Raw genomic sequence first — 50,514 nt, 5'->3', positions numbered from 1 at the left:
GAAAGGGCAAGTGGAATGGACAAGAGCCCTGATGCATTCAGGACGATCAGCGAAGTAGCGGAGGATCTCGATCTTCCGCAGCATGTGCTGCGTTTCTGGGAAACACGCTTTACCCAGATCAAGCCGATGAAGCGTGGCGGGGGGCGCCGATATTATCGTCCCCTTGACGTGGAGTTGCTCAAGGGTATTCGCCATCTGCTCTACGATCAGGGCTACACCATCAAGGGTGTACAGCGTCTGCTTCGCGAAAACAACGCGCAGTTTATCATCGCGCTTGGCAATGGCGATGTTCAGGCCATTGAGGCAATCACGCGCCAGAAACAGGCTGCCGCCGACAAGCGCGCTGCCGAAGAGGCGGCGGATAATGAGATGGCGCTGCCGAGCGGCATCAAGGCGCCGCAACCAGCCCGCAAGCTTTTCGGTCTCCTGAAGGGCGAGGAAGATGGCCCCATCGGAGCGGATGGAAAACGGCCCTCGAAGGATAATCGCTCGCTTTTGCAGGAGGCACTGTTCGACCTGCTCGAATGCAAGCGCCTTCTCGATCAGGTGCGTTGAGCGACTTCGGATCATATCAAAGGGAGGCTTTTGCCTCCCTTTGATTTTACAAGCGGACGGATCAGCTTGATGAGAGTTTCAATCCGATGATACCGGCAAGGATCAATGTCACGCTTGCGATGCGGAAAAAAGTGGCTGCTTCGCCGAGGATGACGATGCCAACCACAAAAGCGCCGACCGCGCCAATGCCGGTCCAGATTGCATAAGCCGTGCCGAGCGGGAGGCTTCGCATCGCTATTGACAGCAGGGCGAAGCTCCCGATCATCGTTACCATGGTGATGATGCTCGGTGTGAGAAGGGAAAACCCTTCCGATTTTTTCATGAAAAAGGCCCAGACAACTTCAAGAATTCCGGCCACGGCCAGATAAATCCATGCCATTTTATTCCCTCATGAGGGTTATGAACGGGCCGTCCCGTTCGTTGATGAGCCGGGAAGGGCGTCCCTCCCGCTGAAATGTTGATACGTGCGAAGGATGCAGCGCACCCTTAGCGCCACGATGCGTGTGGAATATATGAACCCAATCGGCTGCTCGCCGATTTCATTCCTTCAACAATGAGCTTGATTGCATATCGTTCGATCATCAGCCTGCCATAGGACGCTCTCCTATGGGGCCGTCCCCGATGCGAACACAGGCACGGGTCGTCCCGCGCAGCGTTTTAAATAGTGATTCTTGCGAAGAGAGGCAAGAGAATTGGCGCTTATGGAACCCCAACAGGAACTTGATCACGCATCCCATGTATCAGGGAGCATTTTCGCGTATTCTACCGTTCTTAACCACAGATTATGCCGGGAGATCGATCGATGACCATCTCAAGACGTAATTTTATTGTTACAGCATCTGCTGCCGGGGCCGGACTGGCCTTGTCGCCGCTGGAGCTTGCCAGGGCAGCAGCCGAAACAGGCGGTTCCAAAGTGCAAAATCCTTCACAGGTAGAAAATCCGGGCTTCCATCGTTTTCAGTTCGGTGATTTCGAAATCACTACGCTTTCCGATGGGCGCAGGGCGGGCGAGGCGCCCGAAAAGACTTACGCGGTGGATCAGGACCCGAAAGCGGTCGCAGCACTTCTGGAGGAAAATCTTCTGCCCGCTGACCGTTTCGTCAACAGTTTCACGCCGGTGCTCATCAATACAGGCAAGGAGCTTGTCCTGTTTGATACCGGCATGGGGGCTGGCGCTCGCGAAGCCGGGTTGGGCAGGCTGGCCAGTGCGCTGGAAGCATCCGGATACAAGACGGACGATGTGTCGCTGGTTGTGCTGAGCCATTTCCACCCCGATCATATCGGCGGATTGATGGAAGGCGGCAAGCCAGCCTTCGCCAACGCCCGATACGCTGCCGGACAGAAGGAGTTCGATTTCTGGACAGACCCCGCGCGGCTTGACAGTCCGGCAAAAACTGCTGCCGAGATGGTGGCCAAAAACGTCAAGCCGCTGGCCGACAAAATGACGTTTCTTGGAGATGACAGCGAGGTCGTATCCGGTATACATTCGGTGGCTGCCTACGGCCATACGCCGGGGCACCTCGCTTTCAGGATCGAAACCGGCGGCAAGTCCCTCATGCTTGTCTCTGACACGGCAAATCATTTCGTCATCACCTTGCAGCGGCCCGAATGGCACGTTTCCTTCGATATCGACAAGGAGGCCGCTGTTCAGACCCGCAAGCGCATGTTCGACATGATCGCGACGGACAGGCTACCTTTCATCGGCTATCACATGCCATTTCCCGCCTTGGCCTATCTCAAGCGGGAAGGCGAGGGTTATCGCTACGTCGCGGAAACCTATCAGCTGCGCGAGAAATAGAAGCGCAGCGCCACTTATCGTCCGCCGGCAACATCGATGAATGTGCCGGTTACATAGGCGGGGGCGTCGTTGAGCAGCCAGAAAATGGCTTCTGCGACTTCCTCCGCCTTTCCGGCCCGCCCCGCCGGGGTAGCGGCGCCCAGTCGCGCCGCGCGATCCGGATTGCCTCCGCTTGCATGAATTTCGGTATCGATCAGGCCGGGACGCACCGCGTTGACCCGGATGGCTTTTGACGCCAATTCCTTCGACAGGCCGATAGTCAGCGTATCGAGGGCACCTTTCGCTCCAGCATAATCCACATATTCAAAAGGAGACCCTAGACGTGACGCCATGGACGAAACGATCACGACGGCGCTGTCCGGTTGCAAGCGTCGCGCTGCCTCGCGGGCGCATAGATAGGTGCCGTAAATATTTACCTCGAACATGGTTTTCAGTCGCTCGGCGTTCATTTCGGCAAGCGGCATTGTCTGAGCCACGATACCGGCGTTAAGGACCACGCCTTTCAATGGACCGAGCTCGGCTTCCGCCCTGTCGAACATGGCAACCACGTCCCGCTCGATGGATATGTCGCCCTGAATAGCTAGTGCCTTTGCCCCGAGCTTCACTGCGTCAGCCACTGTTTGCTGCGCGGCCTGTTCGTTCCCGGCGTAATTCAGAGCTACAGACCAACCCTGCGCTGCACTGCGCAGAACAGTAGCGCGGCCGATACCACGACTTCCACCAGTGATCAGAACGTTCTTCATGCTCTCCTCCATGCGAACCATGGCGGAGCTAATCCGATTTGCACTTCGCGTGCAAAGGAAAGATCCTATAAAAAGAAAGGATTGGGGAAGGAAAATGGTCGGAGCGGCGGGATTCGAACCCACGACCCCTTGACCCCCAGTCAAGTGCGCTACCGGGCTGCGCTACGCTCCGAGCCGGGGAAAGCCTTAGAATATAAAGGATTTTCCCGCAAGCTCTAAAACCTCAAAAAAGAACAAAATGCACACAGATGCACGGCTCAGGACAATTCAGCACCAAAAGTCCCACGGAAATCCCCACGGAGTTTCTCGTTCTGTTCTCCTGCCTTTGACATCATTCCGCCTTCCGTTCTTTCGGCTTGATCGATGATTCGTCGCCAGCCGGTTTCATGGCGTCCATGGCGGAACGAATATCCTCCACCATGGCGTGGGCATACTTGGTTGTCGTCTTGATATCCGAGTGGCCGAGCAGTTTTTGAACAACCTTCAGATTGCTCGCGCGCAGGGCGCGGGTAGCTGCCGTGTGTCGCGTGTCATGGAAGCGGAAGTTCTTTACGCCCGCATCAGCTATCGCTCGGCGCATGGCTGATTTCAAACCGGACTCCGTGAGCGGATATCGTTGCCCGCGAATAAGCCCCGGCTTCTTCAATGTCCGCTTTGCCACAAAGGTGAAAACCTTTGCCTCGTGATGATTGCGCTCCCCCCAGAGCAGTTCAAAGACTGCTGATGACATGGGGACAATGCGTTCTTTCTTTCCTTTCCCCAAAACCGTGAATGTCCTGCCGAAGAAATCGACCTTATCCCACGATAGGCCGAGTATCTCCATTCTTCGGCACCCCGTTAGAAACGCGAAGCGGACGGCTACATCATAACCACGCTCAAGCTCGCTCATGATTTGGGCTTCCTCGACATGTGAAGCCTCACGAATGCGCTCGCCATCTTCTTTCAGCAGGTGTTCCGACCAGTCGATAGGATTGGTTTTGACGCGCCAGACGTTCGCAGCCCGGAGCATGATTTCTCGCAAAGGCTGCGTCATTGTACGGTTGACGGTAGCTGGCGATATCTTTTGCGGGGTTTTCCTGTTCGGAACCAGTTCGTTCCGGCGCTTTGCTACAAGCTCAGCCACGGTTCGATCTGTGATCTTGCTTAGGCGCGTCCTCCGACCAATAGCGCTGCTCAACCAGTCCAACGTCCAGAGCGTATTATCCGAGTTGGCGTGGTGTTGCCCGACCTCGTGCCAGTATTTGGAAGCCGCGACTTCAAATGTCGGATCGTCTGCGCTGAAAGAGGCTTCTTCTGCCAATTGAAGCTCAGCCTCTTTCTTCTTGGCCTTTTCTATCTGGCGCGCTTCTCGCTCCGACTTTTTGCCAGTGTTGCCCGAAAATCTACGACCGCGTATCTGGAATTCGTAGGTGTACGTTCCGTCCTTGCTGTCTTTTCGGATATAGACTGACATTCTGTTTTCTTCCGTTGGTTCTTAAATGCCTCGATATCGACCGGATCGTAGCGGCGTATTTTCCGCGCCCCTCGACCAATGTTAATGAACGGCAGTTCGCCATCGTCTGTCAAATAGATCAGCTGGCGGTGTGATATCGAAAGCGCTTCTGCTGCCTGCTCAGGTGTAAGAAGGCTCATTTACGCACCTCCTGAAAGATGTGATTTGTTCTCTTATTGTTCACGGCATAAGACAGCCAGCCTTGGAGGCTGTCATGCGGGTATCCTGCACAAACGAGACGTTGGGCGACTGCAAACGGTACGGGTTCATGCTTACCGCGTACTGTAACGGGTGCCACCACAGTAAGCAGCTTGATATTGACGCCTTGATTGAGAAGCTTGGCCCAGATCATGGTGCGCTCAAGAAAGACCTTGCGCATAAACTGCGTTGCTCGGCCTGCGGTGCGAAGAAGGTTCAGCTTCTTTCCTCGCACATCAGCACGTACCGAATGTCCGGAAAGGGTGACTATCCAGGACGCTGACATCCTCACTCCCTTTCCCGCAGTGCGGCGCGGCCTGCTTTCCGGTCAAGATGATCAAGCCGTTGACGCATTTCATCTGTGAAGCGACACACAGTTGTTAACCGGGCAGGATCATTCAGAGCTTCTCCGATCTCTAAGATTGACGATGCCCAATCTGCCGCATTCTTAGCGATGAATGCACACTGTTGCGCAAATTCTGCTTCTGTCAGCTTAGCCATGGTCCCCGCCTTTCAGGGCTTGGCGACCGGCTTCAAGCAAGCGCCATCCCCAAACTTTCCGGTCGAAAACGGCCCATCCGAATTTCTTGGCGCGGGCACGGGCACGATCCTGTGCGCGTGTTGCCAGCGGAAGAGGCCAAGATGATGTAGGCTCCCCATCTGGCCTGAGAGCGCTGAGAAACTTCCGATCTTCGTCTGTCAGCTTCATTCGCTCTGCTCCCCAAGTGCGCGGATAGCGCGGGCTGACTTCGCATAGCCGATTGCCAGACGGTTGTAGTGCTTCCCTTCTTCATAGAACCGGGTTTGCTTTTTCAGCCCGTATTTCCCGCTCTTCAGCTTGTCGTGGAAAGCTTTCGCATGCTTCCGAGCCGCCTCGGCCTTGTGATCTAGGTGTTCTGCGACAGACACGAGAACGGCGATTGTTATTTCCTGCGCAATGTCTATGGAGCGAGCCGGAACCACTCGTGCACGGTCCTTCCAGACCATCTGTTCGACTTGAGCGATGAGTTCCTTACTCGGCATGGTCGGCCTCCCCAAAGTCAGCGACATAGGACCGCGCCATTTCCCGTGCGGCTTCCTCGCTCCAGTCGAAGCCCGAATGCCCGAACTCCGCGCTTGTGTATTCTCTGGCGTATTCCCGCGCTTCGCTTGCCGTCACGTTCGGCCAATACCTCAGCATCTCATTGTAGAAAGCGCGATAGTATTTCGATTTCGATGTGAACTTCTCAGGCATTCGACGCCTCCTTTGCGCGCAAGAGGGCGATCAGAAGGGCGATGGCAGGATTTGCGGCTCTGCCATCAGCGCACGCTGCTTCGTCTTTCCTGTCGCAGTTTGACGGGTCGTATTTGTGAACATATGCCCATCCATTCGGGAAAAGTTCTGTTCTCCCAACTCGCCACTTCCACCCCGGTAACACCCTCTCAGCCAGCGCGATAGTGGCGTCTACGGAGGCAGTGAGTTTGGGTGTTTTCTCAGTCCACAATTCGCCATCGACTTCAAAGTCAAGCCATTCGTCCTTGAATTCTTCGTCGGTATCGCGGCGAATATTGGTTGCGCCTTTCTGAGTGACATATTGGAGAGCGATACAAATCTCCGCATCCACTTCCCTGTCAGGCGCGTCTAGCTTGGAAAGGCGGGTAATGAGGTCGGTCATTTCTTCGCGTCCTTCTTTTTCGGCCACGGGTAGACAGGTTTGGGAATGTCTGGATGATCGATCGCTTTATTCGATAGAAAGACCACATCAGCGACACCAGCAGACAGCCCGACGCCGCTATGTGATCCCTTCGACCTATTGAGCAGTTCAGCAGCAGGCCCATCAGATTGGCGGATAAGCCATTGCTCATAGTACCCGTCGCCATACCAGCCAGACAGCGGACGCCCGAACCGATCAAGGCAGTATTCCAGCACAACGGAAAATGACGCATCGGTCAGAATATATGTGGTTCGGTGATATCCTCGACCTTCTGTGCTGTCGAAGGAACTGCGCACAATGTACCCCTTGAGGTTATCGAGGCGCTTAGCGTTCGCTGCAATTTCCCGCTCATGAGCCTGACAGGCTTCAACCGTGTCGAAAACCTTGCCATCGTCAGAGATATAGACTTCGCGTTTCTCGGCTTTCATGAACGCGCCTCCTGTAGAATGCGCCGCACTTCGTCTGCGGCTTCCTTGTCGGTTGGTTTGCGACCAAGCCGCGTTTCAAGCTTTCCGTAAATTGTGTGAGGGCCAGCGTTGTGCCATGTGGTGGTGACGATCATGACAGCTTCCCTTCCAGCACGGCGCGGGCTTTGCGGAGGTCGCCAATTGATACGACAATCTTAACCGTCTCTTTGTCGCGCCAGCCTGTATCGTCTACGGCGCGGTCATTGGCATGGTCCGCAAACGGCTCCAACGCCTTTTCAGCAGCCGCGAGCTTGGCTTCGAGGGCTTCGGCGCGGTCCACTTCATCGACATATTTCTGCGATGCTTCACGTGCTTTCCGTGACCAGTATCGCCACAAATCAGAACCGGACGGATCGCTATCTAAAGCTTCCTCCATCTCCTTAACCCGCGCAGTCAGCGCCGCGTTGTCGGCTTCGGCTTTCTCGGCACGTTCCTTCCATCGTCGAAGGCCGCGATGCATAGTGTCTCTCAAGCTTTCTTCATTGGTTGCGCGCTGGCTTGCTTCCACATACCGTGCCCGTTCCGCCGCCAATAGCTCCACAGCCTGCGAGCGGGTGACGAGTTCGTCGCTGTTAATATTATTGAGGAATTCATTAAGCTTCCGAAGATCGCCGTTACATACCCTCACAAATTCATGATCGGGCGTAGGCGGTCTGGCTATAAAATAACCCGCAAGTGCATCAAGGTGATCATAAAACTTTTTACTGATGCTAACTCCTGCCACCGTCTCCAGTCCCGTATCTGTAGCGGCAGGCGCGGGGCGGGTGTTCATGGCGTCAACAACTTCCTTGGCTTTATGCGTTCGCATTGGAGCGACCATTACACCTTGATCGTCATAAACCCACGAATAGCTGTCTTCGCCATCGGGACCGTACTTAATCTCGTATCTCCAAGGCTTCAGTTCACTCACCATGACGGTCGTGGGCTGAGGCATCACCGGAGAAGTCATACCGCGCTCATCCCGGCTCAGGCCAACGTTACCGCGTACCCATGACTGGCGCTGCTCTTCCATCATTTCAGCCTGTTGCTCTGGCGACAGGGCATTGAAAGCGGCAACGGCTTTCTTCAAAAGGTCTTCACTCGCCATGACGGTCGCCTCCTGATGGGTGGGTGGCGCTGATAACCGCCGTGGAAATGCTCTTGAAAAGCTTCTTGATGATCGCATCACGCTGACTATCCGTGACGTAGCCGCGAAGACGCAGCCTTGAAAGCGCCTCACTATCCTTCTGGAAATGGTCAGCCACATCGTCGTCCAGTTCGGGAAACTGTTCTTGGATTGATGGAGCGCCCCACCCGAGTATGATTTCCCTGCTCATTCCGCGCCCTCCGATGGTGCAGAGGGGGACACATGCGCCCAAGTGCTCCCGTGAAGAACACGCAAAACCGTGCTCTTATCTACGTCGAACCTTCTTGCTATCTGACGGGATGAAAGCCCTCGAAACGCGAGTTCCTTGATTTCAATGACCTTTGGTGGTGAAAGTTTCGCAGAATTAGTTAACTCGCCCTTTCTGTGAGGAAGCCTAACTGCTCCGAAATGATAACCGTGGTATCTATTCTGAGACGGCGTTACCCACTCTAAGTTATCAACTCGTGCATTTGTTCTGTCGCTGTCGATATGGTTCACCTCTGGGAGAGCCAGAGGATTGGGGATGAACGCTTCGGCTACCAGTCGATGAACGCGAGCCGTTGCTTTTCGTCCATTCGAGAGATCGGATAGGCTAACTGTAAGGTAACCGGTGCCATTCTTTCGAGCCGTCAGAAGATGCGCGCGAAAGCGCTGTAGTGATCCGTCTTGTTTTTTGATCAAACGGCTAACGGACCGAACACGCCCAAGGTTCGACACTTCATATAATCCTTCCCACCTGACCACAGGTTTCCAAAACTCAACCATTTCGGCCTCCTTTGATGGGAGGGAGAGGCAGCGGACGCCAGTGGACGAACTCGTCAGGACTTTCCGCCCATTCGTTGGAGTGCGCGTGAACCCAGCCGGTTTCGCCGCCTTCGTAAGCCATCGGAGCGCCCCAATAGCAGTCGGTCAGCCGTCCATATTCATCAGACCAAAGGTCGATTACTGTCCCATCCTTCGGCGCGCTCTCAATCGGCCTCCACCCATCCCCCTCGACCTTACCGGCGTCGGCATGGTCCGGGGAGAGTAGGGTGCGGATGGCGTCCTCTATCTTGGCGAGTGCCTTCTGAGCCTCAAACGCTTGTGCGCTATCACCCTCGTAGCAATATATCATCGCCCGGATCGTGGCGAATTCTACATCCAACGCCAGCTCACGCGCTGCGGAAGGCTCAAGCGCGGACAGGATGCGAGCCTCAAAGTCGGCCTGTGCGGCGGCTTTGGCGGCGTCGGCGGTTTCAAAGCTGCCTAGTGTGTCGCCGTCATCCTCTCCGAGTATAAGATCGTACGGCTCAGGTATGTCGCTCCATTCAGCCTCGTCATCCCAGAATACAGAATACGTAAGAGGGCCGATGCCGCTGGTGTAGCTCTTGGGATATTTGTCTTCCCGCCACTCCAGCTTCTTCACAGCCCCTTGCACGGGGAGGAAGGGGAGTGCGGCCTTCAAAGCCTCGTGGAAAGCTCCTTCCGGCGTAGGTTCCTCCGAAGGATAGATGACAAGATCGTCGTAGTATTTGTTGTGCGCGGCTATTGCCGCCTTCACGGCTTCTTCCGGTAGGGTGGTCATGGCTGGTTCCTCGCAGTTCCCGCCTGCATCAAGCGGGATGGTGGAAGTGGTGGAAGGGCGGATTTGTCGATGCGCGGCGACTTCTCGGACTTGGCAAAGCCTTGTCCTTTGATCGTGCCTTTCGGGCGAACGATACCTTTAGCCTTGTCGCTCATCCGCTTGGTTTTGGCGGCTCTTGGTGTATCAACCGTGCGGGTTTTGTATCCGTGACAAGACACACAAACGGCGGCGCAGTTATCCAGTGTCGGTTCACCGCCGATGCTGTCGGCAATGATGTGATCGTATTGGACGCCAACGGATAGAGGCGCATTGCAACGCTGGCCCTGTTTGAAGCCGTACATTTCGCCAATGGCCTCACACTTACCGAGTGACCGGCGCAGAGCGGCACGTTTGATTTCCTTGGTGAACTCGCGGCGAGCCATCATTCCACCTCATCCAGTTCAGCAACATCGGCACCGATAAGAGCGCAAGCGTCTTCCAAGGCTGACTGTTGCGTGTTGAAGCCAACCGCTACGCCGCCAAACCAGCTTGTAATTTTCCGTGCCTTCGCGATGCCTTCCTGGGACTTTATCTGGGCTGTGGTCATGAAGCCCTTGGCCCAATCCATAACACCGGCCTTGACGGTCTCAGGGTCGTTCGGGTCGCATTCCTTGGTCAGCGCGACCAGTTGGACAACCAGCCTCATAAGCTCCCGCTTCTCGACCTCTGCGCTTGGCTGACCTGCGTCATCTTCAGACACCCCCTGTTCGCCCGCATCCGGCTCGCTGGCTGGTATTTCGGTTTCTTCGGTAACAATCTCCGCTTCTTCGATTTTCGCGCTCTGTGGCTCATCTCCGAAAGGATCAGCAACGGTCTGGACCGGCGTGATGTCATTGGCTCTGCGAAAGCGCGAAGCCTCCGTCATGTCCACCATTTCGTCGTCGGTGTAGACGCCAAGCATCAGGGCTGGTTCGTATATGCGGCACCAATCTCTTGTCCCGCGATAGACGAGCATTCGGTTAAAGTTCTTGGCTGTCCAAGGGGTGCCCGTTCCCGTAGTTTTCCATTCGGCCACAGAACCATCGAGCAACCGCATATCCTGACGACGATAACCGGGACGAAGTTCGGGAATAATCTTCTCTGTCAACGGCTTGTCACTGAGATAGATGCGCATGGCGTCGCCTTCACCGTCGAAATGGTGATGTAGGCTCATTCCCATCTTGGCTTGCAAGACTGCGGACACCAGCTTGCCCTCGTAGCAAAGCTTGCCATGGACAACGGAAACGCACTGTGCAACTGCGAACGGGTCCAGACCCCATCTAACAGCCTGGTTCACTACCAAAAAGCAGTTGGACAGGATTTGCTCGTAAGGCAGCATTTCCTTTTCGTCCTTCTTGCCCGTCATGTAGAGGCTTTCCGGCATCAGAGTTGAACGCGCCATAACGGTAGCAACCCGCTGCATGTGTTCAAATCTGCCAGTATCCAGAAGCGGCACCGCGTCAAGCACGTCGATACGATCTCGCTTGGCGACCTGTTGTGTTGAAATATCGTTCATTTCACGCTCCGATAAGCTTCTGCTGGTACCAAACCGGCATGTCTGTCTCATAAAGTTCGTCTAGCTGGGTCGTTGGCACCCAAGGCTCATCCGGTCCGAACTCGTCCATGTACCGGCGATAATTGGCGACCGCCTTAGCGATCATTTCTGATGCTCTGTCGTAGATCGGGTTATCCGGCGAGATCATTATTCCGTGCGAGATCGGTGCGGCTGACTTCTGCCAAAACACAAAGACAAACGCGAAGCTCTGGAAGTTGGCGACATTAATCAGCCATCCATCCATTCCAGCGGGCAGGCCAAACACTAAGCCTTCCTGCAAGAGCCGTTTCATCTGTCTGCGGCCTTCGGAATAATGGTGAGCCGAGACGATGTAGTCATAGTTGGCAATGGCGTTTCGACATGCCTGGGTGAACTCGATGCCCTTCTGGTTGTCGATGGATTTCAGATCAACGATTGACCGGGTTTGCAGATAATCGAACCGCGCCTTGTATCTGATGTCATCGACAGTCCAGAATACAGACACTTCCGGCAAACCACCCTCGAAAGCTTTTTCCAGCGTCCGGTTCTTCTTGATGAAGAGAGAAGCAAGCAAAATCTTGTGGTAGTCCTTGATCTTGATCGGCTCTTTGCCTGCTTCTTTGATGGCCTTTATTTCGGCTATTCCGGCCTTCTCGTTGCCTTTGCCCATATACGGCGCGTAGAGCGACTTGAACTTGTCAACGCCTTCCAGAACGCACGTATGAAGGCGGCGACCGAATACCTTGGCTTCGGTATCATTGTCCTCGTGGTGCGGGTTCATCCAGCTTTCAAACCAGAAGTCAGGCGCGCTATGGACAAGCTTCTTAAGACCAGTTGATCCCAAAGCCTTATCAGCGTGATAGTCGGTGTCAGACAAGCCGAACCAAATGCCGTCTTGATGCTGCAAGGTGTCAGTCACGATCACCTCCACGGGCTAGCTCAAGCGCCTTTTCCTTGTCCCTTTGCCAGTCGTGTTCGACATAATCACTGATGGCTTCAAGTATCTCGTCCTTGTCGTCTGCTTCCTTGATCTGTTCGAATAGGTCTTGCAGGCGATAAAGCATTGAGACAGACGCATGTACCTTGTCAGAGGCTAGCTTAAGGGCAGCGCTACCGAGTTGATAATCTGATATTTCCAGCGTCTGGTTGAACTGTTTGACAACCCAATCAACGGTCTGGTTCTGCTCGTTGGCGATCAGTTGCGCAGCTGCAATGGCTTCATCTTCCGAAAGGTGTAGGTCGCATTCATTGTAAACCGAACCAGAACCCACGCCTGTCTCGACACACATGTACCGAAAGCCGTGATCATAAGCGCCTTCTGCGCTATTGAACTGAACGCTGCCGATAGTCAGCTTGTTTACGAACGGCTCAAACAGCGAGTATTCCAGCGACATATCGTGGTTGCTTCGATACGAAGTGCTGCACCGTGGGCACGAAAAATCATAATCAGTTCCAGCCGGTGAGGTAGCCTTCCACTTCCTGGTGCCAAGGCAATCGGGGCAGGGGCGCTGCTTACGATTGGCGACTGTGCGGCCCAGATAGACCGTATCTCCAATCGAATATTTGCTCTCGATTTTCACATCACTCTCCCGAAAAATCTGCCAACCCGACTTCCAGAGCGCGGACGTATTCAGCGTTCTCGGCTGCTAGTTCTCTCTGCATCTGGATTGCTGTCTGGATTACGTGTTGCGTGAACCGATCCGGCTTCTTTCTGTCGTGACCGGATACGTGGATAGTCTGGGCGCGGGGCTTGCGGCTTACTTGGAACAGGGCGGTCATTTTGCTGGCTCCTGCTTTGCTGTTGAAGCTGGCTTGCAGTAGGCAACCGTTGACCGGCGTGTGTCTCCTGGTGCGTCGGTATCGAAGCGCATACTGCTAAGTATTTCGAAGCAGTCGGCCTTCGGCATTGGCGGTGTGTTGTCCACCGCTCCGCAACCCCATCCAGAAATACCCATGCAGACGAAAAGTATGTATGCGGGTTCCATCTCACTCACACTTTCTCGGCCAGATACGCGGCCCATACTGCAAACGTTGCGATGAAGGTTGAAACGGCGATGAAGCTAAGAGCGTCTTCGATAAGGTCACGCATCGGGGCCTCACTCAAAAATCTGCTTGATGACATCGCGATATCGGTAACTTCCTTCACCGACGTTCTTCGCGGCTTTCTTGACCATTTCCTGCGTAAGCATGTCGCCGATTTGGCTTGCTGCACCTATGGCAGCTTCGATGATCGGACCTTTTTCGGAAGCCAGAAACTTCTTCACTTCCGGCATGACTTCCTCAGCCATGAACTCGCCTACGACCTTCGAAATCTGGTCCGACATTTCCCACCGGTGAGATTGGAGAAGCCCGTCAATCAGCCGCTGCTTTACCTGCGCGTTAATGTCTTCACGGTTGGCTTCGAGGAATGCTTTTACGTCTTCTTCAGTCACGGCCTCGTCCTCTTGCTCTGGCACAGCGCTATAAAAGCGACGATCAGTGCCATGGTGATTAGGTGATCGAATGGGGAGGCGATCATTTCTCCCTCCGCTGGCAAACAACTTCCGTGGTCATCAGGCGAAGCGCCTCATCGGGGCCTGTCTGGTAGGGCCGGAAGATCAATTCAAAGGCGTGGTTCACGATGCCCTTGCCGACGAATTCGCAATCCTCGCGGTCCCAGAATGGGCCGATCTGCTCGACTACCCGGTTTTCAACCAGCACAAACCCAACATGCGGATCGTGCGGTCTGGTGGCTGGTACGACGGACAGAGCCGTGGAAATCATCAGTGCAGAGAACATCAGGCTACTCCCCGATAGATCGATGGTGATTTGAAAGACCGCTCGTGGCGGACCTGATTGCGCCGGTCCTCTTCTTCCTCGAAAGCCATCTGCTTGAAGAATGGCGTGTCCTTCACCCACAAAGGCGGGGCGTCAAAATCGCCAGAAAAGTACGGTGCGGCCTGTTCGTTGATGATCTCGCCAGTCAGCGTCGATCCATCGAAACGAACGATATCCAGTGCATTCCGGTAGGTTGCCTCGTTAGCCACATCGAAGAACGTGGCACCGGAAACCAACATCGGATCGAACCATTCCCATCCCGAAGACGTGGGCACCTTGAGCAAGATGCGTTCATCAGTATTCAGGGCTATGTCACGCATCTCTTGACCTCTTGGTGAAATCTCGCGGGACAGATCGGCGCGTTGGCTTCTTCGTGAACCGCTTTGATGACCCTATGTAAGCCATGCCTACCTACATTGTCAAACGAAAAAAGTAGGCATGACCTACAAAAAAATTTGACACGCGATGTAGGTAGGGACTATTGGTGAGGAAATCGAAGCAGCGACGAGGGTGCAATTCCCTTGCTGATGAAGCTGCAAGCGCGGGGGTCGTAAGTCCTACGGTGCTGTCAGAAACAGAGGACGGGTGGCCGAGAGGCGCTCTAGCGTGTGTCCCATTCCCGGCTCCGGCCTTCAGGACATGCTAAACGATCCCCCACCTCTGGGAAGGCTTTTGTCTTTCTGGGGGTAGGGGGGTCTTTAGCTGGAACCCTTCCCCCACCAACCTTCAGAACAAGAAATCAGAGATAAGAACTGAAACGTAAGACAGTATGCGTTGAGGAATAACGCGCAACCAGCCCAAAGCGGCGTAGGAGGAAGTGATGAAAGAGTTATTCAACTCACCGTATTTCGGTCAGTTCTGCGTAATGGTCGCGTCAATCACGCTCATGCTAGGCGCGATGAACCTGTATTGGGCGATGAAAAAAGTAGTCACCTTATGGGAAGACTTGAGAGAAAGCTTGAAGCGCACCTCAAAGTGATCTGTATCTGAATGATTAATGAAAAACCCCGCCGAAGCGGGGCTGAGTTCAGGGTGCAAGATATTTCGATAGACCGGCTATCGCCAATACAGCGACTACGAAACCCAATAATTGCAGAGTGGTCGGAAGTGTGCTGACCTTGCCATCTAGGCGAGCGACATCAATCTCGACCTTGCTCACCTTATCGATGATTTTATCGAGCTTATCTTCAATGCGCTTTGATGTTGCCTCTAGGGCAGAAACGCGAATTTCCAATTCATCACCTCCAGAAGGCGGCTGCCCGCCTTTCTTATCCTGGTGAATATAAGACACGTTCGATGAACTGTCGAATGGTTTGGGATCTCGATCACTCGCCATTTGCTTTTGCCCCCCTCAATACGAGCGGGATATTATGAAGTCGAATGAAGCCGCAATTACCGCATGAAAAGGCCACGGCAGGAATGGAAGGCGCTCCATCCCAATACATTCGCGGATCCTTCAAAAGAAATGCAGTTGACGGAACTTCGCCTTCCAACGTCCTGCTTACCTCCAAATGCCAGTCAGCCGCATCGCACATGGGGCAAGGCTTTCCAGCAACCTTTTCCGCAATGATAGAAACTGCCTTCGGCGTGTTAAACTGGTCAAAAAAATTATCTCTATCGCTCATCCCGCCCCCTATTCACCCTTAATCCGTTCCCACTCTTCCGGAGATAGAGCCGCTTTCAAGCAACTCCCGCCAGTGCAATGAAGTGCACAGACACAACCTGGTCGTGATCGAAAATCAGTTCTTTCGGCGGGTTGAACTGCGAGAGCACAAGCTCTTCAGCATTGTGACGAACAAAGCGCTTCACGTAGGCGTGTGGCGGTTCGTGTTCGTCAAACTGGATTTGGGCGACGACATAATCACCCTTCTTGACCCGACGGCGCGGATCGACAAAGGCAACTTCTCCATCCTCATAGCGTGGGAACATGCTGTCACCGGATATCTGGACGCCATACGCGCCGGATATTGCCGCGATTTGCGGCGGTGCCATCACCTCATACAGAATAGTACCGTTCATCAGAAACTGCCCGTCGATCCCGCCAACTGCCTGACCATAGACAGGAACCATTACGCCAGCACCGGTTACTTTTTCACCAATGGTGGCGTTTGGAGCGTCGGTCATTTCGCGCTTCGGGCGGCCACTTTGCTTGACGGATATTCTCACTCCATCTGATAGGGGCGGCATTCCATGACCGGTGATATACCATTCGGCGTCCCCGCCAAGCAGTTCCGTGAGACCTATTAACTTGTCGCTGCCGGGCTGCGTTGTATTATTTTCCCACTGGGTCACAGAAACGCGAGCTATGCCGAAATGGTCGGCAAGCTGTTGTTGCGTAAGTCCTTTTTGGGTCCGTGCTCGACGTATTCTATCGCCAATTGTTTCCATAGCGCCGTTGTAAATCCCGCCTACGTAAAAATCACCTACATATGACGCTTGACAAGGTAGGTAGGTATAGCCTACAACTGCCTACCATGATCGAGATTGTCGCAAAAGCAGCAGAGGAAGTGGGAGGCGTCGTTGCGCTAGCCCGCGCCCTCAACATCAAACACACCGCCATGTACTCTTGGAAACGTGTTCCTGCGGAGCGCGTTCTGGAAATCGAAAGGGTATCTGGCATTTCCCGCCATGAGCTTCGTCCCGATCTGTATGGGGAGAAGGCAGCGTGAACATGATCCAGTACCAAACGCCAGCAACTATCAATCCAGCCAGTGCGCAACTTCCAGCGACCTACCAGAACGCAAAGAACGCACTCTCGGAATGTGTCCAGATAGATGAATGCGTGACATGGGCAGATAAGGCAGCCGCCCTCGCTTCCTATGCAAAGCAGGCCAACGACGACGAAATGATGAAGATGGCTACCCGCATTCGGGATCGTGCCATTCGTCGGGCCGGTGAACTGCTCAAGCAGATCGAGCCACAGTCGGGGAAGCGTACCGACCTTGAACCTAGTGGGGGCGTTCCTACTAGGTTGGAAGTTGCAAAAGAAGCTGGCTTGTCCCGCGACCAGATGCACACCGCGCTTCGAGTTGCCAACATTCCCGACGAAGATTTTGAGCGTCAGGTCGAAAGCCAGAACCCGCCGACCGTCACCAAGCTTGCCGAGCAAGGCAAGAAAGCCGCTCCCAAGCCGGTAATCGATCTCAAAGGTCGCGATCCGCAAGAGTTCAACCGGTCCATGCACTTCGTGCAGGCGCTGGAGGCTTATCAGCGCGAAGTCGAAGCCATGGCTCTCGACACAATTCTCCCTGTCTTGATCGACAGCGAGCGAGAACGCGTCCGCAAGGCTATCGCCGCGATTGACGCCACGCATGACCGCATCATTACAAGGATATGAGACATGGATGAATTTAAAATACGTTCTGAAATGCATCAGATCGTGGCCGAAAACCTCGCAAATGGCATCGTTGTAGATGTCGATATGCTCTGTCTCGGGCTGATGGAAAAGCGCGGAACAATTGAAGGTGAAGGCGCTGAGTTTTATCGCGTTCATACCTTCAAGGATGTGAAGCGCATCGCAAAGAGCGTCATCGGAAAGTACGACGCGAAAGATACCACTGACGCGGAACTCCTTCTCCCGGGCTTCAAGCATCTCTGTAAGGCTTACCCAATGAAACGTCAGGGCAAAAGTGTCCTCGTTCCTGTGGATCAGTGCAGCGATTTTGAACTGATCAATCGAGCCACTCAGCTTGAGGATATGGCTTCTGGTTGTCGTTCTCATGCCGGTGAAATCCGCGAGTACGTGTTGGCCCGAACAGCTTCCGCCGCTTAACCCATTGCCTGCCGGGGACACCTCGCCCCCGCCTGTTACTCGGTAGGTAATAAGCCCGGAGATTTGATCTCCCTGACGGGTCTCCGGGCAACCCATTTCACAAAGGACCAAGCTATGCGCATTGCAGCCCTTCTGAACTTCGGAGCGTTCCTCTTCAATTTAGCGGTAGCAACATCGACAGATAGCTTTGTTGGCATGTTCTGCGCTGGCTTCAGCCTTGGAATAGCGTCGTTTATGACCGCCGCTATTGTTTTCGATTTTTAATGCAGAAATCAGGAACATGGCCATGAACATCACCGGAAAGGATCGAAAGGATTGCGCTCTGCCAAGATGCTTCCCTTCGGCTTTCGTGGTGAGTTTTCAGGCCAGTACCACAAGACGAGTTGGACGCCAGTGTCAGTCTTCCAGGCTTTCCGGGCTGTCCGCTTCATCTTCATCACTTCAGTTCCCTTCAGGACAACTGGTCACCACGACCAGCTCTCTTCCACGGCTTCAACTTAGCCGTGGAGAGATTGCATGTCTGAACAAAGAATTTCCGCGTACGGAAAAACAGTTTCCGAGGACAACAAAATGAGCATGGGTTTTACAGCCATAGATGACGCCCGTTATTGGGCCGAAGAGCTGCAAAAAGCCGAGTACAAGGGCCTTGGCGACACCCGCGAGGCCGCACGTTACCGCGTAGCAAAACGTACTGGTGTTTCAGAGAGTTACCTCAAGCGCTTGCGCTACCGTTACGAGGAAATGACCGATGTGGCCGGTTCGGCCTACCGGGCGCTCATGTTGGCATACAACGACATGTGCCAGCGCAATGAAGAAGCAGCCGCCCGCTACTATGCGGAGCGCCAAAATCTACGAGCAAACCATGAGACTTATTACGAGCCTGTCCAGCCGGACATGGGAGCGGGTTCTGCTTGCCTTCAGGCGGAACTCGAAGAGGAAGGCAAGCGCACGAAGGCGTTCAAAGCCAAAACCGCTCGCATTGCTCAGATGGCTATCGCTGCGGAGACGAATGCGTCTCGCCGCTACGCTTCGAGATAAGGCCGATCACCTAGCGGATCGCGTCTGCCCGGAGTTAGCCGATTGGCCGACCCTTGAAGAAGAGTTCAACATTCCAGCACCGGGAGAAGTGAAATGAACGCAGGCCATAATTCGCAGCTTACCGAGAATGAACGCAAGGCGCTTTTCTTCCATCACCTGCGCAAGCGTATGTCTCACATCAGCAAGGCCGCAGAAATCAACGCAGCCAAGAAAGCGGACGGCAAGGTAGCTCAGGCTGACGGTATAGTTCTGGGCGATCTGGACTATGCCATCAAGGCGATCAACGCCGACGACAAGGCTACCGTGACTGACCGCTTCCTTGCGCATGGCGAAGTTCTTTCGTGGTTGAACCTGACGCCGGGTTTCCAGTCCGATCTACTCCGCGACCGTGCGCCAGCCATTGAGCGCATTGAAGGCGAGGGCGAGCTTGCAGGTCTAGCCGGTAAAGACCCGGAAAGCAGCCACGACAAGGGTTCTGACGAGGATCAGGCGTGGATGAGGGGGTGGCACCGTGGCCAAGAGATCATGCGCGACAACCTCAAGAACGCGATGGAAAAGATCAATTCCGAGGCCGAGGAAGAAACCGGCGACCCCGACTTCCCTGACGTGGAGGCCGCGTGATGGCCAAGCAACTGCCAATCATCGCCTGGACAAACAAGTCCGGGTTCGAACTCCTCATGATTAACAAGTCACAGACATTGGTTCTGCCTGACGACGGCCGCGCCCCTGACTGCGATATTGCCCTCGCCAGTCATAAGGACGCGCAGGAGATTATTGATGATCTTTATAACGCCTTGAAACTACTGGTCGAGTACGGTGAAGGCGAAGAGGAGCCTGAATTATTTGAAGAGCAACACCGTCGATTGAACATCGGTCGTGCCGCTCTCGCCAAAGCTCGAGGGGAGGCTGCCTAATGCTCTCCATGACGCCACGCCAGAAAGATGCATACGACTTCATCCGTTCATTCATCGATGAGAAGGGCTACGGCCCTTCGTATGAGGAAATCCAGGAAGCGCTTGGCTTGCATTCCAAGTCTGGTGTCCATCGCATCATTGAAGGGCTTGAAGAGCGCGACTTGATCGTCAGACGTCCCGGTATACGCCGGAGCATCGCACTGAAACCAGCCTTCAACGCTGACTATCACCTTCGCCGTGTCCTCTCAGCGCTCGACGGTACTCAGGTATCGGACCATGAGCACGTTCTGGAAGCAGCGCGGTATCTACAGGAGGCCGCATAATGTCTCGTGAAGATAAGGAACTCGAAGCCAAGATCGTCCAGATGGTCAAGGATGGCGTGAACCAGAACGAAATCCGCCATGAGTTGAAGATCGGAAGCAAGAAGCTTCAGGAAATCGTTCGCCGGAATGGTCTCAACACCGGGAAGTTTTCAGCGGCTTGGACTGAGGAAGAGCTAGAGATTATCGAGCGCCTGCACCGCAAGGAAGGACTATCGCCGGGCAAGATATTCAAGACTGGTCTCCTTCCCGGTCGCAGCAAAGCATCCATCGCCACGCGCTGCTACAACACGACCAGCCTTTTGCGAAAGCAGGAACGGACTGCCCCCAGCATTTCGAAAGAGCATGAAGCTCTTATGCGTCAGTCCATCCCAGACGATACCCGATCCAAAACAGCAAGGATCATGGGCGATCCGTTACCTGGTCGCAGTGCGCTAGACATGCGGAGGGCAGCATGAGCCAACGTATCGGTAACGCCCTCATCATCACCGGCTATGTGCTTATCGCTCTGGCTTGGATTTTCGCCCCGGTAGCCTGCGTTATGGGGAGGTATTGAATGCAATCGGAGAGACCGACACATAAGCTTTGCATCGATCCTTCCACGAACGCCGGTTATTGCCTGCTTGTGCATGACGAGGACAAGCCGGAGAGCGAGCGCAGAACGCAACGCGAGCGACTGTTCTATGGTTCATGGGATTTAACGCGGGATCGCGACGGCAATAAATGTTCTCGTCACGGCGATTACTATCTCAACCTCTGGGATAACGTGGTCAAACTTCTGCGGAAGCACGACATATTTGACAGCAAGGACGTGGAAATCATTTTGGAAGCCGAGGCTTACGGCGCGGCTCGTTCTGAAGCGTCGGCGCGGCTCTCTGGGGGCTGGATAGCAACTGTCAGCATGATCGCAGCACGAAGAGGTTTCCCGTTACCAAGGACCGTGAACACTGTTTCATGGCGCAGCTTTTTCATCGGCGTCACCCAAGCGCCCAAAAGCGTTACTGACGGACTAGAAGGTCCGAAAAAGACGGAAAAAGCCAGGCAGTGGCTGAAAGATCAGGCCGTCGCCGCCTGCAAAGCGCGAGGGTTTGAAACGATTGATGATAATGCTGCCGAAGCAATCGGCATCCTGTTTTGGGCGCTGAATGGCGGGATTATTCGGCAGGAAAAAGCCAGAGCAGCAAAGAAAGCCAAGTCCAAGGCGAAGCGCGCACAAACGAAAATGAATTTGCAGGTGGCGGCATGAGCGCAGTGAGGAAAATGGATTACGAGCAGCCCGCACAAGCAATCTGCAACTATGAGGCAGAAGGCGCGGTGATCGGAACGCTCCTTCTCAACAATGACGCTTTCCCGCTGATCGCCGGTATTCTCCAGCCAGTGCATTTCTATGACAAGTTTCTTGCTGAGATATTCGGCGTCATTACCGATGTCATCAAGCAGGGCAAGGTTGCGCAGCCAGTTACAATCAAGCCGTTCCTTCCGTGGGATCGCAATATCGACAGCGAAACGACTGTAGGGCGATTGGTCGCCCGGTGCTGCGCTCAACACGCTCTCCCGCCTGCGATGCTTCCACAGGTTGCCCAAATGCTTGTTGATCTATCGAAGCGCCGTCAGATTATCGCCATCGCTCAGGATGTCATAGCCGAAGCCCAGAACGTCAGCACAGAAAGCGACCCGGCCCAGATTGGCGAGCGCGCAATATCGGAGATCAGCAGTGCATTGTCTGACGGAGACGACATTTATGGCGCGGTATCATTCGGGACGGCTCTGGATGACGCTCTGGAGGACACAAACCGGGCATACAGCGGCAAGCGTGGGACCGGCATAGGTTATCGCTTCCGGCCAGTGGAAGAGCTTATCGGCCCAATGTGTGGCGGTCAGCTTATCATCCTCGGAGGAGCAACCAAACAAGGCAAGTCAGCACTGGCCGGTCAGTTGGCAATGGGAGCAGCGGCGGAAGGATTTCCAGTCTGGTTCTATTCCGGTGAAATGTCAGCAAAAGAGCTGGCGATGCGGGAGAGCAGCCGTGAAACCAAGGTCACGGTAAACCGGCAGAAGCGCGGCAAGGTGAACGAGAGCGATTTCGAGCGCCTGATGAACTTCCGCAACGCAAACCGCGAGAAACAAATCTACATCCAGCAAAAGCGCCTAACGCTGGATCAGATTGAAGAGCGCATTCGGTACTTCGTGTCCAAGAAAGGCAAGGGACTGGCCGTAATCGACCATATGGGGCTGATCGACAAGAACAAGGATGAGAAGAAGCTGGCGGATTGGGAATTTGGCCAGATCGTCACGGCGAGGCTCAAACAGATCGCCAGAGAGACGGACATTCCGATTATCGGCTGCGCACAGTTGAAGAAGAACACCTTCACGGATTATCGACCGACGATCAATGAGAAGTTTTTCCATCAGCTTTTATCCAAAAAGCCAAGGTATTCCGACCTGATAGGAGCAATCGAACGAGACGCCGACCATGTACTGATCCCGTTCCGCCCTGTGGTTTTTCTCAAGGAATATGAACCTTCTATCCATTCCGATCTTCATGAGCTTTGGCAGGATTTGGTCGACCAGAACGAGGACAAGGCCAAGATATTCCTTGCTCTCTCACGTGAAAGCCAATGGCCGCGTGATGTGGAATGCGGCTGGCATGGGCCAACGACAACATTCGTTGATCTGGGCGGTATGAACCAGCCAGAACTTATCAAGCGTGAAGTCATCGACAATCCAATGGGGTTAGGCTTCTGATGAACCACTTTGCAGCGTACACCCAGCAAGTTCCAACCGGATACCGTGTGATGCTTCGCTTTGCGCAGCACGGTAGGCCAAACCCGCTCATGGACAAAGGCGACAAGCCCAAGGTCTTCTCAACCAAGCTAGAAGCCACAGAGGAGGCCCTGAAACACCTTCTCGCCTACATGAACACAGAATACCTGCGATGCGGTGAAACAGCGTCAGCGGCCCGCACAGAGGCAGAGAAGCTATTCCCGACACTCCAGCCGATACGGAAGAACGGGAAGGTCATCGAAGTGACTAGGAGGAGGAAGGCGGCATGAGATACGGCTCAGTTTGCTCAGGTATCGAAGCTGCAACTCAGGCTTGGCATCCTCTCGGTTGGTCGCCAGCGTTCTTCTCCGAAATTGAACGTTTTCCCTGTCAGGTTCTCGCTCATCACTACGGCGCAAACATGCCTGGTGATGAACTGTCTGCAAATGGTGTCCCGAACCTTGGTGACATGACCAAATTCAAGGAATGGCCAGACTATGCAATTGACCTTCTTGTCGGCGGAACTCCCTGCCAATCCTTCTCAATCGCGGGACTTCGCAAAGGACTTGCTGACCCACGCGGCAACCTCATGCTCACCTATCTTGCCATCGCTCGACGCTATCAGCCCCGCTGGCTGGTTTGGGAGAACGTCCCCGGCGTCTTGTCTTCCAACAAAGGAAGGGACTTTGGAACCTTTATCCGAGGGCTGGAAGAATGCGGGTATCATGCGGCCTGGCGAGTGCTTGACGCTCAGTATGTCAGAGTGGACGGATACGAACGGGCAGTCCCTCAAAGACGAAGGCGTGTGTTCGTTGTCGGATATCTTGGAGACTGGAGACGTGCCGCATCGGTATTATTTGAGCGCGAAGGCCTGTCTGGGAATACTCCGCCGCGCCGCAGTCCGCAGGAAAGTCTTACCAGAGATGTTGCGCCAAGCCTTAGAGCACAGAGCAACTGTTCGCTAAGAGATGACAGCGATGCCTATGTGGCGGTTTCATCGTCCGGAGATGTAGCGCATTGCCTGAATGCTGGCGGAATGGGCAGGCAGGACTATGAGACAGAAACGATGATTGCATTCAATAGCCGTGAGGACCCGGAGGTCACCTTCGATCGTTCAGGGCCGCTTGGCGCATCGTCTCCACAGTCGCAAGCTATAGCATTTCAGGAGCGAGGGAGAGAGGGCGGCCGCACCTTGGAGATTGGAGGAGATGTTGCCTACGCTCTTACTGCGCCATCCGGTGGCGGCAGAACACAGGAGAAGAACATCTGCTTTGATTGGAATGTACGTCGCCTCACGCCGACAGAATGCGAGCGCCTGCAAGGTTTCCCAGACGGATACACGAATATCCCTGTCGGCAAGAAAATGGCTGCCGACGGCCCGCGCTACACAGCCCTTGGAAATTCCATGGCAATCAACTGCATGAGATGGATTGGCCGGCGCATTGATATGGTCGAGGCTCTTTCGGAAAAGGAATTGGCGGCATGACTGACAACGTGAACCGTCCCCGTCACTACACAGCGTCAGAAACAGGGCTTGAATGCATCGACGCTATAGAAGCAGCGCTTACGCCAGACGAGTTTCGTGGGTTCTGCAAGGGCAATGCTCTGAAATACATCTGGCGCGAGCGTCACAAGGGCAAATCAACCGAGGACTTGGAAAAGGCGGCTTGGTATTCGAACCGGCTAGTTGAAACCATGAGGAAGAAAGCGAGGCTTGATCGATGACAGTTGACTCTCGTGTTTATTCGATATGCGCAGAGTACGGCATCAAGATTGTGGATGCTCACCGATACCCGGATATTGGCGAAACACGGGCGGTCGCCACGCTGGACCGGATACTGCGCAACCATGGAGAAGGTCATTTCCGCTTAGTCATGACCACATTGGCGGAAACGGCCAACAATAAGGCATGTCTGGATGAATTTGGCCTATGGATGGCTTCGGACATGGTGATTGCAAACCGGGGCCTGATCGAGCGCGATACGTCAGCATGGCTGGAACTATGGGATGCAATACCGCTAGGGCGTCTTCAATTCATCGCCAACGACCTGTCAGGCATCACCCCGCAACGACATGCAATCAGCGGCATGGTATATGAAAGGGTGTTCCGCCGCTTCGGACCGAACGCAGATCAACTCGACCTTTTGGACGATAGGAGGACAGCATGACGCCGTTGGAAATAGCTGAACTGTTCATCCGAGGCGCAGAAGTTGACCGGCGGTTGCCACAGACAGCGAAGCCGAAGCAGTTGAAGGCGCAGAGCCTGGGTTATGTCCATAGCTGGGCTGAGATGCGTGAATGGGGCGATGAGCGGCATAAAGAGCATCGCGCCGAGATGTTCGCCAAGACCAAGCTGACGACACGGGACGTTTCTGAGTGGGAACGGTGCAACCAGCTTATCCTTTCAGTGAAGGACGATATGCGCCGCCGTTGTCTCTGGGCATGGGCCAACGCACAAGCGGGAGGGACGCCGTTTGGCAAATGGTGCACGAAGCAGGGCTTCACCAGAGAAACGGGAAGAAAGCGAAAAAACCGGGCGATTTTAGAGATTTTCGGTGAGATTGCCCGCATTAACGGCCAAAATTACAAAAACGGCCTAGAAGGGGTGTTGCATGTTTGCCCTGAAACCGGGCAGATTGATGTCACAATCGGAGACCATGCGGGCAGCGAAAAGGTGCTGACATGGCGGGATGATTTCTCGCTAACGCACGGTGAAACCGAACCGGATTTCAGTTGGGCAGAAGCCCGAAACGAAAGACGCCGCCAGAAGTATGCTGAAAGGCGAAAGGCGGCATAAGCGGGTGCAAGTAGCAGGCGACCGAATGTCCAACCGGTTGCCGGGAGGTGCAAATCCTCCCACAGCGCCAAATTCGAGGCAACGCCTCAACGGAATGCGAGACGGCGAAAGCCGTGAAGGATGGGGAGGTCCGTCCGTTCCTCGCAAGTAGCTGACGGCCAGCGAAGATAGCCGTGGTTGGAGAACGGGTCTGGGGAAGTCCTCGTAGCCAGACGGCTCGAAAGAGCGCCGACTAGGGCAAAAATCCGCCCTCATGCAGTACCGCCCCACTTATCCGGGTAGCGCGAGACATGAGGGCAAACAAATCAGAACGGCGGTCATGCGTCTGGTGTGTTTCCAGAGGGGCCGAAATAGCGGTAGCCGCGCCCATATAGCGCGGAGCCTTGCAAGCCTGCCGTGGTCCCGTTCTGATCCTATCCGTATGGTGGTAGGCCACCGTGTATGAGGTGGTGCCCAAATCGCATTGGAATTGGATTTTTATCCGTAGTTTCAATAGCTTGAGGTGGTGCCCAAATGAAACGATGTGTCCACTTCGTCGGGTTTTGTGGTGAGGAGTACTGGTCAGCGGTCAAAGCTTTCGGGCCACCACACTTCATTCATCGCGGATGGGACTTGAGGGCGCGCCGAGAAATAGCTGACGGTGATCTGGTTGTCTTCGCCAAGGGGTCGCACGATCAAGAGCCGCGCACGAAGTCATTTGACGACATTCGCGAGTAATTTAGCCGTCGCCTTCGGGTGGCGGCTTTTTCATTGGAGAGAGCGGAGCGGAATTAAAAAGGGATGGCTTCATCCTGCGGCATAGACCGGAGCTTCAAGAAGTCATCGCGGTCAAAGATGCCGTACTTTTCTATCCAGACCTTCAGGTCAAAGGTAGCGTGTCGGACGAACTCTTGCGCGGTTTCCATTTCGGTGAACTCATGTGGCCGTGACGTACCGTCTTCGAGAAGTTCCAAAACCTTGATCTGATACATTGCTGCCTCCTGTTTCCATCAGGATAGCGCATCTGTCTAAATATGCGACCAACAATCAGCCCCGCCATTGAGCGGCTTTTCGCATCATAGGGAGCGGTACTCCTTTCACTCATCCCACCGGGCGATGAGACCATGGCTACACTCGTGTTTGAAGAGAACGCACCGACCGCTCCGGGGCCGCAACCCTGCATTAAGCGGTGTGAAGTGGGCAAGCCCGGTTAAACACTAATCAGGATATTTGGATGCACGATCGTTTGAATTGTTTGCAGCTCCGCATTGAGGCAGCAGCAAAGCGGTATGGCGTTGCGCTTCCCGCCAAGCCTGAGCCCATCGAAGTTGATTGGGAGGCCTGCATGGCGTCGGCTTTAGAGCTTAAGAGGATCGCGCAAAGAGGCAGAGCCAATATTATCAGGGCAATGTGCGAACGCCGTGGGTTTGGTGCGATGCGCATCGGTTTCTAAAGCCATAGATCAAGAGGAACGGATATGAACTGGCAGCCGATAAATATGGCAGCGACGGTCAGCTACGGAACGGTTGCCGTTCTCAAGATGAAAGACGGCACTGTCGTTAAGGCCGTATGGGGCTTCAACGGTAACGAATGCGCTTGGTGGCCGAAGACAGGCAAGCGAGAGCCGATATCTAAGTACAAACCGTCAGCATTCGCAATCATCACCGAGGGCGATGTCCCGAGCCATGATTGGCGCACCGGGTGCATTGCAAACCACGCTGGAGAAGCAGCATGAACCGCAGACGCTTCCTTTCCTTCCTCGGCCTCGCTCCTGTAGCTGCTGCCGTTCCTGCAATGGCGCTGCCAAGAGCGGAGAACGTCAAGAATATCGTTACTGGTGAAGCCGGGCCGGAGATGGTCCTCAACCCGGAGATCACGAAGCCCATGATCTTCAAAGACGGTAAGTTCTGGGTCAACCCTGCCAATATTTATCCAATCGACGTTGATGCGCTAAACCAAGACGTGGCAGCATCGCTTAAGTGGACATCGGACAGCTTCCGCCACATTACCGGCGAACTGGAACGGCTGGGACGCTACTAATGCCCAAGCCCATCCAGTTCATGCAAGCCACATGGCAGGACATCGTAGGATCAAGGCATCTCCATCTCGCAGCAGTCATGCGCGGCAACATGGATATAGCCGATGAAATCCGAGACCAGATGCATGCCAGCTTAGACGCATACCTGGATCACCAGACCGAGGCAGCAGTAGCAGCAGAGCTTAAGGCGAAGGGGTAGAGGATGGCGGAAGAGCAGCAAATCAAATTCCTCGGCAACCTTTCGAGATTGGATGCTCGGCCCGGTGACAAGTTCGTGCTCATGACAGATGAGCCAATATCAGATGATATGAGGCAGAGTATCAATGACGCATGGAACCGCTTCATGGGACCGGATGCGCCAAAGCTTATGGTCCTATCAGACGGGATCAAGATCGGTGTCGTGAGTGGCTAAGATCAAAACCCTCAAGCCTCTCGTATCCACGATGAAGCCAAGGCTGGGATACGCCAAAGGGAATGAGAGAGAGCGGGACCGACTGCGGTATAAAGTCCAGCCATGGCGCAAACTGTATGCGACAACGGCATGGCGAGCGCTGCGGTGGAAGGTTCTGACCCGCGATCTATTTACCTGTCAAATGTGCGGTGTTCTGGAGAGTGACACGTCAAAGCTGGTTGGGGATCACAAGACCCCGCATCGTGGCGATAAGACACTGTTCTTCGATGAAGGTAACGTCTGGACGCTTTGCAAGACATGCCACGACACAGTGAAGCAACGTGAGGAGAAGCGCGGCTACGGCTTTGAGTAGAGGCGGCATTGTGCTAGAAATAGCGAACCGCCGAGATGCTACCAACATGCTCGACGGCTCTAACCAGTAACGATCATGGAAGGATCGCTATGGCTTCGACCTATCTAGTCGAGTGCGTTGTCTGTGGCAACACGGCACAGACCAAGCAGCCCGCAAAATACTGTAGCCAAGAGTGCCGGAACAAACGGCCACGGCCAAATCGTAAGCGCAGCAACAGCGGCAAGCACAGCTTCAAGGAAAAGACGTGTAAGGCGTGTTCGTCAGTCTTCATCGCAAGAGGGGATAACGACCGCATATTCTGCTCTGACGCCTGCAATGCAGATTGGCGCAGGATAACGTCAAAGCCGCCGTCATTCCGCATACTCATGCGTAAGCCAGTTGTGAAGCCCGCTCCTTCGCTGGAGTGTGTGAGATGCGGCGGTGCTCGTACACCAAAGCTGTATGACCGCAAGATGTGCGACGAATGCAGAGAGGCTAATCGGCTCCAGACCAAGGAGCGAGCGAAGCAGGCATTCAAGGCATCAGGACGTAAGGCTGCCGAGCGCAAGGCAAGGAAGCTTCGCCTTCGTGGCGTATCAGTGGAGAGCGTCAATCCACTCACGGTGCTGGAGCGTGACAAGTGGACCTGCCAGCTATGCGGAGTGAAGACACCGAAGAGGCTGCGCGGAACCTACGATGATCGAGCGCCAGAGGTGGACCACATCATTCCGATAGCGCAAGGCGGCGAGCATTCGTATCGCAATACACAATGCGCATGTCGAAAGTGCAACCTGATGAAGTCAGGCACGGCAATGGGGCAGATGAGACTGTTCGGATAGAAGGGGGGCGGGGGTGAAAGTCCAGAACCGCCTCTTCCGCCACTCCCGCGCCCCCCGCACGCGCAGATTTTTTCCCGCTTAACAAAGGCTGTTAATCGATGGCGTTAACTGAACAGAAGCGCCGGTACGCCGAAGCGCGTATGTCAGGCGCGTCGAAAAAAGAGGCTGCAATAGCGGCTGGATGCCCAGAAAAGACGGCTTCACAGGCTGCTTCGAGATATGAGAAAGACCCGGATGTTTTAGCGGCAATAGGGCGCACACATGTGGTAAAAGCGGCTGTTAAGCACGAACCACCGGCAGGCGACCCGAACCCGTACATACCGGCTCAGGCCAGTGATCCCCTCAAGTTCTTCGAGCAGATGATGAATGACCCGGAAGCGGACCCGAAATTGAGGCTTGACGCTGCGAAAGCTCTGGCAAGCTTCACGGTAGCAAAGCCGGGTGAAGGGGGGAAGAAAGAACAGCGTCAGGAAAAGGCAGAGAAGGCTATGAATAGTGGCCGGTTTGCGCCGCGCTCCCGTCCTAATCTGAAAGTCGTGTGATGGTTGAATGGACAACGCGATGCCCAGATTGGGAAAAGCGGATTATCAATCGTCAATCGCTGATCCCTTTCGCCCCGCTATTCCCAGATGAGGCGGCTTACGCGCTGGAGAAGTTTAAGGCGCTTAGAGTGCCTGACCTACCCGGGAAGCCGACATTTGGCGAATGCTGCGAACAGTGGGTATTTGATTTTGTGGCTTCGATCTTTGGAGCGAATGACCCGGAAACAGGGCAGCAGAAGATCGCCGAATATCTTTTGCTCATTGCTAAAAAGAATACGAAATCGACCATTGCTGCCGGTATCATGTTGACGGCGCTGCTTATCGGATGGCGTGAGGAAGAAGAAATCCTCATTCTCGCCCCGACGCTTGAGGTGGCGAATAACAGCTTCAAACCTGCTGCCGGTATGGTGCGGGCTGATGACGAGTTGGCTGATTTGCTGCATGTCCAAGAGCATACCCGCACGATTACGCATCGGGTGAACAGATCAGCGCTCAAGGTTGTCGCGGCTGAAACAGATACGGTCTCCGGTAAGAAATCGGGCCGCATCCTGATCGATGAGCTTTGGGTGTTTGGCAAAAAGCCTAAGTCAGACGCCATGTTGCGCGAAGCAATGGGCGGCATGGTATCGCGTCCAGAAGGTTTTGTGATCTATCTGACCACGCAGAGCGACGAACCTCCCGCTGGCGTTTTCAAGGCGAAGCTCGACTATGCCCGCGATGTGAGAGATGGCAAGATTGAGGACAACAAGTTTCTGCCGGTCCTGTATGAGTTCCCAAAGTCGATGATCGACAGCGGCGAATTTATGAAGTCGGAAAACTTCTACGTCACCAACCCAAATTTAGGTCTTTCGGTTTCATCTGACTGGATTGAACGAGAGCTGACAAAGGAACTGGCAAGCGGTCCTGAAACGAGAAATGTGTTTCTTGCCAAGCATTTGAATGTCGAGATTGGCTCAAATCTGCGCGCCAATCGCTGGCCGGGTGCCGAGTTCTGGGCAGAGCGCACGGACAAGACGATAACCAGTCTCGATGCTTTGTTGGATCGGTGTGAGGTCTGCGTTGTCGGCATCGACGGCGGCGGTCTGGACGACTTATTCGGGATGACAATAGTCGGACGTGAGAAAGGCTCGTGGAACTGGCTCGCATGGTCACATGCATGGTGCCACACAAGCGTTCTTGAACGTCGGAAGTCTATCGCGTCTCTGCTTCGTGATTTCCAGCGGGCAGGGGAATTGACGATTGTCGATGATGCGCTGGAGGACATCTCGGACATCATTGGCAAGATCGACTACGTGAAAGAGCGGGGCTTGCTCGCTTCTGTAGCCGTGGACCCGGCGGGCCTTGGCGACATGATCGAAGCTCTGGATGAAATCGGCGTATCGCAGGAAAACGGCAATCTGGAAGGCGTAGCGCAGGGCTGGCGAATGATGACGGCAATCAAGTCGTCTGAACGCCGCCTTGTGAACGGCACGTTGAGACATGCACCGTCATCGCTGATGGACTGGTGTGTGGGAAATCTCAAGATTGAGCCAACGGCAACCGGGATCAAGGCAACCAAGCAAAACGCGGGCGATGCGAAGATTGACCCGGTGATGGCGCTATTCGACGCGGTGACGGTGATGAGCCGGAACCCGGAGCCAAAGCGGAAACCGCAATATCAGATGCTCATAGTTTAATCTGAGCCTTTCGAACAATTCGACCATTTGGAGGTCCGTCATGGATGATATGACGCGGCGCGCTTATTCATTCTTCGATGTCAAGTCGGTGAATGAAGAGCGGCGCATTATTCGCGGTGTGGCGACGACGCCAACTGTCGATAGGTCTGGCGATATCGTTGATCCGCTTGGCGTCAAGTTCCAGAACCCGCTTGCCTTCCTTTGGCAGCATGATGCTCGCAAACCCATTGGTACGGTAAAGTTTGACAAGCCGACCAAGGACGGCATTGCCTTCGAGGCTGAAATTCCGGTCATAAATGAACCTGGCGCATTGAAAGATCGCGTCGATGAAGCTTGGCAGAGCATCAAGCTCGGCCTTGTAAGGGCAGTTTCTATTGGCTTTCGAGCCTTGGAATACAGCTTCATGGAAAACGGCGGCATCAAGTTCGCTGAGACTGAGGTTTACGAGCTTTCCGCCGTTACTATCCCCGCCAATCAAGAGGCGGTCATTACCGGCCTTGGCAAGAGCATGAATGCTGACGCCATCGCCGTCATCAAACAGTTCGATATCGGTGCGCCTGCCGCGTCTGGCAACAAGGGTACCGATCCTTCTCCCGTCGCTTCGGGAAAACCTTCCACAAAATCCATCAATCTCAAGAAGCCACAGGAGAAAACCATGGCTGAGAAGAAAACTGTTGCCGAGCAGATCGAGGCACTCGAAGCCGCTCGCGTTGAAAAGACCGACCGTATGTCGGCAATCATGCAGAAGTCCATTGATGAAGGCCGTTCGACCGATGAGGCGGAACAAGAAGAGTTCGATGGTCTCGAAGCCGAAGTCGCATCGATTGACGGTGACCTGAAGCGTTACCGTGCGCTCGAAAAGGCTCAGGCTGTCGAAGCCAAGCCGATTAACGCCACCAAGTCGGTAAATTCGTCTGTTGACGTTTCTCGCGGCCCGGTAATCGAGGTCAAGAGCAAGCTCGCGCCTGGCGTTGAATTTGCTCGCTTCGTCAAGTCGCTTGCGGCTGCCAAGGGCGATCCTCTCCGCGCTGTTGAAATCGCGAAGACGCACTATCCTGAACAGACCCGCATTCACAACGTCCTGAAGGCCGCTGTTGCAGCCGGTACGACGACTGATCCGACTTGGGCCGGTGCACTGGTCGATTATCAGAACTTTGCTGGCGACTTCATCGAGTTCCTGCGGCCTTCGACCGTGATCGGCAAGTTCGGCACTGGCAATATCCCGTCGCTGTTCAACGTGCCATTCAACGTCAAAATTCCGGCGCAGACGAGCGGTGGTGATGCATACTGGGTTGGAGAAGGTGCTCCAAAGCCTCTTACCAAGTTCGATTTCTCGCAGATCGAGCTTCGTTGGGCGAAGGTGGCGTCTATCGCAGTTCTGACTGAGGAACTCGTTCGCTTCTCCAATCCGTCTGCTGACCTTCTGGTTCGTAACGCTCTGGGTGATGCGATCCGTGCACGTCTCGATATCGACTTTATCGATCCAGCAAAGGCCGCTGTGGCGAACGTCTCTCCGGCGTCCATCACCAACGGCGTGACCGGCATTCCTTCGACCGGCAATCCGGATCAGGATATCGACGCTCTTTATACGCAGTTCATCACCGCCAACCTTTCGACGGCGAACGGCGTGTTCCTGATGTCGGAAATTCTGGCGCAGCAGCTTGCCCGCGTTAAGAACCCGCTCGGTCAGCGCGAATATCCTGAGATCGGCCCGAAGGGCGGTGTACTGGATGGCCTCCCGGTTATCACCTCTCAGTATATCCCTGCCGGTATGCTGGCTCTCGTTGCCGCTGACCAGATTTATCTGGCTGACGATGGTCAGGTTGTCATCGACGCTTCCCGCGAGGCTTCGCTCCAGATGGTTGATAACCCGGCCAATAACAGCGGAACGGCAACCCCGGCTGAACTCGTATCGCTCTGGCAGACGAATAGCATCGGCATCCGTGCCGAGCGTTATATCAACTGGCAGAAGCGCCGTGCGCAGGCTGTCTCGTTCGTCACGGGTGCAAACTACGGCGGAAATGCTGGCAGCTAATCCGTAGCCTTTACGAATATGCCGGTCGCCTACGGGCGGCTGGCTTCACTCACTGGAGGCGTGATGATCGCTGTTGCATTGTTATCGGTCGCTGTACTTCTGGCCGGGATTTCATCCGTCATCGCCGGGATTTATCTGCTGGCCGGTCTGCCGTGGGCGCTTATTGCCGGTGGTTTGGCAGCGATCATTCTTGCATTCGTTATTCGCGAAGGACTGAGGACAAATGGCTAAGACATCATTCCTCAGTGCCCTTGCTGGCGTTGTGGTGCCTACGCGCAAATCCTTGTCTCCGGTCGATAATCGCGGCGGATGGTGGCCATGGGTGCGCGAACCATTCTCTGGGGCATGGCAGCGCAATATCGAGATCGAGCATGACACAGTAGTCGCCAATCATGCCGTCTTTGCCTGCATGACGCTGATTGCTTCGGATATCGCAAAACTGCGTATCAAGCTCGTACAGAAGGACAGTGACGGCATCTGGTCGGAGATATCCAATCCAGCTTATTCGCCCGTCCTGCGCAAGCCTAACGGATTTCAGACCCGCATTCAGTTCATGGAAAGCTGGATGCTGTCGAAGCTGTCTCGCGGGAATACCTATGTTCTGAAGAAGCGTGATCTTCGTGGGGTCGTGAATGGACTGTATGTCCTCGATCCCACTCGGGTGCGTCCGCTGATTTCGTCCGATGGTTCGATCTTCTATCAGCTTTACGGCGACGATCTGAACCAGATTGAGGACAGTCTTGTCGTTCCGGCCCGTGATATTATCCACGACCGTTTCAACTGCCTGTTTCACCCACTTGTTGGTCTTTCACCAATCTTCGCCAATGGCCTTGCCGCCGTTCAAGGCTTGAAGATGCAGGAGCACTCAGCGCGGTTCTTTGGGAATAATGCCAATCCGGGCGGCATTCTCACTGCCCCAGGTGAAATTGACGACGACACAGCTAAACGGCTCAAGGAATACTGGGAGAGCAACTATACGGGCAAGAATGCCGGTAAGATTGCTGTTCTTGGTGATGGATTGAAGTACCAGCAGCTTCAGATCGCCGCGACGGATGCCCAGCTTGTAGAACAGTTGAAGTGGTCTGCGGAAGTCGTTTGTTCGACGTTCCACGTCCCTGGCTTCCTCATCGGCGTTGGAGCCGAGCCGACTTACAACAATGTAAGCAATCTGACCCTCCGCTATTATTCACAGTGTTTGCAAAAGCTGATGGAAGACGCGGAAGCCTGCCTTGATGAAGGTCTTGGCATGGATGGCGTTACGCTCGGCACCGAGTTTGACGAGGAAGCCCTGATGCGCCTCGATGCGATGACACAGATGGATGTTTTGGAAAAATCCAAGGGCAAACTGACGGTTAACGAACAACGCAAGCGCTTGAACCAGAAGCCAGTTGCTGGTGGCGATACGGTCTACCTTCAGGAACAGGATCACAGCCTTGAGTGGCTTTTACGACGCGATGCGCTGCCGATAGAGGGAGACACTCCCCCGGAACCGGAGCCGCCACAGAAGCGCATTTCTGCGTTGAAGGTTAAGGCGATGTTCGCCGGCAATGACAAATCACGAAAGGCCGCATGATGGACCTGCAAGAAGCTTTTGATCAGGGTTTTGAGGCGGTAAAGTCGTACGTTGATCGGTCGTTTGCTGCTTATGAAGGTCGTTTGAATGATCTTGAAAAGCGCCTCGACAGTCTTCCCACGCCGCGTGATGGTATCGACGGCAAGGATGCTGATCCAGTGGCCATCGCGGCTACAGTCAAGGAAGAATTGGCAGATCAGATAGCGTCCATAGCAGTTGATGCAAAGGGAGCGAGCGAGGAAGCTATTGCGAAGCTACAGGCGGTAGTCGATGAGCAAAAGCAAGCATTCTCTGTTGCCGTATCTGACTTGAGCGATGTCAAGAATGGTTTGGCTGAGGTTACGGCCCGTGTGGCCTCGCTACAGGAAGCCTCTGAACTGCCAGACATCCCGAAGATGATTGATGAGGCTATATCAGCTAAGTTGGGCGTCGAGGACATGGAGCGCAGCATTGAGGAAGTGGTACGCGCTGTAGTGGCTGAAATTCCGGCCCCGCAAGACGGCAAGAGCGTGACGATTGAAGATGTTGCGCCGCTTATCGCATCGGAAGTGGAAAAGCGCGTCAGCGAGCTTCCCAAGCCGAAAGACGGAAAGGATGGCCGGGACGGTCTGGACGTGAAAGACCTATTCCGGGCTGAAGGTGGTATTCTTGTTGCCACGATGAGCGATGGCCGGGTCAAAGAGCTTGGCCGGTTCGTCGGTGAAAAAGGCGAACCAGGCAAAGATGGCGCTGACGGCTTGGGCTTCGATGACCTGACGGTGGAATATGACGGCGAGAAGAATTTTGCCTTCAAGTTCATCAAGGGCGAACGGGTCAAGCAGTTCGATTTCACCCTGCCGGTAGTCCTTGACCGTGGTATCTTCACGAACGGCAAGGAATACACTCCTGGCGACGGAGTGACGTGGGCGGGGCATTACTGGATCGCTCAGACGAAAACCAAGTCCAAACCCGGCGGCGGTGATGACTGGCGTATCGCTGTCAAGCGCGGTCGCGATGGCAAGACGTTCACTGTCAAGGTTGGCGAACAGAAGTCTCCTGTCAGTCTCACGAAGGACGAAGACAATGGCTGATCTTGTCACTCTCGATCAGGTCAAAGCTGGCCTTCGCATTGACCATGACGACGACGATGCGCAATTGGGATTGTTCATATCAGCGGCTTCAGAACGTATCATTCTCTATCTCAAGGGCCGAGCTAAAGAAGTCCTGAATATGGATGACGAAGGCAATGTTGCCGGTCCCGTACCCGCCGCAGTGACCACGGCAACAATGATGCTTGTCGGCTATCTGTATCGCGATCCTGACCAAGACCCGGAAAAGGATTGGGAACTGGGGATGCTCCCGAAGCCTGTTTCTGCCCTGATTTACCAACTTCGCGATCCAGCACTGGCTTAAAATGCAAGTCACCATAAACGGCATCCCTTACGCCCCGGCGTCATCGACGGGCGGCCAGATTGGCATTGCCATTACGACGCACAACCGCGCTGATGTGCTCGCCAAGGCCCTTACAGAGCATGAGAAGTATCGGCCAACGGGTTCGGTATTCGTAGTGGTGGATGACGGGTCTAAGCAGCCGGTCACTGTACCAGAATGGGTGAAGCTGGTTCGAAACGATGTATCTCAAGGCATTGTTTCTGCAAAGAATGCCTGCCTGCGCGCCTTGATGGAAGCCGGTTGTACTGAGTTCTTCCTCTGGGATGACGATGCTTGGCCCATAGCGGATAACTGGCATCAGCCATATATCAACAGCCCGGAGCCGCATCTCGCCTATCAGTTCCTTGATCTGGCTGGTCCTCGGAAGTTGAAGGACATCACCGTTCTTCACCAAGATGCGCGGCACGTGGCCTATTCGGGCCAGCGCGGAGTGATGCTGTATTACCGGCGTGACGTGATCGAGCAGATTGGCGGTTTCGATTGGGTGTATGGCAGAGGGATGTATGAGCATTCCGATCTCGCCATGCGGATTTACCATGCCGGTCTGTCATCGTGGGCATTCGCAGACGTGGCAGGTTCAGGGCAACTGATCTACAGCATGGACGAGCATGAGGCCGTGACACGTTCGGTTTCGGCTGTTGATCGCGATGCTCTGGTCAAGCGCAATGCCGAAATCCATAACCGGCGGCGTGATGCTGGATATACCGCCTATGTTCCACTGATCGAGCCGGTGAATGTGGTACTGACGTCGATGCTGACCGAAGCGGCTGACCCGCAGCGCGGCACGAGATTGCAGGCAACGCCTGACATGCTGGCTTCTTGGGCCAAGAGCATCAAGGGCGGCAAGGCGGTCATTCTGGCCGATCATCTCGACGCGGCACCGGCTGGCGCTGCGATTGCCGAGGTCGAGCCGAGCAACCAGAACCCGTATTTCCTGCGCTGGCTGCATGTCTATGGCTGGCTGCGTGAACATCCAGAAACCGAGTGGGTCTGGGCGACGGACGGCACCGATGTGGAAATGCTGGCAGAGCCGTGGGCACATATGGAACCCGGCAAGCTGTATCTCGGATCGGAGCATAAGACGCTTTCCGATCAATGGATGCTGTCAAATCACCCGGCCAGTCATCTGCAAACCTTTTTGAAGGATAACGGTCATCGCCTGATGCTGAATGCAGGACTGGTCGGCGGAGATCGGCAAACCGTGATGGCGTTCGCCCACGACATGATGAAGGACTGGCATTGGTTGGCATCGCGGCGCTTCTGGAATGTCGAGCGCGCCGGTAACGAAGTCGGGGACATGGCAACGTTCAATTTTGTCGCTTACTCAAAATGGGCTGAAAAGATCGAAACTGGCCCGCGCATCAACACCGTGTTCAAGACAGAAGGTGTTGGGCGGGAATATGCCTTCTGGAAACATAAATGAAAATCGTTGTCGTGGCACATTATTCGCGGCGTGACCGAGCCGAACGGCTTGCTGGACGCCTAGGCGCACATGTCGTCATGGACGAGATCGGTAACGGAGCGTTATTCGGCCACAGGAAGGCGCTGGAGTGGTGTTCTGTCCAGGACGAGCGCTGCGTCATCATGGAAGACGATGCGCTTCCTGTCCCCGATTTCCGGGCGAAGGCACAGGCGTGGCTGGATGACTATCCTGATAGCCTGCTTTCCTTCTACCTGGGTACGGGTCGCCCGCCGCAGTATCAGCCCCAGATCGCCCATGCTGTGACCTATGCCGACGATCCTGATGCGGTGCTTTGTTTGCCGCAACTCATTCACGGTGTTTGCTACAGCATCCCGCAACAGTATGTCCGTGCCGTTGTCGAACGACTGCCACTAATTGGGGCCGCAGATTTCGCCATCGGAAACGCATGGCGCGCTGTTAGCGGCGAGCCGGTTGTCTATACCATCCAGTCACTGGTCGATCACGACGATTTGCCAAGTGTAGAAGTGCACCCAGACGGACAGAAACGAACAGAACCCCGCCGAGCGTGGCGACTGGAGACCGCGAATGGCCGATAATCGATCAGCTGGAACGCTCTATTACAAGGTCGAATGCCAGTCTCGCGAAAAAATAGACGATGGCATGGGGAACGAAATCTCTGGCCCTTGGACCACAATTTTCTCGACCAGAGCCGCATATAGACACCTGCGCGGCGGCGAAACGGTCATAGCCTCTCGGCTTCAGAATAAGCATCCCATGATCGTCACCGTTCGCCGGTCAAGCCAGACGCTTTTGATCAACAATGAATGGCGCTTGGTTGATGGCCGCAACGGTCAGATTTTCAATGTTCGCGATGTCACTGAGGAACTAGACCGACAGTACATTTCGTTTTTGGTAGAAAGAGGAGTTGCGACCTGATGGCCTGGGTACATTTCGTCAAAGACTTCAACTACATGAAGCCGTCTTTTACCATCGCTTACAAAGCGGGGATGACGCTCAACGTCAAAAAGGACTGCGCTGACGAGGCAATTGCCAAGGGGCGCGCCAAGGCAGTGAAAGCGCCCCGCAAAGGCGAGGAGCCTACCCATGGCGATGAAGGCGAGGATTAGAGGCCGAGAACGGCTTGCCCGCGAGCTTCGCGCCATAGCGCCGGAGGCAGAAAAGGAAGCCGCTGAAGAGAAGTTGAAGGTGGCGCAGGAGGCAGCGAAGGCTATTGCCGCACGTGCTCCAGTCGGGCCTTCGACCGATCCGGTGACGGGCGAGCCTCGCACTCCCGGCGCATACAGGGCGAGTATTCGTGGCGGGTACCAGAAAGACAATCCGAACGCTCAGCGTGGGCGAAATCAGCGACAGTCCAAGGACCCATACGCGGCTGCCGTCTTCGCCAACTATATCTGGCGATTTCTAGAATTTGGCACCAAGCCGCACGTGATGAAGAGCGGGATATTCGCGGGCAAGCAGCACCCAGGTACCGAGGCGCAGCCGCACGTGTTTAGCGTCTGGCGCGAGATGAGGCCGAAAGCCAAGCGCAAGATCAACTCCGCTGTTTACCGTGCGATCAAGCGCGTGAGAGGTAAGTAATGGCCTCGCTGAAGAATGAGATACAGAAGGCGCTTTACGACCGCCTGACCGGGTATGCGCCGCTCAATGGCACGAAGGTCTATGACCTGCCGCGAGCGGATACGCCATTCCCATACATCACCATCGGATACGCCGACATCAAACAAAACGATGTGACCTGCAAGAGATCGTGGCGAGCTTATCTCCGCGTAGATGCATGGTCCGACAAGCCCGGTTATCCCGAAGTGAACGACATTTCGGCAGGCATTGAGGATGCGCTTCACAACTACCCGTTGGCGCTTCCAAGCTATCGGCTGATCAGCATCAGCCACATTGGTACCGAGAACTTACGAGCACCGGATGGGATACTCTCTCACGCCGTTTGTGAGTTCGAAGCGTACATCGAGGCGATCTAACCGCCAATCCCAAACATCTGAGAGCAACTAACCCGGTTCGATAGTCGATCCGGCAATAGAGGAATATTACCCATGGCTGACGGACAGCAGATTGGTCGCCTCCTCCTGATCAAGATCGGGAACGGCGCAAGCCCGGAACAGTTTCTGAACCTTTGCGGCCTATCGACCCGCAGCTTCAATATGTCGGCCAATGAGGTCGATACGACAGTAACGAACTGCGAAAACCCGGAAGAGACGCCGCAGCGTACCGCCGAACCCGGCATCAAGAACCGTACCTTCAACGGTCAGGGCCAGTTCATCGCCGGTTCGAACAACACGGCCTTCATCCAGCACGTGAACGACGCTACCAAGTTCAACGCTCAGGTTGTCGTTCCGGGCCTCGGCTCCTACACCGGCCCTTGGTTCGTGTCTGAGTTCGAACTTACCGGCGAAATGGAAGGCAATATGACCTTCAATGCAACCTTTGTTGCCGCTGGACCGCTCACATTCGAACCAGAAGGAGCAGGCAGCTAATGGCTCTCGAAGTTAACGGAGCGCGAGGCGAAGTCCTCATCAATGTAGGCGGCGAGGAAGTGGTTATCGCCGCCACCATTGGCGGACTTTCGATCCTTTCGACACGCCTGGAATGTAAATCGCTTCACGATTTGTACCTTCGCCTATCTGGCGCGGAAATTGCCGCCACAAGCCTAGCGGTCACCGCATTGGCCGTTCGCGGAGATGCGGGCAAAGCCGTATCCAAGATGAAGCTGAAGCATCTCCCCGCAATTGCGGAAGGCATAGCCGAAGCTCTGAAGCATCACTTCGATGATGACGATGAGGGAAACGGGGAAGCCGCCAAGCCGGGGGAGTAGAAACCTTCCCTTGGCGGCAGTGGCAACGAGTGGCTTACGGCGCGCTCAGATGGACGCCGGAAACATTCTGGCGTTCCACCCTTACCGAACTCGTCATCGCGATTGACGGGTACTGCGAGGCGAAGGGCATCAAGAAGGAAACAGGGCCGACAAAAGCCCAGATGAATGAACTTTTGGCGAAGTATGGATAGCAAAAACCCCGCCGAAGCGGGGCAGGGTCAGGCGGCTTCAAGCTCGTGTATTTGGGCAAGCTCTTTCTCTATGGCAGCAGCTTCCGTCTTAAGATCGTAGCTTGCCTGCATGTTCATCCAGAACTCAGGCGTCGTGCGAAAGAACTTGGCAAGACGTAGTGCTGTATCAGGAGACAAACCTGTCTCTTCCTTAGCAAGGCGCTCAATACGAGTGCGAGGAACGTTCAACTCTTTGGCAAGCGCTCCGGCGCTTATGCCAAGCGGGATGAGGTATTCTTCGCGAAGGATTTCGCCGGGATGGACCGGAGGGAGTATGCTGGCCATGGCTTCTTCCTTTCAGTGGTAGTCAACAATCTCGACCTGTTCAGCGCCTGCATCGGTCCAAACGAAGCAAATGCGCCACTGGTCATTGATGCGGATTGAGTGCTGGCCTTTGCGATCTCCATTTAATGCTTCCAGCCTATTACCGGGCGGGGAGCTAAGGTCGCTCAGCACAGCAGCGCTCTCAATCATCGTTAGCTTGCGAATGGACGGTTTTAACAGGTTCGACGGAAAGCCCTTTGGCGCAATTCCCTTTGCAACTGTTTCGGTTGTGTCGTCCCTGTATGATCGTATCATCGCCCGCTCCCGATGCTTGTATCATAGCGTGATACATATAGGTGTCAACGTAAATGTATCAACCCGCGATACATAGCAGCGCGCTCGTTGTGGATCAGGGTCATTTGTCGGCGCGTGTCTTCTCGATCAACGTTTTAATGTCCTTGCTGTTTTCCTCTACGGTTGCAACAAGTTCAGCAAACTTCGCCCAAACGTTACCAGGGATAACCTCAGCGGTGACAATCGGCGCGCCAGTTTCATCGATAGAGGGGCCTCTACCAAGAGAAGCTTCCAGGCGGGCGATTATTTCCGCAGATAAGCTTCTTCTGTTCTCAACAGCGAAGTGTTCCAACGTCTGTTTGAGGTCAACGGGAATAGCAATCTTAAAATGGACGCGCTCTTTTTCGGTCATATGCGACTTATGCCCATAAATTGGCCTTGACGCTATAACCATTTTATGGGTAAATACCCATGTAGTGGTTATAGGTGGACACATGAGCAGAGACAGAATGCAGTTCAAGATCGCCATCCCAACAGAAATGAAGCGATGGCTTGCCATTGAGGCAGCGAAGAATATGCGGTCGCAGTCGGCGGAAATATTGGTGGCTATTCGAGAAAGGATGGATCGCCAAGCGGCAGCGACGGGGGAGAAGTTTGGCGACCTAGCCCCCGCCGCTGCTGGAAACCACACAGACGTTCCAGCGTCCGTGTAATCATCAACCACGGTTTAAAGGGAACCGCAGATGAATACGCACATTATCCAAAATTCCGGCCCGCTTGTCTATAACGGACATGAGCTTACGGTTAAGGCTGAAAGCCTGTCCTTGACTGACATGTGGAAAGCAGCGGGGGAGCCAGAAGGAAAACGACCCGCCAATTGGCAGCGGAAGGAGGGCGCTCCTTTTATAGAGGCCGTTTCGCTGTCGCTAAATGTGCCCGTGGGGCACATTATCAAAACGCAGCGCGGGAAGGGAGGCGCAACGCTGGCCCACTGGCAGATCGCGCTTGCCTACGCCAAATACCTGTCGCCAGAATTCCATATGTGGTGCAATCAGGTTGTTCGCGAACGGATGGAGGGCAGATCGGTAGCAACTGCCAATCTTCCAGACGAGGTGTTGGAGCTTATTCGCCGTAGCGATGGCATTGCTCGGATGCTTGCGCATAAAGTTACGGAAATCGAAAAGCGCGTCTGCGACATGATTATGGTTGATGGGGTAACTGCCGGAGAAGTCTGCGATCTGGCGAAAGTTGCGACCAACTACCCTCGCGGCTTGTCCGGTCGCGTTTCTCGCCGTCTTACGCAATTCTGCATTCGCCATGGTGAACGCCCAAGGGTTAGCCGGCTGGGCCGCGTTAGAGCGCAGCTATTCCCCACGAACCTTGTCCGCGAGTGGCTTGATATAGAAGGCCGTACTCTAATAAGGGGTTGGATACAGGAAAAGCAGGCTCAAGGGGCGCTCCGTCTCGTAAATCGGAGGGCGGCATAATGAAAGACATCATTTCACGCCGTTCTCTGTTGCAGGCCATTCCTGCTGTGGGTGCTGCTGCGGTTGTCCCATCGGTTGCTCTAGCCGTCGAGCCGGAGCATCCGTTAGTGAAAGTAAAACGTCTGGCACGGGAGATTTCGGCAACACTGGAAAGCATTGATCCGGATGATCGACCATCCTGTATAATGGTTTTCCCCGACAACAGCCGGGGCTACCGCTTCGGCATCGTGAGTTAGGAGAGCGCCCTACGGGGCGCTTTTCTGTTGCCCGACAACGCTGACTTCTTCCTCTGTGAAGGCCCCTTTGGTGATACACAGTCTAACTGCTTGAACTTTCTCATTGCTGGGAGGCAGGGTGTAAAGGGCGTCTTTCCCGCCGAAAGAATAAAGTTCGCGAACGCTAACAAAGCAGGGTTCCATTGAAGTCCCCTTGGAGGCACGCTCTTTCTCTAAGTATGCTGATTGCAGGCTAGCCAAGCGTTGTTTTTCGGCTCTGTTTCTAATCTCATTCATCTTAACCCGTTCAGCTTGAGCCAAAGCATCCTTATGAGATTGCTCGAACCAAGCAAGACTTGAATACCTTCTGGAACAGGAAATAGCTTTGTCAATATCTCTACTGCCAGCGATTGATTGCTTGACGATCAACTCGCAAAGGCGAAGCTGCGCTTGGGCTTCACGTTCTCTCTCTAATTCAGCGTTAGCCATATGCAATTGATATCTATCGTAAATCCATAGCAATCCGGCAACAACGACTATTGCAGACGCGAGGGCAACAAGCCCCTTCAACCAACGATCCATGTGAACCCTCAACCCGTCCTGTGTGGCGGGTTTTCTTATAGGACAAGACAACGATGGCTGGCAATCAGGACGATATTGTCATTGGCGTATCTCTAGATACCAAGACGATCAAGACCGGCGTCAACCGCGTTGTGGGCGATATCGACTACATCACTCAGGCTGCATCGCGAAGCTTTGACGCCTTGGGCAAGAAAATCGATAAGGCAATTCCGACTTCGGTTCAGACCCGTATTCAGAACATGGTCGGGATCGGTACGAAATCGACCAAGGAATGGACAGGTGCGCTTGCACAGCAAGGCGCTGAACTGGAAAAGCTCCGCCTGAAGTACAATCCGATATTTGCGGCGGTTAAGCAGTATCAGGCGAGCGTAGTAGATATTCAGCAAGCCCATCGTATCGGCGCTATTTCAGCCGATGAGATGACTACAGCGATCCAGCGCGAACGCAAGGCTACCCTCGATAGTATAGCGGCCATCAAGCAGCGAAACGGCGCTGTCGCGTCCATGCGCACCGCCAATAGCGGTCCGAACCGTTTCAACACTGCGAATATTGCTGCGCAGTTCCAGGATATTGCGGTTACATCAGCAATGGGTATGTCTCCCATTCAGATCGCTTTGCAGCAGGGTACGCAGCTTTCGGCAGTTTTGAATGAAATGGGTCGCGGGAAGGACGTGGTGCGCGGCCTTGGCGCTGCGTTTGCATCAGTCGTCAGCCCGGTTTCGCTTGTCACGATTGGTGTCATCGCTGCTGGTGCAGCATTGGCGCAGTATGTGGCGTCAGCCGGTGACGTAAAGACTGCCGACGACATAATCAAACAGCATGAGGAGAATATTAAGCGTCTCGGCCCCGCATACGAGCAGGCAATCAAAGAGCAGCAGAAGTACGCTACTGAAAGCCCCGCTGTTGTAGGGATTTCTCTTAAAGACGATCAAAAGCAGGCGCTTGAAAAGCAACTTAAAGATGCTCGCGATGCTGTTAACCGCATATTCGCGGCAACGATGGCACCCAACGATAGCACATCTGTTGCTGACATCTTCAAGCCAGCCGAACAGGCTATGGCAACGTTCTTCGCATCCGTACAGGATGGAGCGCCAAAGGTTGCCGCCTTCCGCGAAGAAATCGGGCGGCTGGCTGAGACAGGGAAGCTTACACAGGATGCAGCAGCGGACCTCCTGAAGTTTACCGATACGGCATACGATAGTGAAAGTCGTCTGGGTAGCGTGTCTGGCGAGGTTGACAGGTATGCTGCTGCTTTTGGCGCGCTTCAGGACGCCATTAATCGGGTCAGTTCTGCCAAAGCGCGAGATGAAGCGCAAAAGCTGTACGATCAGTTCAAGGACGGGAAACTATCTGTTGATGAACTCCGTAAAGCGCTGGGGGACTTGTCCGCTAATGCTCCGAACTTGCAAAGTCATGTTGAAGAAATTCTTCGACTGTCGAAGGCGGCGGCCAACGCTAAGGCAGAAATTGACGGCATTTGGAAAGGTGCGCCGGGGCGGGAAGGTCGGCACATGGGGCCGGGTCTCGATCCGAAGTCATTCAATGACCGTTTTGGTGGAAACCAGGACGCTATCGATGCCCTAGAACGTCAGCGGAAAGAGCTTGAGAAGAAGCCGAAGCGTACAGCGGAGGATCGAAAGGCCGAACGCGATGCGAATGCGTACCGCGATCTGGTAAAGTCCGCTCAGGACCGTATCGACCAGCTTAAGCTTGAAGAGCAGTTAGTAGGCAAAACCGGCGTTGCAGCCGAGACCATGCGTATGAAGCTGGAGCTTCTTCAGCGGGCGCAGGACAAAGGGCGCAATGTCAGCGCGGCTCAACGGACTGAAATCGAAAAACTCGCAGAGGCATATGGGAAAGCTGCTGAAAAAGTCGCGGCTATGTCGTTGGCCGAGGAGCTTCAGTTTGAGCGCGCCCAGATGTTCCGCAGCCCGACAGAGCAGCGGGTGCATGGTCAGCTTCGTAGCGCAGGGATAAATCCCGATAGCGATTACGGGAAAATGCTTGCGGGCCAAATCCGCCTTAACGAAAAGCTGGCGGAGGCAAAAGACCTTACGCTAGATTTCGCACAAGGCTTCACGCAAGACCTCATGAACGGCGTTTCTGCGATGGATGCCCTCGCTAATGCGGCTGGGCGTCTTGCCGACAAACTGATTGATATGGCGCTCAATCAAGCCATTAATTCGCTCTTCCAAAATCTGGCTGGCGGCCTTGGCGGTGGCTCTCCATTCGCGAATAGCGGTCAAGTGGCGAATGCCTTTGCCAGCGGCATAGGTGGGCTATGGGCAGACGGTGGGTACACAGGGCAGGGCGGGAAATATGACCCGGCTGGCATCGTCCATAAGGGCGAATATGTGGTTCCGAAGAACATTGTGGACCGTATCGGTGTGCCGAACATCCAGAGGATGTTTAGCGGGTATGCGGGCGGCGGCCTTGTGGGTGGCCCTCGTGTGCCGTCTATCCCATCTGCTGCAAACGAGAATGGCAACGGCGGGATGCGCGTTGACGTTGGCGTCAGCGTCGATAATGACGGAAACCTTCAGGCTTATGTGAAGAACATCTCACAGCAGACGACGAAGCGAGGGATCAAGGCTTACGACAAAACCGGTCCTATTCGCCTACGACGTGACAGCCAGAAGGCAAAGACCTGGGGAGTGGTATGATCGACCTTGTTTCGACGGTTCGCTTCCTGCCGTCTTATCCGCAGCTTATCAGTCCGGTCAGCATGTCCAAGTACGGGAACAGGGCTATTTCATTCGTGGAATATGCCGATCCGTTTCGGACAATCGACATGGAAACGATACCGATGAGAGCTTCGGAGGCTGTTGCGCTTCAGGCTTTCATTGCATCAGCTCGTGGCGGGATGGAAACCATTATCTACCGACCGACGCACATCTGCATTCCTCAAGCCTATTGGGGTAACCCTGATGATCCGCATATCACCAGCACCGCATCACGTGGCACGGTGACGAACGGCTATCAGGTGCAGCTTACGAACGTCGTTCCCGGCCTGATCCTGATGGCAGGGGACCTGATTTCATTCACGAGCGGCACCTATCGGCAGATGGCGCAAGTCACGATTGGCGCAACGGCGGCAAGCACTCAGATGACTGTCACGGTCGATCAGCCGATTGCGTCCTATATCGCGGCGGGTGCAGTCGTCAGGTTCAAAAAGCCAGAACTGAATACCCGCCTTGTGCCGGGATCATTCCAGATGAGTAGGGGGCCGTTTCCGACTGCAACCTTCCAGTTAACGGAGGTTCCGCGCTAATGGCTTTCCCTACGCGACTGCAACAGTGCCTTACCGAAGGGCGTATCATCGTCCGATCCATGGGTGATTTCATGTTTGGGACAGGTGCGTGGTATATGTGGAACGGCATGTCTGAACTGGTATGGAACGGGAATACCTACATCCCGAACCAGCTCATTTCGATTGAAGAGCCTGACTACCAGATGGGTTCGGACGCCGTTCCGTTTGTCATCACCATGCCGTCAGCAGCTGATTTCGGCGTGACGCCTGACAAGCTGGCCCAGATAGAAAGCCTGGATTACAAAAACCGCTTAGTGATCCTATACGACGCGTATTTCGATCCTGATACGCGGGAACTCTTGCACGTTGAACCGATGCGGCGCGGGCTGATCGACACGATTGATCACGTCTTCGACGGTGACGGCTTCATGCTTCAGGCGAATGTCATATCGTTGGCGCAGGAAAATCACCGTGACGGCTATCGAACAGCATCCCATGAAGATCAGCAACTGATCTCTCCCGGCGATAGGTTTTTCGAGTACGCGTCCACCGTCAAACGCGAAAACTTCCACATAACGGCACCGTAAACCATGCGACATCCAGAATGGGAAAAACGCCTCGTAGCAGTTACGGAGGCGCATCTAAAAACGCCCATGGTTTGGGGGCAGTCTGATTGCGTACTGCTGGCCGCTGACGTGGTGGAGGCCGTTCGCGGCGATGATCCCGCGTCGGATATCCGAGGCAAGTACAAGAGCAAGACAGGCGCTTATCGCCTGATAAAACAGCGCGGCTTCAATACCGTGTCCGATGTTGTGTCCAGCCAATTTGAGGAAATCCCCGCAGCCATGGCGCAACGGGGCGATTTGGGCGTCTACGAGAACACCGCTGGGTACTTCTGCGAGTATGGGTTCGCCGTGAAAAGCGAAGACGGCTTGCGTTTCCTCCCGCGCACGATGGCTGAGAAGGCTTTCAAGGTTTCCTGATGAAATATTTGCTGGTTATCCTGTTTGCGCTGCTGGCAACGCCTGCGGCGGCGGACCCTATTACTCTTGTGGTCGGCGCTCTCAGCAGTGCAGGATCGTGGCTGTTCGGCGGGACTGTACTCGCGAATATCGTCTTAGGCGGCTTGGCCGCTGCGGCGAAGTACGTTCTGGGGTCGATATTCCAGCAAAAGCCGAAATCGCAGGCGTCAAAGACCGAGACGCAATATGGCGAAAACCTTGTCCGCGAAGTTGGCTTTGGCACGTTCGGAACGATGGGCCATCACGTTTACCGTAATGCCTTCGGCAAGGGCAACCGGATGGTGCAGGACGTCTATAAACTGTCGGATTTCCGCTGCCTTGAATTGCTCCGCGTGTCGATGGACGGCGAATGGAAGAACCTATCGCCGAACGAGGAAACCAAGTATGGCGACACGTGGGGCCGCAAGGTTCTCGGCGTGCATGAAGGCGGCGAAGTCTGGGTACGTTTTCATGCTGGCACGATGGATCAGGCGGCAGACCCGCAACTGATCGCTCATGCAAATCCGGCTGGACGCTGGACGCCTGCGCATCGTGGTGCTGGCTGTTGCTATGTCGTCGTCACTTCCCGCATGGAGGCAGACAATCTCACTGCACCACCTAGCCTGATGTTCGAGGTAAAGGGCGCGCCTGCCTACGATCCCCGCAAGGATACAACAGTCGGCGGGTCTGGCTCGCATCGTTGGTCTGATCAGAACACATGGGAATATACCGACAATCCAGCCGTCATAATGTACAACCTGGAAAGGGGCATCTACAACGGCACGGAAAGGATCGTCGGTCGCGGAGTAGCTGCGAGCCGTCTCCCGCTGTCGGAATGGTTCACCGCGATGAATATTTGCGATGAGACCATGCCGGACGGCAGTAAACGATACACTGCCGCATTGATCGCATCTTCCGGGGATGGTGTCACCCACGACAGCAACATGACGCCTTTGCGAGAGGCATGTGCAGGATCGTGGATCGAAGGAGTAACCGGTGAGTATCCGATTGTTGGCGCTAATCAGGCCGTTGTTTTCACAATCACAGATGACGATATCAATTGGGAAAAACCGTTTACGCTGTCGCTGACGCGGCCCCGTGCCGAGTTGGTGAATACAGTTGCCGGTAGCTATGTCAGCCCCGATGCCTTCTATGAGACCGTTCCACTGGCAACGCGTATTGATGAAATCGCCTTGGCACAGGACCGCGAACGCTTGGCATCGAAAGTTGATTACACCGCTGTTGTAGATCATCGAGTTGGTGACCGGCTGGCAGATATTGCGATCCGGGCGTCCCGCTATCAGGCGAACGGCCAGTTCACCATTCACCCGAAGTTTCTCGAACTGAAAGTAGGCTCGTGGGGTGTGTTCCAGTCGGAGCGCTATAACTTCACCAAGACGTTCCAAATCCAGTCGAAGGGCCTTGGACCGCTTGGTGAGGATGGCACTCGCGACGTAACTATTTCCGTGCAGGAAGTCGGCAACGGCATCTTTGATCCGACGGCATATGAAACCAACCCGCCTGTGCCGATCCCGGTCGGGCCTCCCGACTATCTGGGCGAGGTGCAAGGCTTCTTTGCAATAGCAAACAAGGTCGTGGGTGACGATGGCGACGAACACCCAGGCATTCGTCTGCTTTGGGATGCGATTGACGACGTGACGGTTGCGGGTGTCGAGATACAGTATTGGCCGGATAACGATCCGACACAGGTATTCAACGACTACGTTACCAAGGACGTGACCGTTGTTCAGATCGTGAACGGCCTGACAAGCCTGACGGAATGGTGGGTCCGCACACGCCTTCGTGTGGCTTCGGGCACTCGACCTGTTACATGGGCCGCTGCGGTGAAGGTGACGACGCTGGACGCTCGTGGCGACGAAAGCCCAGTCGATTATGGTCGGCTCGACGGCGACCTTAAGGGCCTTGTCAACTGGATAACAGATGACCGGCGCGAGATTATTCGGCAGGCTCAGGAGAACGCCACCGCCACAGCCGATGACGCGCTCAAGGGGTTCGCGAACGTTCTTCGCCTCAGCCAGCAACTGACAAGCACGTTTGGTTCTGCAAAAGCTCAGTGGAAACAGGATATTTTTGTTGCCACCGGGCCGAACAGTGCCATCGGTCAACAACTGACCGAAATCAATGCGCAATTATTCACCGACGACGGCGCAAGCGTCATTGATCTGATGCAGGCCCGTGTTGATGGCGTCAAAGGCGATGTAACTGCCATTTCCAACGCGCTGACCGAAGTGAACGCTTCTGTAGACGGCACAGTGGCAAATGCGGCGTGGCGTATGACGGCGCAGGCGGGCAGTGGCGGCAGTTCGGTGAAGATTTCGGCCTTCGCCCGTCTTGGTATCGGTGACGCTTGGAAGCAGGCAGGCTGGTTCGTGAATGTCACGCCGACTGGCGGCCAGTTTGTTGTTGTATCTAACCAGTTTGCTATCGCTAATCCCA

Annotated in this window: 76 protein-coding genes, 1 tRNA gene and 2 pseudogenes; 47 read left to right on the top strand and 32 right to left on the bottom strand. The window is 54.7% G+C overall.

What is annotated here, in order from left to right:
- The first annotated feature begins 15 nt into the window (after positions 1-15).
- On the top strand, positions 16-555 hold the full coding sequence (locus F9K78_RS16990) for a MerR family transcriptional regulator (protein WP_121982684.1): 540 nt from the start codon (positions 16-18) through the stop codon (positions 553-555).
- 61 nt (positions 556-616) lie between these two features.
- Here F9K78_RS16990 and sugE read toward each other — a convergent pair whose 3' ends face one another.
- The gene (gene sugE, locus F9K78_RS16985; RefSeq protein WP_121986575.1) at positions 617-934 is read right to left on the bottom strand and encodes a quaternary ammonium compound efflux SMR transporter SugE; all 318 of its coding nucleotides are present in this window, start codon (positions 932-934) and stop codon (positions 617-619) included.
- A gap of 423 nt (positions 935-1,357) precedes the next feature.
- Here sugE and F9K78_RS16980 point away from each other — a divergent pair, with 423 nt between their 5' ends.
- On the top strand, positions 1,358-2,353 hold the full coding sequence (locus F9K78_RS16980) for an MBL fold metallo-hydrolase (protein WP_121986576.1): 996 nt from the start codon (positions 1,358-1,360) through the stop codon (positions 2,351-2,353).
- A gap of 14 nt (positions 2,354-2,367) precedes the next feature.
- Here F9K78_RS16980 and F9K78_RS16975 read toward each other — a convergent pair whose 3' ends face one another.
- The 23 genes and pseudogenes from F9K78_RS16975 to F9K78_RS16870 all read right to left on the bottom strand — a co-directional run bounded on the left by F9K78_RS16975 (position 2,368) and on the right by F9K78_RS16870 (position 14,326).
- The gene (locus tag F9K78_RS16975) at positions 2,368-3,096 is read right to left on the bottom strand and encodes an SDR family oxidoreductase (protein WP_121986577.1); all 729 of its coding nucleotides are present in this window, start codon (positions 3,094-3,096) and stop codon (positions 2,368-2,370) included.
- Positions 3,097-3,191: 95 nt separating this feature from the next.
- Positions 3,192-3,268 (bottom strand) — tRNA-Pro (locus tag F9K78_RS16970).
- A 159-nt stretch (positions 3,269-3,427) separates the two neighbouring features.
- Positions 3,428-4,549: a tyrosine-type recombinase/integrase gene (locus F9K78_RS22135; protein WP_151682471.1), complete on the bottom strand. Its 1,122-nt coding sequence runs from the start codon at positions 4,547-4,549 to the stop codon at positions 3,428-3,430.
- Positions 4,550-4,572: 23 nt separating this feature from the next.
- A pseudogene (locus tag F9K78_RS22130) lies at positions 4,573-4,728 on the bottom strand (helix-turn-helix domain-containing protein); the annotation flags it as partial.
- The gene (locus F9K78_RS16955; protein WP_151682469.1) at positions 4,725-5,072 is read right to left on the bottom strand and encodes a hypothetical protein; all 348 of its coding nucleotides are present in this window, start codon (positions 5,070-5,072) and stop codon (positions 4,725-4,727) included. The pseudogene F9K78_RS22130 and the gene F9K78_RS16955, both read right to left, overlap by 4 nt.
- Positions 5,073-5,074: 2 nt before the next feature.
- Positions 5,075-5,287, bottom strand: coding sequence for a hypothetical protein (locus F9K78_RS16950; RefSeq protein ID WP_016057078.1), 213 nt, complete (start codon positions 5,285-5,287; stop codon positions 5,075-5,077).
- Between the two features lie 204 nt (positions 5,288-5,491).
- Entirely contained in the window at positions 5,492-5,809 is a 318-nt protein-coding gene (locus F9K78_RS16945) for a hypothetical protein (RefSeq protein WP_151682468.1), read from the bottom strand.
- Complete coding sequence (locus F9K78_RS16940) at positions 5,799-6,020, bottom strand: hypothetical protein (protein WP_151682467.1); 222 nt, start codon at positions 6,018-6,020, stop codon at positions 5,799-5,801. Before F9K78_RS16940 ends, F9K78_RS16945 begins: the two co-directional genes overlap by 11 nt.
- Positions 6,013-6,441 carry a hypothetical protein gene (locus tag F9K78_RS16935; protein WP_151682466.1) on the bottom strand — a complete coding sequence of 143 codons (429 nt, stop codon included), beginning with the start codon at positions 6,439-6,441 and terminating at the stop codon, positions 6,013-6,015. Before F9K78_RS16935 ends, F9K78_RS16940 begins: the two co-directional genes overlap by 8 nt.
- Positions 6,438-6,908, bottom strand: coding sequence for a hypothetical protein (locus F9K78_RS16930; RefSeq protein ID WP_151682465.1), 471 nt, complete (start codon positions 6,906-6,908; stop codon positions 6,438-6,440). Before F9K78_RS16930 ends, F9K78_RS16935 begins: the two co-directional genes overlap by 4 nt.
- The gene (locus F9K78_RS21930) at positions 6,905-7,042 is read right to left on the bottom strand and encodes a hypothetical protein (RefSeq protein ID WP_154144880.1); all 138 of its coding nucleotides are present in this window, start codon (positions 7,040-7,042) and stop codon (positions 6,905-6,907) included. Before F9K78_RS21930 ends, F9K78_RS16930 begins: the two co-directional genes overlap by 4 nt.
- Positions 7,039-8,034 carry a hypothetical protein gene (locus tag F9K78_RS16925; RefSeq protein ID WP_151682464.1) on the bottom strand — a complete coding sequence of 332 codons (996 nt, stop codon included), beginning with the start codon at positions 8,032-8,034 and terminating at the stop codon, positions 7,039-7,041. Before F9K78_RS16925 ends, F9K78_RS21930 begins: the two co-directional genes overlap by 4 nt.
- Positions 8,024-8,263, bottom strand: coding sequence for a hypothetical protein (locus F9K78_RS16920; RefSeq protein WP_151682463.1), 240 nt, complete (start codon positions 8,261-8,263; stop codon positions 8,024-8,026). The genes F9K78_RS16925 and F9K78_RS16920 overlap by 11 nt, the downstream gene beginning before the upstream one ends.
- The gene (locus tag F9K78_RS22380) at positions 8,260-8,838 is read right to left on the bottom strand and encodes an NUMOD4 domain-containing protein (RefSeq protein ID WP_151682462.1); all 579 of its coding nucleotides are present in this window, start codon (positions 8,836-8,838) and stop codon (positions 8,260-8,262) included. Before F9K78_RS22380 ends, F9K78_RS16920 begins: the two co-directional genes overlap by 4 nt.
- Positions 8,831-9,637, bottom strand: a complete 807-nt coding sequence (locus F9K78_RS16910) for a hypothetical protein (RefSeq protein WP_151682461.1) — start codon at positions 9,635-9,637, stop codon at positions 8,831-8,833. The genes F9K78_RS22380 and F9K78_RS16910 overlap by 8 nt, the downstream gene beginning before the upstream one ends.
- Positions 9,634-10,062 carry an HNH endonuclease gene (locus tag F9K78_RS16905; RefSeq protein WP_235925464.1) on the bottom strand — a complete coding sequence of 143 codons (429 nt, stop codon included), beginning with the start codon at positions 10,060-10,062 and terminating at the stop codon, positions 9,634-9,636. The genes F9K78_RS16910 and F9K78_RS16905 overlap by 4 nt, the downstream gene beginning before the upstream one ends.
- Positions 10,059-11,171: a recombinase family protein gene (locus tag F9K78_RS16900; RefSeq protein WP_151682460.1), complete on the bottom strand. Its 1,113-nt coding sequence runs from the start codon at positions 11,169-11,171 to the stop codon at positions 10,059-10,061. Before F9K78_RS16900 ends, F9K78_RS16905 begins: the two co-directional genes overlap by 4 nt.
- A gap of 1 nt (position 11,172) precedes the next feature.
- Positions 11,173-12,108: a PD-(D/E)XK nuclease-like domain-containing protein gene (locus tag F9K78_RS16895; RefSeq protein WP_151682459.1), complete on the bottom strand. Its 936-nt coding sequence runs from the start codon at positions 12,106-12,108 to the stop codon at positions 11,173-11,175.
- Positions 12,101-12,769 carry a hypothetical protein gene (locus F9K78_RS16890; protein WP_151682458.1) on the bottom strand — a complete coding sequence of 223 codons (669 nt, stop codon included), beginning with the start codon at positions 12,767-12,769 and terminating at the stop codon, positions 12,101-12,103. The genes F9K78_RS16895 and F9K78_RS16890 overlap by 8 nt, the downstream gene beginning before the upstream one ends.
- A 1-nt stretch (position 12,770) precedes the next feature.
- Positions 12,771-12,968 (bottom strand): hypothetical protein, encoded by a 198-nt coding sequence (locus tag F9K78_RS16885; protein WP_151682457.1) that lies wholly within the window; start codon positions 12,966-12,968, stop codon positions 12,771-12,773.
- A gap of 317 nt (positions 12,969-13,285) precedes the next feature.
- Positions 13,286-13,621 carry a hypothetical protein gene (locus F9K78_RS16880; RefSeq protein ID WP_151682456.1) on the bottom strand — a complete coding sequence of 112 codons (336 nt, stop codon included), beginning with the start codon at positions 13,619-13,621 and terminating at the stop codon, positions 13,286-13,288.
- Between the two features lie 82 nt (positions 13,622-13,703).
- The gene (locus F9K78_RS16875) at positions 13,704-13,967 is read right to left on the bottom strand and encodes a hypothetical protein (RefSeq protein ID WP_151682455.1); all 264 of its coding nucleotides are present in this window, start codon (positions 13,965-13,967) and stop codon (positions 13,704-13,706) included.
- Positions 13,967-14,326 (bottom strand): hypothetical protein, encoded by a 360-nt coding sequence (locus F9K78_RS16870; protein WP_151682454.1) that lies wholly within the window; start codon positions 14,324-14,326, stop codon positions 13,967-13,969. Before F9K78_RS16870 ends, F9K78_RS16875 begins: the two co-directional genes overlap by 1 nt.
- Before the next feature lie 500 nt (positions 14,327-14,826).
- On the opposite strand from F9K78_RS16870, the gene F9K78_RS21925 reads away from it, so the two are divergent.
- Positions 14,827-14,985, top strand: coding sequence for a hypothetical protein (locus F9K78_RS21925; RefSeq protein ID WP_167518130.1), 159 nt, complete (start codon positions 14,827-14,829; stop codon positions 14,983-14,985).
- Between the two features lie 48 nt (positions 14,986-15,033).
- Here the strand turns inward: F9K78_RS21925 and F9K78_RS16865 are convergent, their stop codons facing one another.
- Genes F9K78_RS16865 through F9K78_RS16855 form a run of 3 tightly spaced genes read right to left on the bottom strand, consistent with a single transcriptional unit; the run spans position 15,034 to position 16,394 of the window.
- A complete protein-coding gene (locus tag F9K78_RS16865; RefSeq protein ID WP_151682453.1) occupies positions 15,034-15,342 on the bottom strand; it encodes a hypothetical protein in 309 nt (102 codons plus the stop codon).
- Positions 15,332-15,631, bottom strand: a complete 300-nt coding sequence (locus tag F9K78_RS16860; RefSeq protein ID WP_151682452.1) for a hypothetical protein — start codon at positions 15,629-15,631, stop codon at positions 15,332-15,334. The genes F9K78_RS16865 and F9K78_RS16860 overlap by 11 nt, the downstream gene beginning before the upstream one ends.
- A 55-nt stretch (positions 15,632-15,686) precedes the next feature.
- Positions 15,687-16,394, bottom strand: coding sequence for an XRE family transcriptional regulator (locus F9K78_RS16855; RefSeq protein ID WP_151682451.1), 708 nt, complete (start codon positions 16,392-16,394; stop codon positions 15,687-15,689).
- A gap of 86 nt (positions 16,395-16,480) precedes the next feature.
- Between F9K78_RS16855 and F9K78_RS16850 the strand changes: the two genes are divergently transcribed.
- From F9K78_RS16850 to F9K78_RS16780, 15 genes are all read left to right on the top strand, one after another.
- Positions 16,481-16,675: a transcriptional regulator gene (locus F9K78_RS16850; RefSeq protein ID WP_235925463.1), complete on the top strand. Its 195-nt coding sequence runs from the start codon at positions 16,481-16,483 to the stop codon at positions 16,673-16,675.
- Positions 16,672-17,343 (top strand): hypothetical protein, encoded by a 672-nt coding sequence (locus tag F9K78_RS16845; protein WP_151682449.1) that lies wholly within the window; start codon positions 16,672-16,674, stop codon positions 17,341-17,343. The genes F9K78_RS16850 and F9K78_RS16845 overlap by 4 nt, the downstream gene beginning before the upstream one ends.
- A 3-nt stretch (positions 17,344-17,346) precedes the next feature.
- Positions 17,347-17,778 carry a hypothetical protein gene (locus tag F9K78_RS16840; protein ID WP_151682448.1) on the top strand — a complete coding sequence of 144 codons (432 nt, stop codon included), beginning with the start codon at positions 17,347-17,349 and terminating at the stop codon, positions 17,776-17,778.
- A gap of 516 nt (positions 17,779-18,294) precedes the next feature.
- Positions 18,295-18,816 (top strand): hypothetical protein, encoded by a 522-nt coding sequence (locus F9K78_RS16835; protein WP_151682447.1) that lies wholly within the window; start codon positions 18,295-18,297, stop codon positions 18,814-18,816.
- 93 nt (positions 18,817-18,909) lie between these two features.
- On the top strand, positions 18,910-19,437 hold the full coding sequence (locus F9K78_RS16830; protein ID WP_151682446.1) for a hypothetical protein: 528 nt from the start codon (positions 18,910-18,912) through the stop codon (positions 19,435-19,437).
- Positions 19,437-19,730 carry a hypothetical protein gene (locus tag F9K78_RS16825; RefSeq protein WP_151682445.1) on the top strand — a complete coding sequence of 98 codons (294 nt, stop codon included), beginning with the start codon at positions 19,437-19,439 and terminating at the stop codon, positions 19,728-19,730. Before F9K78_RS16830 ends, F9K78_RS16825 begins: the two co-directional genes overlap by 1 nt.
- Positions 19,730-20,053: a LexA family protein gene (locus tag F9K78_RS16820; RefSeq protein WP_235925462.1), complete on the top strand. Its 324-nt coding sequence runs from the start codon at positions 19,730-19,732 to the stop codon at positions 20,051-20,053. Before F9K78_RS16825 ends, F9K78_RS16820 begins: the two co-directional genes overlap by 1 nt.
- Complete coding sequence (locus F9K78_RS16815; protein WP_151682444.1) at positions 20,053-20,508, top strand: Myb-like DNA-binding domain-containing protein; 456 nt, start codon at positions 20,053-20,055, stop codon at positions 20,506-20,508. Before F9K78_RS16820 ends, F9K78_RS16815 begins: the two co-directional genes overlap by 1 nt.
- A 98-nt stretch (positions 20,509-20,606) precedes the next feature.
- Entirely contained in the window at positions 20,607-21,296 is a 690-nt protein-coding gene (locus F9K78_RS16810; RefSeq protein ID WP_151682443.1) for a hypothetical protein, read from the top strand.
- The gene (locus F9K78_RS16805) at positions 21,293-22,795 is read left to right on the top strand and encodes a replicative DNA helicase (RefSeq protein WP_151682442.1); all 1,503 of its coding nucleotides are present in this window, start codon (positions 21,293-21,295) and stop codon (positions 22,793-22,795) included. The genes F9K78_RS16810 and F9K78_RS16805 overlap by 4 nt, the downstream gene beginning before the upstream one ends.
- Positions 22,795-23,103 (top strand): hypothetical protein, encoded by a 309-nt coding sequence (locus tag F9K78_RS16800; protein ID WP_151682441.1) that lies wholly within the window; start codon positions 22,795-22,797, stop codon positions 23,101-23,103. Before F9K78_RS16805 ends, F9K78_RS16800 begins: the two co-directional genes overlap by 1 nt.
- A complete protein-coding gene (locus F9K78_RS16795; RefSeq protein WP_151682440.1) occupies positions 23,100-24,299 on the top strand; it encodes a DNA cytosine methyltransferase in 1,200 nt (399 codons plus the stop codon). Before F9K78_RS16800 ends, F9K78_RS16795 begins: the two co-directional genes overlap by 4 nt.
- Complete coding sequence (locus tag F9K78_RS16790) at positions 24,296-24,538, top strand: DUF3310 domain-containing protein (protein ID WP_151682439.1); 243 nt, start codon at positions 24,296-24,298, stop codon at positions 24,536-24,538. The genes F9K78_RS16795 and F9K78_RS16790 overlap by 4 nt, the downstream gene beginning before the upstream one ends.
- A complete protein-coding gene (locus tag F9K78_RS16785; RefSeq protein WP_151682438.1) occupies positions 24,535-24,981 on the top strand; it encodes a hypothetical protein in 447 nt (148 codons plus the stop codon). Before F9K78_RS16790 ends, F9K78_RS16785 begins: the two co-directional genes overlap by 4 nt.
- Positions 24,978-25,610 (top strand): hypothetical protein, encoded by a 633-nt coding sequence (locus tag F9K78_RS16780; RefSeq protein WP_151682437.1) that lies wholly within the window; start codon positions 24,978-24,980, stop codon positions 25,608-25,610. The genes F9K78_RS16785 and F9K78_RS16780 overlap by 4 nt, the downstream gene beginning before the upstream one ends.
- A 770-nt stretch (positions 25,611-26,380) precedes the next feature.
- Here the strand turns inward: F9K78_RS16780 and F9K78_RS16770 are convergent.
- Complete coding sequence (locus F9K78_RS16770; protein ID WP_121981416.1) at positions 26,381-26,581, bottom strand: hypothetical protein; 201 nt, start codon at positions 26,579-26,581, stop codon at positions 26,381-26,383.
- A 242-nt stretch (positions 26,582-26,823) separates the two neighbouring features.
- Between F9K78_RS16770 and F9K78_RS16765 the strand changes: the two genes are divergently transcribed.
- The 22 genes and pseudogenes from F9K78_RS16765 to F9K78_RS22375 all read left to right on the top strand — a co-directional run.
- Complete coding sequence (locus tag F9K78_RS16765; RefSeq protein WP_151682435.1) at positions 26,824-27,042, top strand: hypothetical protein; 219 nt, start codon at positions 26,824-26,826, stop codon at positions 27,040-27,042.
- 24 nt (positions 27,043-27,066) lie between these two features.
- Complete coding sequence (locus tag F9K78_RS16760) at positions 27,067-27,324, top strand: hypothetical protein (protein WP_151682434.1); 258 nt, start codon at positions 27,067-27,069, stop codon at positions 27,322-27,324.
- The gene (locus F9K78_RS16755; RefSeq protein ID WP_151682433.1) at positions 27,321-27,629 is read left to right on the top strand and encodes a hypothetical protein; all 309 of its coding nucleotides are present in this window, start codon (positions 27,321-27,323) and stop codon (positions 27,627-27,629) included. The genes F9K78_RS16760 and F9K78_RS16755 overlap by 4 nt, the downstream gene beginning before the upstream one ends.
- 200 nt (positions 27,630-27,829) lie before the next feature.
- The gene (locus tag F9K78_RS16750; protein WP_151682432.1) at positions 27,830-28,039 is read left to right on the top strand and encodes a phage portal family protein; all 210 of its coding nucleotides are present in this window, start codon (positions 27,830-27,832) and stop codon (positions 28,037-28,039) included.
- 31 nt (positions 28,040-28,070) lie between these two features.
- Positions 28,071-28,391 (top strand): HNH endonuclease, encoded by a 321-nt coding sequence (locus F9K78_RS22285; protein WP_151682522.1) that lies wholly within the window; start codon positions 28,071-28,073, stop codon positions 28,389-28,391.
- A 452-nt stretch (positions 28,392-28,843) separates the two neighbouring features.
- Entirely contained in the window at positions 28,844-29,209 is a 366-nt protein-coding gene (locus tag F9K78_RS21920) for an HNH endonuclease (RefSeq protein ID WP_167518129.1), read from the top strand.
- A gap of 98 nt (positions 29,210-29,307) precedes the next feature.
- Positions 29,308-29,751 carry a terminase small subunit gene (locus tag F9K78_RS16735; protein ID WP_151682430.1) on the top strand — a complete coding sequence of 148 codons (444 nt, stop codon included), beginning with the start codon at positions 29,308-29,310 and terminating at the stop codon, positions 29,749-29,751.
- A complete protein-coding gene (locus tag F9K78_RS16730) occupies positions 29,751-31,427 on the top strand; it encodes a terminase large subunit (RefSeq protein ID WP_151682429.1) in 1,677 nt (558 codons plus the stop codon). Before F9K78_RS16735 ends, F9K78_RS16730 begins: the two co-directional genes overlap by 1 nt.
- A 40-nt stretch (positions 31,428-31,467) precedes the next feature.
- Positions 31,468-33,462: a phage major capsid protein gene (locus tag F9K78_RS16725; RefSeq protein ID WP_208851929.1), complete on the top strand. Its 1,995-nt coding sequence runs from the start codon at positions 31,468-31,470 to the stop codon at positions 33,460-33,462.
- 63 nt (positions 33,463-33,525) lie between these two features.
- Complete coding sequence (locus F9K78_RS21915; RefSeq protein ID WP_167518128.1) at positions 33,526-33,693, top strand: hypothetical protein; 168 nt, start codon at positions 33,526-33,528, stop codon at positions 33,691-33,693.
- On the top strand, positions 33,686-35,035 hold the full coding sequence (locus F9K78_RS16720) for a phage portal protein (protein ID WP_151682428.1): 1,350 nt from the start codon (positions 33,686-33,688) through the stop codon (positions 35,033-35,035). Before F9K78_RS21915 ends, F9K78_RS16720 begins: the two co-directional genes overlap by 8 nt.
- Positions 35,032-36,105 carry a hypothetical protein gene (locus tag F9K78_RS16715; RefSeq protein ID WP_151682427.1) on the top strand — a complete coding sequence of 358 codons (1,074 nt, stop codon included), beginning with the start codon at positions 35,032-35,034 and terminating at the stop codon, positions 36,103-36,105. The genes F9K78_RS16720 and F9K78_RS16715 overlap by 4 nt, the downstream gene beginning before the upstream one ends.
- On the top strand, positions 36,098-36,427 hold the full coding sequence (locus F9K78_RS16710; protein WP_151682426.1) for a head-tail connector protein: 330 nt from the start codon (positions 36,098-36,100) through the stop codon (positions 36,425-36,427). Before F9K78_RS16715 ends, F9K78_RS16710 begins: the two co-directional genes overlap by 8 nt.
- A gap of 1 nt (position 36,428) precedes the next feature.
- A complete protein-coding gene (locus F9K78_RS16705) occupies positions 36,429-37,889 on the top strand; it encodes a glycosyltransferase family 2 protein (protein ID WP_151682425.1) in 1,461 nt (486 codons plus the stop codon).
- Positions 37,886-38,485: a hypothetical protein gene (locus F9K78_RS16700; RefSeq protein WP_151682424.1), complete on the top strand. Its 600-nt coding sequence runs from the start codon at positions 37,886-37,888 to the stop codon at positions 38,483-38,485. The genes F9K78_RS16705 and F9K78_RS16700 overlap by 4 nt, the downstream gene beginning before the upstream one ends.
- Positions 38,475-38,825, top strand: a complete 351-nt coding sequence (locus F9K78_RS16695) for a head-tail adaptor protein (RefSeq protein ID WP_151682423.1) — start codon at positions 38,475-38,477, stop codon at positions 38,823-38,825. The genes F9K78_RS16700 and F9K78_RS16695 overlap by 11 nt, the downstream gene beginning before the upstream one ends.
- On the top strand, positions 38,825-39,016 hold the full coding sequence (locus F9K78_RS16690; protein WP_151682422.1) for a hypothetical protein: 192 nt from the start codon (positions 38,825-38,827) through the stop codon (positions 39,014-39,016). Before F9K78_RS16695 ends, F9K78_RS16690 begins: the two co-directional genes overlap by 1 nt.
- Entirely contained in the window at positions 38,994-39,488 is a 495-nt protein-coding gene (locus tag F9K78_RS16685) for an HK97 gp10 family phage protein (protein WP_151682421.1), read from the top strand. Before F9K78_RS16690 ends, F9K78_RS16685 begins: the two co-directional genes overlap by 23 nt.
- Positions 39,488-39,883: a DUF3168 domain-containing protein gene (locus F9K78_RS16680; RefSeq protein WP_151682420.1), complete on the top strand. Its 396-nt coding sequence runs from the start codon at positions 39,488-39,490 to the stop codon at positions 39,881-39,883. Before F9K78_RS16685 ends, F9K78_RS16680 begins: the two co-directional genes overlap by 1 nt.
- Before the next feature lie 72 nt (positions 39,884-39,955).
- On the top strand, positions 39,956-40,396 hold the full coding sequence (locus tag F9K78_RS16675; RefSeq protein WP_151682419.1) for a phage tail tube protein: 441 nt from the start codon (positions 39,956-39,958) through the stop codon (positions 40,394-40,396).
- A complete protein-coding gene (locus tag F9K78_RS16670; protein ID WP_151682418.1) occupies positions 40,396-40,734 on the top strand; it encodes a hypothetical protein in 339 nt (112 codons plus the stop codon). The genes F9K78_RS16675 and F9K78_RS16670 overlap by 1 nt, the downstream gene beginning before the upstream one ends.
- Before the next feature lie 17 nt (positions 40,735-40,751).
- Positions 40,752-40,925 (top strand): annotated as a pseudogene (locus F9K78_RS22375) (phage tail assembly chaperone); the annotation flags it as partial.
- A gap of 27 nt (positions 40,926-40,952) precedes the next feature.
- Here F9K78_RS22375 and F9K78_RS16660 read toward each other — a convergent pair.
- The 3 genes from F9K78_RS16660 to F9K78_RS16650 form a co-directional block, all read right to left on the bottom strand.
- The gene (locus F9K78_RS16660; RefSeq protein ID WP_151682417.1) at positions 40,953-41,249 is read right to left on the bottom strand and encodes a HigA family addiction module antitoxin; all 297 of its coding nucleotides are present in this window, start codon (positions 41,247-41,249) and stop codon (positions 40,953-40,955) included.
- A gap of 12 nt (positions 41,250-41,261) precedes the next feature.
- On the bottom strand, positions 41,262-41,543 hold the full coding sequence (locus tag F9K78_RS16655) for a type II toxin-antitoxin system RelE/ParE family toxin (RefSeq protein ID WP_151682416.1): 282 nt from the start codon (positions 41,541-41,543) through the stop codon (positions 41,262-41,264).
- A 100-nt stretch (positions 41,544-41,643) separates the two neighbouring features.
- Complete coding sequence (locus tag F9K78_RS16650) at positions 41,644-41,934, bottom strand: Arc family DNA-binding protein (protein WP_167518127.1); 291 nt, start codon at positions 41,932-41,934, stop codon at positions 41,644-41,646.
- 331 nt (positions 41,935-42,265) lie between these two features.
- On the opposite strand from F9K78_RS16650, the gene F9K78_RS16640 reads away from it, so the two are divergent.
- Positions 42,266-43,009, top strand: coding sequence for a KilA-N domain-containing protein (locus F9K78_RS16640; protein ID WP_151682414.1), 744 nt, complete (start codon positions 42,266-42,268; stop codon positions 43,007-43,009).
- Entirely contained in the window at positions 43,009-43,245 is a 237-nt protein-coding gene (locus tag F9K78_RS16635) for a twin-arginine translocation signal domain-containing protein (RefSeq protein ID WP_151682413.1), read from the top strand. Before F9K78_RS16640 ends, F9K78_RS16635 begins: the two co-directional genes overlap by 1 nt.
- 9 nt (positions 43,246-43,254) lie before the next feature.
- On the opposite strand, the gene F9K78_RS16630 is transcribed toward F9K78_RS16635, so the two are convergent.
- Complete coding sequence (locus F9K78_RS16630) at positions 43,255-43,806, bottom strand: hypothetical protein (protein WP_151682412.1); 552 nt, start codon at positions 43,804-43,806, stop codon at positions 43,255-43,257.
- A gap of 53 nt (positions 43,807-43,859) precedes the next feature.
- Between F9K78_RS16630 and F9K78_RS16625 the strand changes: the two genes are divergently transcribed.
- The 5 genes from F9K78_RS16625 to F9K78_RS16605 form a co-directional block, all read left to right on the top strand.
- Positions 43,860-46,469 carry a phage tail length tape measure family protein gene (locus F9K78_RS16625; RefSeq protein ID WP_235925461.1) on the top strand — a complete coding sequence of 870 codons (2,610 nt, stop codon included), beginning with the start codon at positions 43,860-43,862 and terminating at the stop codon, positions 46,467-46,469.
- A complete protein-coding gene (locus F9K78_RS16620) occupies positions 46,466-47,077 on the top strand; it encodes a hypothetical protein (protein WP_151682411.1) in 612 nt (203 codons plus the stop codon). Before F9K78_RS16625 ends, F9K78_RS16620 begins: the two co-directional genes overlap by 4 nt.
- A 107-nt stretch (positions 47,078-47,184) precedes the next feature.
- Positions 47,185-47,643 carry a hypothetical protein gene (locus tag F9K78_RS16615; protein ID WP_235925460.1) on the top strand — a complete coding sequence of 153 codons (459 nt, stop codon included), beginning with the start codon at positions 47,185-47,187 and terminating at the stop codon, positions 47,641-47,643.
- Between the two features lie 3 nt (positions 47,644-47,646).
- Entirely contained in the window at positions 47,647-48,039 is a 393-nt protein-coding gene (locus F9K78_RS16610) for a DUF6950 family protein (protein ID WP_151682410.1), read from the top strand.
- On the top strand, positions 48,039-50,514 hold a 2,476-nt coding region (locus F9K78_RS16605), incomplete at its 3' end, for a phage tail protein (protein WP_151682409.1). The genes F9K78_RS16610 and F9K78_RS16605, both read left to right, overlap by 1 nt.

Source organism: Brucella pseudintermedia (genome assembly GCF_008932435.1).
In the GTDB taxonomy this organism is placed as follows: domain Bacteria; phylum Pseudomonadota; class Alphaproteobacteria; order Rhizobiales; family Rhizobiaceae; genus Brucella; species Brucella pseudintermedia.
Note: the sequence above shows the minus strand (reverse complement) of the source record. Positions and strands in the feature narration are given on the sequence as shown.

What these genes read in the sequence shown, in the direction of transcription:
- F9K78_RS16990 (WP_121982684.1), top strand. Translation starts at nt 16, where the DNA reads ATGGACAAGAGCCCTGATGCATTCAGGACGATCAGCGAAGTAGCGGAG.
- sugE (WP_121986575.1), bottom strand. Translation starts at nt 934, where the DNA reads ATGGCATGGATTTATCTGGCCGTGGCCGGAATTCTTGAAGTTGTCTGG.
- F9K78_RS16980 (WP_121986576.1), top strand. Translation starts at nt 1,358, where the DNA reads ATGACCATCTCAAGACGTAATTTTATTGTTACAGCATCTGCTGCCGGG.
- F9K78_RS16975 (WP_121986577.1), bottom strand. Translation starts at nt 3,096, where the DNA reads ATGAAGAACGTTCTGATCACTGGTGGAAGTCGTGGTATCGGCCGCGCT.
- F9K78_RS22135 (WP_151682471.1), bottom strand. Translation starts at nt 4,549, where the DNA reads ATGTCAGTCTATATCCGAAAAGACAGCAAGGACGGAACGTACACCTAC.
- F9K78_RS16955 (WP_151682469.1), bottom strand. Translation starts at nt 5,072, where the DNA reads ATGTCAGCGTCCTGGATAGTCACCCTTTCCGGACATTCGGTACGTGCT.
- F9K78_RS16950 (WP_016057078.1), bottom strand. Translation starts at nt 5,287, where the DNA reads ATGGCTAAGCTGACAGAAGCAGAATTTGCGCAACAGTGTGCATTCATC.
- F9K78_RS16945 (WP_151682468.1), bottom strand. Translation starts at nt 5,809, where the DNA reads ATGCCGAGTAAGGAACTCATCGCTCAAGTCGAACAGATGGTCTGGAAG.
- F9K78_RS16940 (WP_151682467.1), bottom strand. Translation starts at nt 6,020, where the DNA reads ATGCCTGAGAAGTTCACATCGAAATCGAAATACTATCGCGCTTTCTAC.
- F9K78_RS16935 (WP_151682466.1), bottom strand. Translation starts at nt 6,441, where the DNA reads ATGACCGACCTCATTACCCGCCTTTCCAAGCTAGACGCGCCTGACAGG.
- F9K78_RS16930 (WP_151682465.1), bottom strand. Translation starts at nt 6,908, where the DNA reads ATGAAAGCCGAGAAACGCGAAGTCTATATCTCTGACGATGGCAAGGTT.
- F9K78_RS21930 (WP_154144880.1), bottom strand. Translation starts at nt 7,042, where the DNA reads ATGATCGTCACCACCACATGGCACAACGCTGGCCCTCACACAATTTAC.
- F9K78_RS16925 (WP_151682464.1), bottom strand. Translation starts at nt 8,034, where the DNA reads ATGGCGAGTGAAGACCTTTTGAAGAAAGCCGTTGCCGCTTTCAATGCC.
- F9K78_RS16920 (WP_151682463.1), bottom strand. Translation starts at nt 8,263, where the DNA reads ATGAGCAGGGAAATCATACTCGGGTGGGGCGCTCCATCAATCCAAGAA.
- F9K78_RS22380 (WP_151682462.1), bottom strand. Translation starts at nt 8,838, where the DNA reads ATGGTTGAGTTTTGGAAACCTGTGGTCAGGTGGGAAGGATTATATGAA.
- F9K78_RS16910 (WP_151682461.1), bottom strand. Translation starts at nt 9,637, where the DNA reads ATGACCACCCTACCGGAAGAAGCCGTGAAGGCGGCAATAGCCGCGCAC.
- F9K78_RS16905 (WP_235925464.1), bottom strand. Translation starts at nt 10,062, where the DNA reads ATGATGGCTCGCCGCGAGTTCACCAAGGAAATCAAACGTGCCGCTCTG.
- F9K78_RS16900 (WP_151682460.1), bottom strand. Translation starts at nt 11,171, where the DNA reads ATGAACGATATTTCAACACAACAGGTCGCCAAGCGAGATCGTATCGAC.
- F9K78_RS16885 (WP_151682457.1), bottom strand. Translation starts at nt 12,968, where the DNA reads ATGACCGCCCTGTTCCAAGTAAGCCGCAAGCCCCGCGCCCAGACTATC.
- F9K78_RS16875 (WP_151682455.1), bottom strand. Translation starts at nt 13,967, where the DNA reads ATGTTCTCTGCACTGATGATTTCCACGGCTCTGTCCGTCGTACCAGCC.
- F9K78_RS16870 (WP_151682454.1), bottom strand. Translation starts at nt 14,326, where the DNA reads ATGCGTGACATAGCCCTGAATACTGATGAACGCATCTTGCTCAAGGTG.
- F9K78_RS21925 (WP_167518130.1), top strand. Translation starts at nt 14,827, where the DNA reads ATGAAAGAGTTATTCAACTCACCGTATTTCGGTCAGTTCTGCGTAATG.
- F9K78_RS16865 (WP_151682453.1), bottom strand. Translation starts at nt 15,342, where the DNA reads ATGGCGAGTGATCGAGATCCCAAACCATTCGACAGTTCATCGAACGTG.
- F9K78_RS16860 (WP_151682452.1), bottom strand. Translation starts at nt 15,631, where the DNA reads ATGAGCGATAGAGATAATTTTTTTGACCAGTTTAACACGCCGAAGGCA.
- F9K78_RS16855 (WP_151682451.1), bottom strand. Translation starts at nt 16,394, where the DNA reads ATGGAAACAATTGGCGATAGAATACGTCGAGCACGGACCCAAAAAGGA.
- F9K78_RS16850 (WP_235925463.1), top strand. Translation starts at nt 16,481, where the DNA reads ATGATCGAGATTGTCGCAAAAGCAGCAGAGGAAGTGGGAGGCGTCGTT.
- F9K78_RS16840 (WP_151682448.1), top strand. Translation starts at nt 17,347, where the DNA reads ATGGATGAATTTAAAATACGTTCTGAAATGCATCAGATCGTGGCCGAA.
- F9K78_RS16835 (WP_151682447.1), top strand. Translation starts at nt 18,295, where the DNA reads ATGTCTGAACAAAGAATTTCCGCGTACGGAAAAACAGTTTCCGAGGAC.
- F9K78_RS16830 (WP_151682446.1), top strand. Translation starts at nt 18,910, where the DNA reads ATGAACGCAGGCCATAATTCGCAGCTTACCGAGAATGAACGCAAGGCG.
- F9K78_RS16825 (WP_151682445.1), top strand. Translation starts at nt 19,437, where the DNA reads ATGGCCAAGCAACTGCCAATCATCGCCTGGACAAACAAGTCCGGGTTC.
- F9K78_RS16820 (WP_235925462.1), top strand. Translation starts at nt 19,730, where the DNA reads ATGCTCTCCATGACGCCACGCCAGAAAGATGCATACGACTTCATCCGT.
- F9K78_RS16815 (WP_151682444.1), top strand. Translation starts at nt 20,053, where the DNA reads ATGTCTCGTGAAGATAAGGAACTCGAAGCCAAGATCGTCCAGATGGTC.
- F9K78_RS16810 (WP_151682443.1), top strand. Translation starts at nt 20,607, where the DNA reads ATGCAATCGGAGAGACCGACACATAAGCTTTGCATCGATCCTTCCACG.
- F9K78_RS16805 (WP_151682442.1), top strand. Translation starts at nt 21,293, where the DNA reads ATGAGCGCAGTGAGGAAAATGGATTACGAGCAGCCCGCACAAGCAATC.
- F9K78_RS16800 (WP_151682441.1), top strand. Translation starts at nt 22,795, where the DNA reads ATGAACCACTTTGCAGCGTACACCCAGCAAGTTCCAACCGGATACCGT.
- F9K78_RS16795 (WP_151682440.1), top strand. Translation starts at nt 23,100, where the DNA reads ATGAGATACGGCTCAGTTTGCTCAGGTATCGAAGCTGCAACTCAGGCT.
- F9K78_RS16790 (WP_151682439.1), top strand. Translation starts at nt 24,296, where the DNA reads ATGACTGACAACGTGAACCGTCCCCGTCACTACACAGCGTCAGAAACA.
- F9K78_RS16785 (WP_151682438.1), top strand. Translation starts at nt 24,535, where the DNA reads ATGACAGTTGACTCTCGTGTTTATTCGATATGCGCAGAGTACGGCATC.
- F9K78_RS16780 (WP_151682437.1), top strand. Translation starts at nt 24,978, where the DNA reads ATGACGCCGTTGGAAATAGCTGAACTGTTCATCCGAGGCGCAGAAGTT.
- F9K78_RS16770 (WP_121981416.1), bottom strand. Translation starts at nt 26,581, where the DNA reads ATGTATCAGATCAAGGTTTTGGAACTTCTCGAAGACGGTACGTCACGG.
- F9K78_RS16765 (WP_151682435.1), top strand. Translation starts at nt 26,824, where the DNA reads ATGCACGATCGTTTGAATTGTTTGCAGCTCCGCATTGAGGCAGCAGCA.
- F9K78_RS16760 (WP_151682434.1), top strand. Translation starts at nt 27,067, where the DNA reads ATGAACTGGCAGCCGATAAATATGGCAGCGACGGTCAGCTACGGAACG.
- F9K78_RS16755 (WP_151682433.1), top strand. Translation starts at nt 27,321, where the DNA reads ATGAACCGCAGACGCTTCCTTTCCTTCCTCGGCCTCGCTCCTGTAGCT.
- F9K78_RS16750 (WP_151682432.1), top strand. Translation starts at nt 27,830, where the DNA reads ATGGCGGAAGAGCAGCAAATCAAATTCCTCGGCAACCTTTCGAGATTG.
- F9K78_RS22285 (WP_151682522.1), top strand. Translation starts at nt 28,071, where the DNA reads ATGAAGCCAAGGCTGGGATACGCCAAAGGGAATGAGAGAGAGCGGGAC.
- F9K78_RS21920 (WP_167518129.1), top strand. Translation starts at nt 28,844, where the DNA reads ATGTGCGACGAATGCAGAGAGGCTAATCGGCTCCAGACCAAGGAGCGA.
- F9K78_RS16735 (WP_151682430.1), top strand. Translation starts at nt 29,308, where the DNA reads ATGGCGTTAACTGAACAGAAGCGCCGGTACGCCGAAGCGCGTATGTCA.
- F9K78_RS16730 (WP_151682429.1), top strand. Translation starts at nt 29,751, where the DNA reads ATGGTTGAATGGACAACGCGATGCCCAGATTGGGAAAAGCGGATTATC.
- F9K78_RS16725 (WP_208851929.1), top strand. Translation starts at nt 31,468, where the DNA reads ATGGATGATATGACGCGGCGCGCTTATTCATTCTTCGATGTCAAGTCG.
- F9K78_RS21915 (WP_167518128.1), top strand. Translation starts at nt 33,526, where the DNA reads ATGATCGCTGTTGCATTGTTATCGGTCGCTGTACTTCTGGCCGGGATT.
- F9K78_RS16720 (WP_151682428.1), top strand. Translation starts at nt 33,686, where the DNA reads ATGGCTAAGACATCATTCCTCAGTGCCCTTGCTGGCGTTGTGGTGCCT.
- F9K78_RS16715 (WP_151682427.1), top strand. Translation starts at nt 35,032, where the DNA reads ATGATGGACCTGCAAGAAGCTTTTGATCAGGGTTTTGAGGCGGTAAAG.
- F9K78_RS16710 (WP_151682426.1), top strand. Translation starts at nt 36,098, where the DNA reads ATGGCTGATCTTGTCACTCTCGATCAGGTCAAAGCTGGCCTTCGCATT.
- F9K78_RS16705 (WP_151682425.1), top strand. Translation starts at nt 36,429, where the DNA reads ATGCAAGTCACCATAAACGGCATCCCTTACGCCCCGGCGTCATCGACG.
- F9K78_RS16700 (WP_151682424.1), top strand. Translation starts at nt 37,886, where the DNA reads ATGAAAATCGTTGTCGTGGCACATTATTCGCGGCGTGACCGAGCCGAA.
- F9K78_RS16695 (WP_151682423.1), top strand. Translation starts at nt 38,475, where the DNA reads ATGGCCGATAATCGATCAGCTGGAACGCTCTATTACAAGGTCGAATGC.
- F9K78_RS16690 (WP_151682422.1), top strand. Translation starts at nt 38,825, where the DNA reads ATGGCCTGGGTACATTTCGTCAAAGACTTCAACTACATGAAGCCGTCT.
- F9K78_RS16685 (WP_151682421.1), top strand. Translation starts at nt 38,994, where the DNA reads ATGGCGATGAAGGCGAGGATTAGAGGCCGAGAACGGCTTGCCCGCGAG.
- F9K78_RS16680 (WP_151682420.1), top strand. Translation starts at nt 39,488, where the DNA reads ATGGCCTCGCTGAAGAATGAGATACAGAAGGCGCTTTACGACCGCCTG.
- F9K78_RS16675 (WP_151682419.1), top strand. Translation starts at nt 39,956, where the DNA reads ATGGCTGACGGACAGCAGATTGGTCGCCTCCTCCTGATCAAGATCGGG.
- F9K78_RS16670 (WP_151682418.1), top strand. Translation starts at nt 40,396, where the DNA reads ATGGCTCTCGAAGTTAACGGAGCGCGAGGCGAAGTCCTCATCAATGTA.
- F9K78_RS16660 (WP_151682417.1), bottom strand. Translation starts at nt 41,249, where the DNA reads ATGGCCAGCATACTCCCTCCGGTCCATCCCGGCGAAATCCTTCGCGAA.
- F9K78_RS16655 (WP_151682416.1), bottom strand. Translation starts at nt 41,543, where the DNA reads ATGATACGATCATACAGGGACGACACAACCGAAACAGTTGCAAAGGGA.
- F9K78_RS16650 (WP_167518127.1), bottom strand. Translation starts at nt 41,934, where the DNA reads ATGACCGAAAAAGAGCGCGTCCATTTTAAGATTGCTATTCCCGTTGAC.
- F9K78_RS16640 (WP_151682414.1), top strand. Translation starts at nt 42,266, where the DNA reads ATGAATACGCACATTATCCAAAATTCCGGCCCGCTTGTCTATAACGGA.
- F9K78_RS16635 (WP_151682413.1), top strand. Translation starts at nt 43,009, where the DNA reads ATGAAAGACATCATTTCACGCCGTTCTCTGTTGCAGGCCATTCCTGCT.
- F9K78_RS16630 (WP_151682412.1), bottom strand. Translation starts at nt 43,806, where the DNA reads ATGGATCGTTGGTTGAAGGGGCTTGTTGCCCTCGCGTCTGCAATAGTC.
- F9K78_RS16625 (WP_235925461.1), top strand. Translation starts at nt 43,860, where the DNA reads ATGGCTGGCAATCAGGACGATATTGTCATTGGCGTATCTCTAGATACC.
- F9K78_RS16620 (WP_151682411.1), top strand. Translation starts at nt 46,466, where the DNA reads ATGATCGACCTTGTTTCGACGGTTCGCTTCCTGCCGTCTTATCCGCAG.
- F9K78_RS16615 (WP_235925460.1), top strand. Translation starts at nt 47,185, where the DNA reads ATGTCTGAACTGGTATGGAACGGGAATACCTACATCCCGAACCAGCTC.
- F9K78_RS16610 (WP_151682410.1), top strand. Translation starts at nt 47,647, where the DNA reads ATGCGACATCCAGAATGGGAAAAACGCCTCGTAGCAGTTACGGAGGCG.